This window comes from Limnohabitans sp. DM1 (assembly GCF_001269385.1).
Taxonomy (GTDB): domain Bacteria; phylum Pseudomonadota; class Gammaproteobacteria; order Burkholderiales; family Burkholderiaceae_C; genus Limnohabitans_A.
Map to the genome: position 1 here is coordinate 1 of NZ_CXOO01000004.1, position 57,671 is coordinate 57,671.

A 57,671-nucleotide genomic window follows, 5' to 3' on the forward strand; every position below is an offset into this window, starting at 1 on the left:
CATGGGGAATCCTTTTCTGTGGCATGTTGAAGTTTGAAACGTGTGCGCAATTCTTCTCGTAGGTCGGTGGCTTTAGCCCCGACATTGCATGCTTCGGCGCAGGCTGCATGTCGGGGCTCCATTGAATGCCCAGGTAGAAATCCACATCGGACCAGACTTTGGAATCTACACGGCGGGCATTACGGCTTTGCTGTGCCCGCTCAGTCGCCTTGGCGCAGGCTTGTTCGGCGCGATAGCCACGCTGGCCACGACCACGGCTGAGTTCGCGGCTGATGGTGCTGCGGCTCCTGCCCAATGATCGGGCGATCTCGGTGATGGTCTGTTTGGCTTTCAAGAGGCTGTGAATTTGATATCGTTCTTCTCGGCTGAGGTGCTTGTACATCTGGCAACTTGGACTTGGCGGTTTGAGTGGCCATGATGCCTTGACATCCTCAGCCACCCATCACCGGGTTCATCTTTGTTGCACCTCGTACTTGAATCCGCCTATGCATTCGTACTTGCCTTCAACTCCTTGCGCATGGATTCTGGATTTTTAATCCAACGTTGCGACTTTGCATCCAAGATGCCCCAAGTTTGAGGTCGATCAAGTTCTTCTGCTGGGTTGCAAGAGAATGCAATGCTCAATTCGTTAAATCCTGATCCCCATTCTTTAGGCAAAGGATCTCCTACAAAAAAGCCTTTTCGATTGAGCTGAGAGACTGCACCGTTCGGTAAATTTTGCTCTCTAGGCACTCTTGCTGAAATATTGCAGCTGTCTGCCACTTGCGCTTGAACAAGCTTATCCACCTGAATTTTGGTGAGCTGTGCAGAACAACCAAATCCAACTCCAATCAACAGCAAAAAAATATAAATTTTTTTCATTTATTTCACCTCTTGCTTACGTCGCTCATATCCCTCAGGAAATTGCAGTCCTCGACTCCCTTGTGCATCTGAAAAATAAGTTTCAGTAAGCATCGCCAGCAATACCCCGTAGGCTGAACAACGAGAGTCAAAACCGTTGATACCGCTGTAGTTCGTGTTACTGACAACTCCAGGCAAATTCACGCTGGCTCATTTCAAATACATCGACCAGTCTGGATGTTGATAGCGGGTGTCCACCTTGTAGCCCTTGGCTTGGAGCTTGGCGGTCTCTTGGACTTTGATGGCCTCCAATTCTTTGAGCTTGGCGGGCCAGTACTGCGTCCAGGTGGGCGCTTTTTCTCGTGAAAAATTGCCCGCCCCCACATAGGTACGCATCTCACCAACGGCCGATTTGATGGCCAGGCTCAGCACATACTGACCTGGCTTGGTCAGCTCCATCTTGTCGTTGTCACGGCGGATGGTGATGTCCAGCACCACCCCATTGGCGTACAAGTAGGTGTTGAGAGGAGTAGATGAATCCGCCTTCATCCATTGCTCAAAACTGGGCCGAACCCGGGCGTCAGTGAGCCAGCCCCTTTCTTCCATGTGGTAACGCAAAGCATCGGGGCCGCGCAGCATGGCGCCAGCAGGGTCCAGATACGGCACCCAACCTTTGGCCAGCAGGCTGTCGATGAAGGCGAACACTGAGCGGTGGGCTTCGGCGTGGCTCACAAATTCTTCGGGGCTCACGCCTGCGGTGATGTCAAATGTATCCACCCCTCCATCTGCAAACAGGTTGTCGGTAAAGGACAAGATGTACAGCACCGTAGGCAAACTGAAGCTGTACTGATCATTACGAAGGGTGAGGGTGCCAAAGGGCGGCTTGGACCACCTCACCGTATGAAACAGCGCCCCGGCGGGTTGTTTGTCTTCTTTGCCGCCGTGCGCGCGGACCATGTCAATGCCTTGCATGCCCATCCAAATGGTCAGCTCGGGCGGGGTCGATTGGGAGTTCATATCGGTGTTTCTTTCGTTGGATGCATTGGTATCGAAGCCTTGGAGCGCATACATCAGCACGGCCATGCCCAGCAGCACGCCAATCAAGATGGCCAGGCGCTTGGCCCAGCGGCGCAGCGCTGTGAGCGAGGCGGATTTATTTAGGGTCATTGGAGTCACTGGTGACCCGGCCATAGCCCCGGCTGTTGGCCCAGCCTGCAATCACACGCAATTCATCTTCCATATAGGTCAATTTTTTGATCATCAACGCGTGGTATTTTCTGGCTGCTTCAACGATCCACTCCATGCGGCTGTCGTAGTTCTCAACAAGTACCCCGGCTTGGGCATAAGACACCACTTCATCGCGGCGCAGGTCGTGTGTGTCCAGCAGTTTTTGCGGGATCTTGTCTTCATCCATGCCGTGATGAAACACCAGCTTGGTGTCAGGAATCAGGTTGATCCATGAGGGATCGGCCTTTTCTAAGCGGCGCATGCTGGCTGTCTCTTCGCGCAGCACCGGATCGTTCCAGCAAATTTCTTGCAACACGTTTTTTTGCTCTTGCTTGGCGATTGCCATGAGGTGAGTGAACTGGTCTTTTTGTTTGGCTGGAGGTCTCGTCGCCGCTTCAATAGTCGGCACCAAGGCAAACGCATCCTCTACCTCTTTTGTGAGCTTGAGCTTGCCCATGGGCCCCAGCGCTTCGTCGGCCCAGGGCAAGGCCATCATGGTTTTTTTGACAGCAGGAACGGTGAATTTGTCACTGCTCCGCTCGCCCTTGCATTTATTGAACGAATCGGGGTCGTTGGCATAACCCCAGTGCCAGGGCGCGATATCCATGAACAGCCACAAATTGCCTTTGGCCAATACATGCGCGCTCTTGAAGCGAAACGCGGGTAAGTTGTGACCCACCGTTACCCCCCAATTTGAAAAAATGCCAGCCACAGTCTTGGAGGCAAACGCACCCAGGCCCATCCAATAAAACCGCCCTCTCTTTTTGGGGTCGCCGCCCTCTTGTTCCAGATAAATCTGGGCATAGGTGGCCGCAATTCGTTTAGCCCGGTGCTCGTAGAAGTCTTCCAATCGGTACTGAGTGGTGATGGAGCCAGGGGCGGGTGCTTTGCCGCTGGGGTTGGACAGGCGCACATACGCCCGTTGTTGGTAAATTTGCCACCACTCAGCGCAGTTGCACTGCACTTTGAAGCAACTGTTTTCAATGTCGTTGGTGGTGACGGTTACAAAATCGGAACCGGTTGTCATCATGCGCTCCTGTTGTTGTTGGTGGTTGCTGCAGCGCCGTTGCGTGAAGCCTCGGGCCCAACTTCTACTTCGGCCCAAGACAAAGAAAATTTCAAGTCCTCTGGTTGGGGTGAGTGCACCCTGGGTGTAGTGCCGTCTTCTTGTGTTCGGGCTGTAAATTCTTGAACCGCTCCCTTGACCAGGAACGACACCTTGGGCATGGCTTTTCCTGTTGGGTTGCGAAGTGAAATTTGCTCATCGAAAGCAGCCACGCTCGGCAGACCAGCCATGTCCACCCCCATACTCTTGGCCCTCGGCATACGGTGACTGGGCGCATGCACCGCCCAGCTGCCGCTGGTGCCGTCTTCAATGCCCGAAGCCTTGAACACTGTGTAGCTCCCCCCGCCGTTGATCACGATCTCTTCTTTGGCGGTGAAGGTGATCCGGTTGGCCGTTTGCGTGATCTTCACTTTGGCCAGGAAGCGGATGGATTTGTCCAGCGCTTGCATGTCCACGTTGGCCATGGCGCTGACGATCTTGATGCCGGCTTTGTAAGCGAAAAGGCGCAGGGCTTGTTCTGCACTGACCAGCAAGCTCTTGCCCGCGCTCACACTGGTGTGCCCGCCGCTGGTGATGGCGTGGTGTTGGCCGCTGTGCTGGTGTGTGCTTTGCGGTGTGGTGCTTTCAATGCCTGCTGGGCTGGACAGGATCAGGTGGGGCTCTTGCAGTTCAGGAAATTTGCCTTCTGTTTTGTCCTCCCCTGCAATGGCTTTGTTCTGGTCTTCAATGGCTTGGGCTACGTCGCCTTGGTCGCTGGCTTCATGCGCCTGGTGTTGCAGCGCCAAGTCGCCCAAACTGTCGTGCTGGCTGTGGGCGTTTTGTAGTCGGGCTGTGGTCTCGCTCAGGTCGGTGATGTGGCCATTGGCGTTGGGTCGGCCCTCGGTGCTGATGAGCAGGCCGTCTTTGGCCCTGACTGCGCCGTGTCCGTCGGTTCTGAGCTCAAAACCTTCGCCACGGTGGTCTTTGCGGCCAGCGTTGTCTTCGATGCGCGTGATGTGTCCCAGGCTCAGCTGGCTGTGCTGGTGGTCGCTCTTGATTTGCGCCTGGATCTTTTGTTCGGTGTCGTCCAGCACCAAGTGGTTGGACCTGCCCGCTGCGCTGTTGCCCCCGCCGGGTTTGAGCTCTCGGCTTCTGAAGCCGCTTAAGGCTTGCTGTGCAGGCAAGGCCCAGGGCGGCGTGTTCATCTGGTTGTAGACCCGGCCGGTGCAGATGGGCTGGTCTGGGTCTCCACCCAGAAAGTCCACGATCACTTCTTGCCCGATGCGCGGCACGTGCATGGCACCCAGTTGGTTACCCGCCCACGCGGCAGACACCCGCACCCAGCAGCTGCTGTTGTGGTTCTTGGCGCCATAGCGGTCCCAGGGGAACTGCACTTTGATGCGCCCTAAAGGATCGGTGTAGATGTCGCTTTGTGCGGTGTCAGCGTCTGGCCCGCAGACCAGGGCGGTCTCGGGGCCATGGGTGTGGGGTTTGGGCTGAATGCCTTCGGGGCGCAGCAGTTCGGTGGTGGGCTGCACTTCAAAGCGCACCTCGATGCGCCACTGGCCGGAGAGGCGTTGGGCGTCGGACAGGGCTTGCGGGATGAGTGAGGGGCTTGCGCTGTTTTTGTTGCTGTTCTTGCTGCTGTTGTGATCCCGCGCCGTGTCTTCGCTGACGTTTTCGATGACGGTGTGGGTGGACAGCGTGAGGTATTCGATGTTGGCCGCGTCTTGCGGGTGTTTGTGCAGGGCAAAGGTGTGGCCTGTGGCGATGCCGCGCACATGGCCTGCGCCGCTGGCGCGTTGGCCGGCTTGGCGCAGCGCTTGCATGCGCAGGCGTGCCAGGTGTTGGCCTTGGGGCTCGGTTTGATTGGCTTGGGCGGTGTCAGAGCCTTTGTTTTCTTGCGCGTAGTCGCTGCCCGGCAGGCTGCCGCTGGCGGTGCTGCCGATGCCGCTGTCATTCCCAGATGCTTGGCCTGTGCGCACTTTGCCGCCGCGCCACAGGTAGACCTCTTGGTTAGCCTGGCCAGTAGGTCGGGGCTGGGCTTGGCTTGCGCCCAGAGCAACCTTGGGGCGGGTGTAGTCATATTCCCGGCTGGCGTATTGGCCTGCTGTGAGCCGCTCGGTGGGGGTGAAGGCGTGGATGTATTCCTCGTCCACCTTGTGGCCCGGTGGGTAGTAGGCAATGCGGTGGTAAGCACTGTCGCTTTGGCCCTTTTGCAGGGGGCTGAAGGCGCCGCTGTGGTCACTCAAGATGAGGCGGTGCACGCCGCCCGAGTGCTCAAAGTGGTAGTTGATGCCCCACTCTTGCATGAGGCGGGTGATGAATTCAAAGTCAGTTTCGTTGTACTGCACGCAGTAGTCGCGGGCCGGATACGTTTCGATCAGGCGCACTTCGGTAGCAAAAGCGTAGTCGGCCAATACGGCGCGGATGACTTCGACCGGGGTTTGGTCCTGGAAGACTTTGCAGTCACTGGTCAGCGTGGCCAGGTGCAGCCAGGGGCGCAGGGTGAGCGCGTACAGGGCGTGGCGGCTGTCGGTGCCCAAGTGACGGGCGGCGGTGATGAGGCCCGAGATCTCGCGCACGCCTGCGCCTTGGTTGGCTGCGCCCAAGTTGCCTGCCAGGCCCGCTACAAAGCTGCCGTGGCCGTCCAGGGCGATGGCGCAAGTGAGCTCGCGCCCGACCATGTCGTGCAGGGGGAAGTTGCTGGCGTCGTTGGCGGCAAACTGCAATGCGTCGGGGCTTTGCAGGATGAGGGTGTATTCAAAGAGGGTGTTGACGGCCTCATGGCCCGAGAGCTTGAGAGGCACCAAGGCGGCAGCGCCTGCCACCTGCGGGATGGCGGGGCTGGTGACGGTGAGGACTTTGGGGGATTGGAGCAGGGTGTTCATTGGTCTTGATCCCAGGCTTGCAAGAGTTCGGGGGGGATGATGTGGGCCACCTCAGAAAAGCGTTTGCCCCACATGCGCTCGGCTTGCTTGAGCAACACGGCCACGGGGCTGCTGGGCTCGTGCAATTCGACCCATTGCCGCACCTGAACCAGCGATTGCCGCAGCTGCTCGCGTTGATCGGTCACATGGGTTTGCCGCGCATGAAGTGGCGTGGGCACGATGAGGGGCGCACTGACCACGGCGTTCAGCGGTTGAGGCTCAGGAGCGGGGCTCAAGGCATCGACTTCGATGTATTCAAGTGGCGTCTTCATGGGCATGCGGCTGTCGGTGGGCAGTGCATGGCCCGGACGCCCTGTGGGGGCCAGCAACTTGAACAAGGGCTGCAGGTCTGGGGCTTCTTCGCCCAGCTGCTGCTGGCTCCAGGTCTGCAGGTGCTGCACGCACACAGCGCAGCCTTGCAAGGCCAGCAGGTGAGGGTCGCGGCGTTGGTGCAAATCGGCCAGTTGGCGCTGCACGGCTTCGGGCTCGGGGGCATAAGGCGGGCGCGGCACCGACAGGCTGCGCTCGATGTCGCGCACGCTCAGGCGAAATGCGGTGCTGCCAGAGACGATCACATCGCGCACATCCTCCAGCAAGCCTTGGCTGTCGCACAAGCCCGCCAGGGTGTTGGCTTGCACCAGGGGGTCGGACTCCCCATCGATGAGCAATTGTGGGTGAATGCTGGCGGCAAAGCGTTCGCACACCTGCTGCAAAGCGCTCAGGCCTTGCAGCAAGCCTTGCGCACCCGCCTGCCGGGTGCGGCTGCGGACAAACCAGATGAGCATGCCCATGTCTTTGCTGCGCAAGAGCAGTCGGCGGCAGTCGCGCTCGATGTCTTTCCAGTCGGGCTCGGGCGCTTGTGCAGAAAAGTCGCCGTATTGCACATCGGCCTTGGGTTGCAAACGCGCGGCCAGCACGGCGTATTCCGGGTCGTACTCCAGATTGGGGCCGCTGGGCTGATCGGCGCTGATGGGCGTCAGCCACTCGGGGGGGATGTCCACCTTCAAGGGCTCCGGCCCCAAGGCACTGGCGACAGCGTTGATCAAGTTTTGCAAGGGTTTCATGGGCATGACCTGCTGGAAGTGGACGAGGCGGCAGTGGACGAGACATAGCGCTCGGGCTCCAACACCATGCCGGTGATGTGGTCGCTGCTTGAGTGCAATTGCCCGGCCCAGGTGGACCAGCCGAGCTGGGCGCTGTCGCCCAGCTGGCATGCAGGTGCGGCTTTGGCGGAAATCAGGAGCTCAACCTCCCACTCGTATTCAAAGCCAATAAAACTGCGCACCATCTCGACCAGCGCAGGCAAGTCCTGGCCGCTGGTGTGGCCTTGGGGGGTCAATCGCAAATAGCCTTTCAAATCGAGCGGCCCCATCACCAGGCGAAATCGCGTCTGACGATCGGGCACTTTTTCACCGGCCATGGCGCCTTGGCCCAACATGCCTGAGCTCAGGGGGCGACCGAGTTGGCACAGGTCTTCATTCGCCAAAGGCACCCAGTGCAGCTGGTATTCGAGGAGCCGAACCGGTATGCCAAAAAACCGCTGCAAGGTACTGACCAGGCCATCGGGGTCGCGGGCGCTGCGCACACGGTGCGCGGCGCTGGCCCAGCGTGCGTGTGCGGGCAAGGAACTGCTTTGCACTTGCGAAGGCTCGTCACCCGCCAAGCGCGCCACGTAATTGGTGAAGGTTTCTTCCTCTGCGCGGTCCAATCCGGCTGCCGCTTGGCTTTGCGCCCATGCGCGGTACATGTGCGTGAAGTAGCGGTGATGAAAGAGGTCCAGAAAATCACGCAGGGTATGGTCCCGACGCGACTCGCTGCGCTCTCGCGCCAGCTCGGTGACATGAATGGGCAATGGGCCATTGGGCCCCAACATGCCCAGACCCATGAGTCGGATATGGGCCTGATCGCCCGGCAGCTCGACTTGCGCGATTTCGCGGGGCGCAAATGCCAAACTGGCTTGTTGCCCGAGCTTGAACCGCTCTTGCTGAGGCCGCTTGGCCTGCCCTACCGGGGGCATGGCAGGCTCGCCATTGGGCTGGCGCTGCGCGGCCAGGCTGCGCATGAGTCCCGTGAAGGTGTGTCGCCATGGCGTTTGCGTCGCGTCCTGCATGGCAGACGGCCATGCCTCTTGTCCGCCAGATGCGGTATCGGGCATGCCTTGGGCCGAATCAGTGCGGCGCATCACACGCCCCCCCGATTGCCCATGCGCACGGGCCAGCTGGCCACTTCGCCACGTTGCATGGCATGCAAGCGTGTCTGGGTGAAGGTGTTGATCGAGACGTGCCGCGACAGATAGTGCTCCAGCACCAGGCCGAGCAGGTAAGGACTGACGCCACTGAAGCCGTCTTCGTCGACGGTCAGGGTGCACGCCACCCCCCGGCCATAGACCAGGGGGCCACTGCCCGGCAGGCGGCGGGTCACGGGCGTGATCTGGCTGCCGATCAGGCTGGCGATTTGCTGGTTGGCGACCACATCGTCGCTGTGGACAAACAGGCGCAGCATGTCGCGCAAGGCCTGTGCGCCTTCGCGTTCGTCCATGTCGTGCAAGGGCAAATAATTGAAGCCCAGCTGTCGGATCAAACGCCAGGCCAGCTCGCCATCTGCAAACGGCGCTTGGGGTGCAGACGGCGCCCTGATCAGCCCGATGGATTGCAGCGGCAAGGACACGCTGACGCTGAGGTCATCGGTGCCGTTGCGGGGCACCAGTCTGGGCAAATCGCGGTTGGTGACCATGGCCTGCACCGAGAGGTATCGGAGTTTTTCGCTGTAGGGGGCTTCGTGCTGGTCGACCAGGCTGACAAACACTTCGGTGCCCACATACGAGGTGCGCGTGCCGTATTTGCGGGTGCTGTCCGAGCTCAGGCGGGGCTCACGACGCACCGAAAAGTAGCGTCCATGGTTGCCCTCGTCCTGATTGAGCGTCTGGTACATGGGCCGAAATGGCATGACCTCGGTGGTGTCGGCTTTTTGGCCCTGCAACTCGGTGACCGAAAACACCTCGAAGTCCAGAGGACGCGAGCGGTCAGGCACCAGGTGCATTTCAGGTGCCGTGGCGGGCACCTCAATGCGGTCGGTGCGGTGCTCAAACAGGTTGATCACCGGCGTGCAGTGCAAGGCAAATTGCTGCGCATCCACCAAAGCGGTCAAAGCGCCCGGCATGCGGTTGAGCAAGACGACGATTTCGGCCTCTTGGCCGTCAATGCGGGACAGCCCTGCGGCCAGGCCTTGCAGCGCAAAGAAATAAAACCGCGCCGGGCAGGCAAAGTATTCGTGCAACAGGTTGTGCCCATGCCAGGTGTTCCAGTTCAAGGGCAGCAAGCTTTGCTGAGGTGCCAGGCCTTCGTGCACCAGCGCGTTTTGCGCCACGATGTGCGGCTGCTCACCCATATGACCGGGCACACCCACCAGGCTGGCCACGGCGCCCGCATGCAGCAGCTCAAACAGGTGCGAGGCCACCTGCTCTTGGCCGCACAAATAAATGGGCAAGCGGTCCAGCCCTTTGAGATCACAAAACCGCAACTCGCCCTGAAGCTTCAAACGCAGGCGCAAGCTGCCTTGCACCTGGACATGTGCGGGCAAATACCGCTCGGGCGAGGGGATATCGGGTGGCACCCCCGTGAGTTTGGCGCTCTCGATTTGCAGGGGCCACAAAGTGACGTCCTGGCTGGAGCGAAACTGGCAGGAGGTGACCTCACCGGGCGGCACCTTGGCATAAAAGCTGGTGCCTCGCGGCACCACAAAACCCTGGCTGAAATCGCCTTCGGTGGCCTTGGGGTGCAGCTGTGCAACGGCCATGGAGGGCGTTGGGCTGACGTAATTGGGGTAGACCACCTCGAGCAGCCGCTGCGTCAAGCGGGGGAACTCGGCGTCGAGCTTGATGCGCATGCGCGCAGACATGTAGCAAAACGATTCGATCAAGCGCTCCACATACGGGTCGGCCACATCCTGGCCTTGCATGCCCAGTCGCCGAGCGATCTTGGGGTGTTGTGCGGCGAAGTCGCCTGCGCTCTCGCGCATGAAGGTCAGCTCTTCGTTGTAGTACTGGAGCAATTGTGGGTGCATGGGAGGATGTCCGTTCGTGCAAAAGATCGATCAACGGGGCCGCAGTTCAATGCGGCTGTTTTCCAGGTCCACGGCGCTTTGCACGGTGAACTCGATCGGATAGGGGCTGATCTGAATGTGACCGGAGATCTCAAACGTCAGGACGTTGTAGTTCGCGCTGGCCTGGTCTTTGAGCAAAGGCTTGACCCGCAGCGTTTGCGGCACCAGTCGGGGCTCAAACTGCGTGATGGCGCGGCGGATCATGCGTTCAATGTCGGCCCATTTTTTTTCAGACAAATACCCACCGGCCAATGCAGGCACACCGTAGTTGAGGGTTGAGTTGGCTGCAGCAGGGTATTGGGCCGCATCGATCAAATCGCTTTGATCGGTGGTATTGAGGAGCAAAGACAGATCGCGCAAGACGGTCTCGCGCATGCGGCCACGGTTGAAAGTGTAGGCCTGGGGGGCTTCGCTGCTTTCGTGCGGGGCGTCGTCACACAAGCGATCGAGCAAGGTAGGCATAAAAACCTGCTCGCCTTGCCGCTGGACAAGCCCGTGCGCTGAAGGCAATGCCCGGGCCGCAGGATGCAATGCGCCTGGCATTGCCGTTTCCTTCACATCGGTGACATGCTCGGTCATGCGCGCAACTCACGAACATCCAGCAAGGGCCAATCGATGCCCTCGCTCATCCAGGTCTTTTGCCCTTGCGCGAAAACACCCGTTTCCCCCACCTCGCGCCAACGGGTCAAACGCGACATCAACAAGGCATCTTGGGTGGCGCTTGACTCACTGGCATTTGCTGCCATTGGGTAGCGGGTGGGCAAAAAGACGTGCAGCACGCGCCCTGTGGCAGCAGGGGTCAAACCTGTGGCGCTGTGCAACTGCAGCTTGGCGGGCATCCAGACCAGATCGAGCAAGCGCTGTGGCGCTTGCAAGCTCAAATGGGCCACATCGGCGAACGCCAACCAGCGGTATGCCCCAGCAACCATGACCTCGCAGACTGGCCCCAAGCGGGTGTCGCTGTCGGCCATCCATTCATAGGCCTGCTCCTGCATGGTCTGCTCGCCATTTTTTTCACGTTGCCAGGCACACCCCCCCGCCCGCTGCGGCGCCTGCGCCAATGCACGCGAGCGCACAGCATCGGCCTCCACGTTTTCAGCGCGTGCGTTGTGCGCCAGGGCTTGGGCCAGATCGCGCATCCAGTCGGGCATATCGGTCACCGGCGCTGGCGCCAAGACGCCAGAGAAAACTTCAGTGCGCTGGGCTTCGGCGCGAATGAGTCCGCGCAGCCAATGCGCTTGCGCTTGTGATTGCGGCATCCATTTCGCCCAAGCTTGCAGTTGAGACAAGGCCCGATCCCAATGACCCAGAACACACAGCACCTCCGCCAAGGCCCAGCGGTGTTCAGGGGCCGTGGGTTCGCGGCGAATTCGGGCTTCTGCCTGTTGCAAGTGCTCTTGCAAGGAGATGGGTGCCCCCTCTTGTGCGCGCGACAACAGCGTCAAATCAGTCATGAGGTTTCCAGTCATTCAATACTTTGCGAGGCGTGAGCTTGGGGGAGGCTGTTGCAGCCATCGCACTGTCCAGCGCCATGCCGTGGTGTTCTTGCCGATTGAGGCTGGGCACCTGATGCGTGAGCGGATCACGCAGCCCTTCGGGCGCAAACAGATGCAGCACGCTGACATGTGCATCAGGCTCAAGGATGTCGCCCCCAGCCAAAGTGTCCAATTGGCTCATCACACTTTGGATTTGCACGCTTTGCCCCAAGAGCTGCGTCATGGTCGGGCCCTGCTCGGCCTGATCAAGGATGTCTTGAAAAGCATCACTGGCTTGGCCCGTCGGGTGCGTGGCCATGGCTTGCCAAGAAGGCAGGCCCATGGGGCTCAATGGGTCCATCAAACGCTGCAGATACTGCGCATGCAGCCCCTGAAAAGCCTGCTCAGCTTCGGACAACTCGGTCTGCTGCGGCGTCGCGTCCAAAGGCACTGCCGCACTCACCTCTGACGCCAGCCGCGTGATTTTGGGCGCAAGCGGCGGCCTCTCGGCATCGAGCGCATCGGGCAGGAGGTCCATCACGGCATCTGCGGGTGCTGCGCCGGGGACCGTGGGCGCTCGACCTGCACCATGCCGCGCAAGCAATTGGCCCCATTCAAAATCGTCGACCCATGCCGTGTTCTGGCCATGCCGGCGCTCAGGCTCGGTCAGCACTTGCAAATGGCACAGCGCCAGCTCCAGGGCATCGAGGTGTTGCAAAAGCACCGTTTGGCCTCTGCGCAATGGCACACCATTGCAGCTGCACAGCAAGAGATCACTCGCTTGCGACAGACGCCAAATGTCTTCGCCCTCTTTTTCCACAACAATCTTGTGCGCCTCTTGCAGCCAAGGCTGCGAGGACTCACCCAAAACTGCCAGCACTTCTTGCAGTGGCACTTGCTGTCGTCCCGCAGGCCAAGCCCACACAGCATCCACAGCCACACCGCGGCTATGGGTGATGCGCAGACGCAAGCCGGTTGAAAGCGCTTGATCCGTCATGAGCGCACGCCCCACAGTTGGAGCAGCTTGTCACTGGCCTGCACATAACCCCCTTGAGCGTCTTGCATCCAGAATGCAGCAAACGGCACGGACACCCGCAGCGTCCGACTTGGCCAGTCGGCCCAGGGCAAATGCGAAACGCCGCGCAATGCGGCTGCCGCGTCTTGCCCTGCACGAATGCCAAACTGCTGGATCAACACCTCCAAAGCCACTGACGACGCAGGCCGTGCTCGCCCGCCCAGAAGGTCGCGCCAACCGGGCTCATGCAAAAGCCAGACCTGCTCCACCGCTTCCACCAAAGCCGCAAAGAGCCCGGGATGCAGGCGCGCATGCGCTGCCAGCCGAGCCCACCAGTACAACAAATGACGACCATGGCTGCGGTCTTGGCGCGCTGGCGCATGCAGGTCATTCCCCAAAGCAGAGGCCCAGGTGCGCTGCATCCAAGGGCGATGCACGGTCTGGTAAATGATGAGCGGACACGCGCGCCCCACTTTGTCTTCGGAGGGCACCATCACGCCTTGCACAAACACATCGCCCATATTGGGCAAATGCCCTGGCGGCAAAACAAAGGCCACGGGCACATCGGACAAATCAGCCCTGGCAGGCGCTTGCGTCACGTGCATCCACCCGTCGGCACCTGCACGCCCTCGGGTGGTGCCTGCACTGCCCCTGACGGGGCGGCGGTGCCAATAAGTCTGCACCCATTCATGCCACGCCTCTTGCGCGGACAGGCTGACGTTGTGGTGAACAAAATCGCCATAGGCCGGCAACTTGCCCCAGACCGAAGGCGGCTGCGCCAGCGTGCGGTGGGTCAATGTCTGGCAAAGACCCTTCAAAGGAATGTGCCGCATCAAGTGGTACGCCCAGGACAAGTGAAGTTGCGCAGCAAGGCACTGTTGAATGGGCTGGGGCCTGCGCTGCTGAATTCGAGGACGGCACGGCGGTTGTCCAGCAAATACTCCACCGCAATGCGTCCTGCTTGCGCACTGCTCGTGACTTTGCCTCGCTCAACCAACCGCAACCAGGCCCAAGGCCCGCGCAACTGCACGCTGGACGTGTCGGGTTTGATGCGGGGATGGGCATGCAATTCGGCCATCGTGCCCGAACGAGGTCCGGGCCACTGCAGTGCCACTGTTTGAACGGGGCCATGCGAATAGCGCTGCGTCTGACCGTCCACGTCAATCACCAACTCCGTCACCGAGGGGTCCAGCGAGACCACCTTGTATTCACCTCGCCAGCTCAAACGCTTGGCCCCGGGGTCACGAAAAAACATCTCGCGGATCTGCGCGATCTGCGCAAACACATCCGGATTCGGTCCGCCTTGGGCCAGCAACTTCAACAACTCCCCCGTCAAGGTCGGCCCGGCCGTAGCAACAGCCAAGGGCAGCCCTTGTGCCTGACCGTCTGCACCCCCGATTGCATTCGCACTGGCTGGGTTTTTGTAGCGCCAAGGTCTGACGCTGGTGTCCACCAAAGGTGACAGGTATTTTTTGAAATACTCGTCTGCAGCACCGCCCGAGGCAAACAAGGCATTGAAATCATCCACACTGACTTCCTGCCCGCTGACCGAAAACGGATAACGCCCTGCGATATCACGCTGGCAAGGCTCGCTGACCATGAAGGCCATCATGCCCACCAGGCGGTCCATCTGAACCTGCGCCTGCACACGCAAAATATTGGCAGCCCCCTGACCGACTTTGTCGGTGCCGCTGTTGCTCACATCCATGAGCACCTCGCGCAAAGGGGATGGCAACTTGCCTGCCTCAATGCGCAGCTTGGTCGCAGCTTCCGCCCCTGCGGGTGGCAAACTGCCCGCAGTGATCGCCGTATCGGCAACGACCAGCACGGTGTAAAACTCATTGAGGGCATTGCTCACCGTGTCCAGGCCCGCCTTGCCGCCAGGCCCAGCAGCAGCCCCATCAGATTGTCCGGTCACGACCTCGCGCAAGGCCGAAAACCGCTCATCGACCCACTGACGCTCTGCACGTTGCTCAGGGCGCAAGCCCAAGCCCTTGCTGACCTTGTTCGATTGTTGGTCAACCTGGTCTGCGGCTTTTTCAAAAATGGACTGCTCGGCCTTGTCACCTTGCAATGGACGGGACAAGGTCGTCTCACGCGCGGCCAGACGGCTCAGCCGAACCAAAGGCGAGTCCGCCGCAGCCAACTGCCGCAAGACATTGAGCTCAAAAGACAAGGTGCCCGATTTGTCACCCTTGACCAGTCGGATGTCGCCCAAAAAATCTGTCCAGACTTGCGCATACTGAACCAGGTACTGCCTGCGAATATCGTCCAGCAAGGCCTGCTTTTCAGCGGCAGTGAGTGGGGCCGCCTTGGCCGATGCAGCGCCATCTTGCCGGCCCATGACCCATGCATCATCTTGCTGCGCCAAGGCCAGCATGTCGGGCAAGCGCTTGGCAAACACATCGTGGTAACCGTCGTAAGTGAACAAACCCGGCACACCTTTTTCGAGCGTTTGCCCCGACGCGCGGCTGAACAAGGTGCCCGCCTGTGGCCCCAGTGCACGCACCAAGTTGAAGTCCTGTGGCGCCTGGCTGCTCAAACTGGACTTCATGCGCTCATACAAGCGCTCGCTGCTGGAGTTTTTGTCCAAAAACTTGCGCACCTGCCCCACCAAGGCTTCGTTGCGCGCCGCAGCAGACTGCACCACGCGCTTGCCGGAAAACAGCCATTCCAAATGCCCCACCATGGCCGTGCTGTTGCCCAAGCGCTTGGCCAAGCCCTGGGAGGTGCTGTTTTCCGAGGCGTTTTGCCAATCCGCAGTCACCCACTCGCGCACTGCCTGAGCAGCATCCGTGGTTTGACTGAATTTCTGGGCATCGTGCAGCATCAGGTAAACACGCAAGGTTTGGTAGGCGAGTCGCGAATCCTCCTCGGTCAAGGCCTCACGCATGACTTGCTCCATGCGCTCGATGACGACAGGCAAAACCAGCCGATCGAGCAGCTGGCCGTATGCATGCTCGCTGGCTTGCGCAATGGGCTCTGCCGTGTACAAGCCATACAAAAATGAAGCCGAAGGCTGCGCCAGATCGAGCCCCGCATGGGTGGGCAACACTTGCGCCAGTCCAAGCACTTTTTCGGTCTGCGCCATGCTCTGGTCTGACAGCCACTTTTGCATTTGCTCAGTCAAGGCCTGCGCTTTGTTATCCACGTCCTGCAAGTACTGCTGGTTTTTGTGGTAACTCAAGGTCAGAGCCCCCGACAGCCAGAAGAACGTCATCACCACGGCGGCATGGCCCAGCCAGCGCAGCAAACGCATACGGGCTTCCCACTTGAGGTTCGGCTTGACCAGATGCGCCTCTGCAAAAACAACACGCAACAGGGCATCGGTCACAAAGTAGCTTCGCCGCTGCGTTGCCCCTGCCTGCTCTGGCTTGGAAACCAGACCCAAAGTCTGCCCCCACTGCGTCAGGCCTGCTCGCAAACGCTGCACCAAAGCACTGCGTTCGGCCACCACCGCCCCATCGCCCGACTGCATGGCGCTGGTCAAATACACGCCGCGCAACATGTGGTGCAGCTGCGTGGTGTCATAGCGCGAATCGGCAAAAGTCGCATCCAGCAATGCCGCCAATGGCTCTTTGAGCGCCGACAACTCATAAGGCAACACGTACAAAGACTGGCGCTGGTCCAGCGAAAACTCTTCTTGCAAGCGAGTCGCCACGCCATCGCTGACACGCTGCACCAAGGCATCAAACTCATGGCGCACTTGCTCGATCAGGGGTCCATCCGCTTGCGCTGCCGCGTTGTTCGTTGGCGCGCCCACCGCACTGGTGCCGCGCGCACGACGCCCCAAGCCCTGGGTCAAGCCCTGGGCCAATCCTTTAACCAAGCCGCCGTTTGACTCATTCCAAGGCAAGGTAAATCCCCAGACCTGAGCCCTCGCCTCGGAGGTGAGGCTGTTGAAATAAGGCGAGAAGCCGCGCAACACATCGGCCTTGGTCAAGACCACATACACCGGAAACCGGATGCCCAAGTGTGTCCGCAACTCGGCCAAACGGGCACGCAAACGCGCTGCATGGGCCATGCGCTGCGCGGCATTGTCCTGGAGCAACTGCGCCACATCCACCACCACCAAAGCCCCGTTGACCGGCGCGCGAGGGCGCACTTGCCGCAGCACCCCCAAAAACCCATGCCACTCCGCTTCATTGGTCTGGCGCAAGGTCTCCAGCGGGTTGGCAACCGTTGCAGCATCGGTTGGCGCTGCGTCGCTTGACACGGCTGACGGTGCCACTTGGGCCACCGGCGCGTCCAACACACCCTGCGCGTCTTGCTCGGTGTAGCGGCCTGCCGTGTCCAGCAGTACCGCCTCGTTGGTCAGCCACCAATCGCACTGGCGCGTACCGGTCGCATGTGACAGCGTCAACCGTGCGCTGGCCGCCCCCATCTGATCGGCCAATGGGAAGCGAAGCCCGGAATTGAGCACCACAGACGATTTGCCCGCCCCCGGTTGCCCGATCACCACATACCAGGGCAACTCGTACAGGTACCGTTTTCCTTCTACCAAACGGCGCAAGCCCGCCCACACCGATCCGGTGCCACCGGCGACCGTCATGTGCATTTGCCGCAGCTGCCCCACGGCACGGCGGGCCATGTCCGACAAAGCGCGAATTCGATCTTTGGCCAGCGGCGCAGCCGCTTTGTCAGGACGCAACCAGCGCTGCAAAAACTTCTCATCGTTTTGGAGCAGCTTGTACAGCTTGTAAAGGCCCCAAATCAAAAAGACCAGCAAGATCAAACCAATGCACAGCACACGCACCCAGACCGGGGCCAAAGGACGCATGGAGGCCAAACCCAACAAAGGCCCGGCATGCCACACCAGCACGCACAGCGATGCCACACCCACCAAAGCAAAAGTGATCTCCAGCAGCCACGACAACATCAAGGCAAACACCAACACCAACACCGTGACCCGCATGCCCACCGACGCCAAGGGGCGCAAGTCCCCCAACGCCAAAAACGGCCCGAGGAACCACACCATCAAGCCCACCAGCACAAACGCCAGAAAACCCAGCAACGCCCGGAACACCGGGCCTTTGAAAAAATCTTTCATTGTTTTTATTCCCTGTTCACGGTTTGGCGGACGTTTTCACTTCAATCTGCACACGGCGGTTTTGTGCCCGACCGGCCGGGGTGTCGTTGGCTGCCAAAGGTTCGGTCTCGCCCTTGCCCACCACCTCGATGCGCTGCTGGTCAACACCCCGCGCCTTGAGCGCGGCCACCACCTCTTGCGCACGCTTGAGCGACAAGGCCTGGTTGTCTGCAAAGCCAGCATGGCTACTCTTCAATGGCTGGTTGTCGGTGTGGCCTGTCACCACCACTTGCCCGGTGACATCGTTGATCGCATCGGCCACCTTCTCAATGGTCTGGCGCGCCGTCGGGCTGAGCTGCGCCAGGCCACCCGAGAACATGCCATCGCCTTTGAACAAGACCACCGAGCGGCCTGGCTCATCGCTCACTTGCACGCGGCCCTGCGCCACCTCAGCGGCCAACAGTTCTGCCAGACGCAAAGGTGCTTTGACCGACACCGGAGGCGGCTGCAAACGCTGCAAGTCCTCGATGCGCTTTTGCACATCGCCTGCCGTGCTGAGCAACTGGTATTTGGACCAGCCAAACTGCCCCAACAACACCAAGCCCAACACACTGGCAGACACCCACACCGGCACCGACCGCAGCAGCTGGAACTTGCCCTGTGCCACCCCTTTCCAGCGAGGCGACAGCTCGCGAGCCACCGGCTCACGGCTGCCCAAAACCAGCGCATGCAAACGGTGTCGAATCGTCTCCAGCAAGCGATGCCCATCGGGCTTCACCCGGTAGTCGCCCATGAAGCCCAGGCTCAGCACGTGGTGCACCACCTCGAGCACAGACATGTGCTCATCGGGCGAGCTGGCCAGACGCCCCACCAGCAAGAAGACCACCTCACCACCCTGCCCTTCACCATGGAACTCGGGCAACAAAGCCATCGACGACCACGGCCCCGCGCTCTCGGCGGTGCTCGTGCCGTTCCAGGGGGTCAAACTGGCCGCCTCGTCCAGCGCCGTGCACAACACATACCGCACAGCCAACAGGTGCTCGCGGCGGATGTTGGCCTGCTCGCACAAACGCGTGAAGCTGTTCAGCTCTTGCGCCAGCAAATCGCGCAAAGCCCTGGCCTGCTCGGGCTGGATGTCGTGCGGCATTTCGGCCAGCGCCCGCAACAACTCGCGAGCAGCCACCAACAAGGCATTGCGCCCCTGCGTCTGGGCGAGCCGGACTTCGGCCAGGCGTTCGTCGTGGTTGGGGCCGTTGGGGAAAATGGCCTGACGCTCACGGGCTGCATCCCGCACGCTGAGGGGGTCACCCGCTGCTTGCTGGTCCTGCCAGGCATCTTGGTTATCAGAAGCCAACTCAAATGCATCTTTCATCTATGTCCCTATCGCTAAATATTTATACAAAATTTGTTTACGTTCGCTCATGAAGATCTGTTCCGCTCAAAGCGGGCGCTTCGCTGTGGGGCCGTAGATGCAGTACCAGACACTTGACCGACCTCAAGCGCTGGCCCCACCTGGTCCAGCACGTCTTGTGGCCAGGGCACGTCGTAGGCCGTGAGGTAGCTCAGCCAGTTGGCCGTGGCCATGGCCAGGCCCAGCGGCAGCATCAGCGGTGCGATCAGGTGCATGAAGCCCATCATGTAAGGCGTCTCGTGCCAGCGCTTGACGTAGCCGGGGCCGAACATGCTGACTGCGCCAAAGCTCTGCCACCAGCCCAGGGGGCGGGCGCTGTCGCACACCCGCTCGCCCGGCGGCAGGGCTGGGCCTTTTGCGTTCATGTAGCGGCGCACGTGTTCCCACACGGCAGGCACGGTCTGCTCGGTCAGTGTCATGGGCTCGCCCAGCAGCAGGCCGTCGGCATAGGGCGTGATGGACTCGGCAGCGGCCTGTGCATTGGCGTGTGGCACCATCAGCGCCAGGGTGTGCTGCTGGCGGGCGGTGCTGCCGGTGGTGTAGGTCACCACATGGTGCTCGGGCACTATCCGGTCCCAATCGCAGCGGCTGATGCGCACAGGCCAGGGTTTGAACATGCCCAACAAACCGCCGGGCGGCCAGCGGTCCATCCAGATCACCTGGCGGTGCTTGCGGTCGAACAGGATGGGAAGGTCCAGCGGGCGAAAGAACTCTTTGCGGCTGTACCAGATGAGAGCGCCCAGGCCCAGCAATGTGAAAAAAATAGTCCCAGGCCACACAAGTGCCAGCGTCGTCCAGAACCTGTGAGGCTTCAAATCTAGGAAATCCGACAGCATCCACGCACCCCAAAGCGCTATCCCCCCAGACCCTAGCCCGCCAAACAAAAAAGCCACCCCTCTCACACTCTTGTCGGCTGTGGTGTATTCGAGGGCATTCGCATACACCCCCCGTACCCAGCCCCCGGTGGTGGCCAGGGCTGAGGCAGCGCGTTTGTGCTCAAACGTGGTGCGGGGCGTACCGATTTTGTTCATACCGGCACCTTCTGATTGGTGGTAGTTGGTATTTCATTGCTTCCTTCGCTGGCCAGGCCCAGTGCCTGTTGCAGGCGGCTGTGCATGGCCGCGGTGCTTTTAAATTTGTCTTGGTCTGGTCCTTCGCCGTAGGGGGTTTGGCGAGCCCAGGCTTCCAGCTCGGACGGATCAAGCACAGCTGCCCAGACGGTTGTGCCTACTCCAAGGGCTAGCAGGCCCCAGCCGATGACAGGAACGCTCAGGCCAAGCACTTGAGCGGCGGCAATAGCCCCAGCGCGTGTGGCCACCGTCCTTACCGCTTGTCCACCGATACCTCGCATCACCAGTAGATTGGAACCGTAGGCCACGGTGCTGACACCACCAATGAATCCGAGGCCCAGAGATGTCAAAGCTGCTGTTGTATGTAGGGCGAAGATCGGTGCAAGCCCTTTATCGTCAGCATCTTTCGCTTTCTTAAACGACACATACGCATTCAAGACCCCCCCAAACGTCCCCGCCAGCGCCGCCCCAAACTGCAAAGCGGTGACAGACAAAGTGGCCGTGCTGCCCAGGGTGCGCAGCTGCATGAACTGCGCGCCCACGCGCACGCTGTCCAAGCTGGCACCGGTGAGGCCGCCCAGGCTGTCGTACCAGCCCAGTTGCGCATCGCGGATTTTTTGCTCCAGTTCTTCGCGGGCCTCGGCGTCGGTGGTGGTGCGCAGTTGTTCTGCGGCGGCGTTTTCTGCGGCCAGACCACGCATCAGCCCGATGGCGTTGACCAGCACCCCGGCCAGCGCCAGGCGCCCGTCCGTGCTGCGGAGCAGCTCGCGCCCGGCGCCTGCGGCCAAGTGATGTGTGCCCAGTTTTTTGCTCTTTTCGGCCATGTCGGCAAACAGAATTTCTGTGCTGGTTTGCGGCGTGCCCACCAGCGCAATGGGCGTGCCCGCATGTTGCTTGTGCAAGGCGGCGGTGGCACCAGCGCCTGCCACCAGGGTCTGGCCCGGCTGGGCTTGGGCCATGAGTTGCTGCAGCCGCCCTTGGGCGGCGATCACCGCGTCGGTGTCGGTGAGCACGGTGACCTGCACCTGCCGCTTGCTGCTCCAGGGTTTGCTGCCGCGCCGCTGCGGGCCGTAGGCCAGGCGCTGTGCCCCAACGCACTGGCGCGCAGAGGTCGCAGTGCAAACGGCCTTTAAAGCGCTAAGACGAGTGACCTGACCGATGCCGTTCATGTCCGCGCTCCTTCATCGGTAGGCCCGTCCGAACCCGCACCCCCATCCACACGCGACCCCACCTGGTCCAGCACGTCTTGTGGCCAGGGCACGTCGTAGGCCGTGAGGTAGCTCAGCCAGTTGGCCGTGGCCATGGCCAGGCCCAGCGGCAGCATCAGCGGCGCGATCAGGTGCATGAAGCCCATCATGTAAGGCGTCTCGTGCCAGCGCTGCACATAGCCGGGGCCAAACATGCTGACTGCGCCAAAGCTCTGCCACCAGCCAAGGGGGCGGGTGCTGTCGCACACCCGCTCACCCGGCGGCAGGGCTGGGCCTTTTGCGTTCATGTAGCGGCGCACGTGTTCCCACACGGCGGGCACGGTCTGCTCGGTCAGTGTCATGGGCTCGCCCAGCAGCAGGCCATCGGCATAGGGCGTGATGGACTCGGCAGCGGCCTGTGCACTCTCGTGCGGCACCATCAGCGCCAGGGTGTGCTGCTGGCGGGCGGTGCTGCCGGTGGTGTAGGTCACCACATGGTGCTCGGGCACTATCCGGTCCCAATCGCAGCGGCTGATGCGCACCGGCCAGGGCTTGAACATGCCCAACAAACCGCCGGGCGGCCAGCGGTCCATCCAGATCACCTGGCGGTGCTTGCGGTCAAACAGGATGGGAAGGTCTAGGGGGCGGAAGAATTCTTTGCGGCTGTACCAGATGAGCATGCCGAGGCCGAGTGGTGCAAATACTGCAACTCCTGCTATGGCAATTAATGACGTGCTCCAATGGCTGCTGACAGCAATAGCATCTACTCCCAGCGATGCGCCCCAAAGTGCAATACCGCCACCAAACAATCCACCAAATAAAAACGCTACACCTCGTACGCTTTTGTCAGTGGTTGTGTACTCGATGGCATTGACATACACGCCACGTACCCAGCCACCCGTGGTGGCAATCGATGATGTACCGCGTTTATGCTCGAAGGTGGCGTGGGTTGTATCGATCTTTTTCATGCGGACACCTTCTGACTGGAAGATGCCGGACTCTCGTTGCCCGCTTCGCTGGCTCGGCCCAGGGCCTGTTGCAGGCCGCTGTGCATGGTCTCGATGCTTTTGAATTTATCTTTCTCGGGTCCCTCGCCGAAAGGAGTTTGACGTGCCCAGGCTTCCAACTCTGACGGGTCTACAACTGCGGCCCAGACGGTGGCCCCAACTCCTATGCCCAGCAATCCCCAACCGATGACGGGCACGCTCAGGCCGAGAACTTGGGCAGCAGCCACGGCCCCGGTGCGGGTAGCCACAGTCCGGACCGCCTGACCGCCAATGCCTCGCATTACCAGCAGGTTGGAGCCGTAGGCGACTGTGCTGACTGCGCCGATTGCGCTCATGCCAACGTATGCCAAAGTTGCTGTCAAATGCAAATTGGCTGCCAGTGTGTGGCGGTGTTGTTGTGCGCCTGTAAATTTCTTAAACGACACATACGCATTCAAGACCCCCCCAAACGTCCCCGCCAGCGCCGCCCCAAACTGCAAAGCGGTGACAGACAAAGTGGCCGTGCTGCCCAGCGTGCGCAGCTGCATGAACTGCGCGCCGATGCGCACGCTGTCCAGGCTGGCACCGGTGAGGCCGCCCAGACTGTCGTACCAGCCCAGTTGCGCATCGCGAATCTTTTGCTCCAGTTCTTCTCGGGCCTCGGCGTCGGTGGTGGTGCGCAGTTGTTCTGCGGCGGCTTTTTCTGCGGCCAGACCACGCATCAGCCCGATGGCGTTGACCAGCACCCCGGCCAGCGCCAGGCGCCCGTCCGTGCTGCGGAGCAGCTCGCGCCCGGCGCCTGCGGCCAAGTGATGTGTGCCCAGTTTTTTGCTCTTTTCGGCCATGTCGGCAAACAGAATTTCTGTGCTGGTTTGCGGCGTGCCCACCAGCGCAGTGGGCGTGCCCGCGTGTTGCTTGTGCAAGGCGGCGGTGGCTACAGCGCCTGCCACCAGGGTCTGGCCCGGCTGGGCTTGGGCCATGAGTTGCTGCAGCCGCCCTTTGGCGGCGATCACCGCGTCGGTGTCGGTGAGCACGGTGACCTGCACCTGCCGCTTGCTGCTCCAGGGTTTGCTGCCGCGCCGCTGCGGGCCGTAGGCCAGGCGCTGCACGCGGTCGGCGCGCACAAACCCGGTCACCAGCATTGGGCGCTTGACGGCCAGGCCCAGCCGAGCGTTGAGCGCTTGCTCCAGCACCGCCAGCCAAGCTTTGGCATATTGCGCGGTGTGCAGCAGCGCTGTGCCCACGGCCTGTGTGGCCCCCGGCCCGGCTTGCGTCATGACTTGGGCCAGCGCCTGGGCCAGCACCAGGCTTTGGCCGTGCGCAAAGTTGAGCACTTTGCCGCTGAGCCAGTTGTGGTTGAACTTGCCCTTGAGCACCGTGGCCAGTTTGTCGCCCAACACATCTTTGTCCACCAGGCCTTTGAGCAGGTCCACCGTCTTGTCGCGCATGCCCACTTCGCTGTTGGGGTCGCCTGTGAGATTTTTGAAGACGGTGATCAGCTCTTTCTGGTTGCCCACGTACATGCGCCAGACGTAAGCGGTGGGGTCGCTGAGGTCTTTTTGGTATTCCTTCAGGTACTGCTCATTCAGGTCTGCAGCGCTGGTCGGCGGTGGCTCGTCGTGGGCTTCGCTGCAATAGGCCTCACCCGCGCTGTGTGTGGGCAGCGGGGTGGGTTTGTTGGCCTCGGTCTCGTCAAAGTGCAGTGCAAAGTATTGGCCCACGCTGGCGTGCTGGCGTGCTTGCAGCCAGTCTTGCTCGTAGGGTTTAAGGGCGGCGGCCACCTTTTGCAGGTGGGCGTCGATCCAGGCGGCACTGGCCTGGGTGTCGTAGCCTTTGTGCAACTGGTCACGGGCGATGCCTTCAAAGCGGGGGGCTTGCGCCTCCACCAGGCGGGTGCGCTCAGGTGTCCAGACGCGGCCCGGGTCGGCTGCGCCAAATTTTTGAGGGTCGAGTGGGACCCAGAAGGCGTCTTTGGCTGCAGCTGGGCTGTGCTTTTGCCAGGCATCAAAGCCTGCCTTGCTCAGCAGCGGCACCACGTTGGCCAGTGCCCTCGCATCTGCAATGTTGTCGGCCAGGCCCTGCAGGGTGTAGTGGCTGTGCAGCTTGAGCGCATCGGCCGGGCTGAGCACCTGCAGCGCACGTTGCTTGAGCAGGCGCAGATCGCTGAGCTCGCGCTTGAGGGCAATGGGGTCGGGCAAGACCACGGCCAGCTCTTTGCCTGCTGTCTTGGGCGACGCTGCAGCGGCCTTTTGCAGCGCAGCGGCCAGGCGCTGCACGCGGCTGTCGTCATTGGGGTTGTGGTGCTGTCCCTTGGCCGCGCCCAGCAGCGTGGCAAATGGGTAACTGGGCTCCACGGCCATCAGCGTTTGGCCTTGGGGGCCATTGAGGCGCAACGCATCCATGGCACATTCCAGCACCTGGCTTTTGAGGGCTTGGTGCGTGGGCTTGAAGCTGTTGTGGCCTGCAGCCATGGGCTTGAACATGACCATGGCCTTGGGGTTGGCTGCGTTTTGTTGCTTGAGCTTGTCGCTCCAGAGGTTGGCGCTGAAGGCCAGCCACACGGTGCTCATGCGGCTGGCATTGGGGATGGTGAAGAGCTTTTGCCCGTAAGGGTCGTGCCCTGCGGTTTGGCAGGGGGGGATTTTTTGATCGTTGGCGGGCGCTTTGAACGCGGGCCCTACCAGCCGCAGGTTGGCCTCGTCGTCCACGTGGTACACGCGCCACTGGGCTTCGCCAACGGCAGCTTGCGGCATGTAGATGTGCAGGTAGCCTCGGCGCAGCAGACGTAGAGCGAGATGGTGGTGTTTGAGCTCAAGTCCTTGGCAGACCGCTTTGGCTGCTGCGCTGGCGGTCATGTTGTCGCTGCCACGCCAGGCCAGTGCATCCTCTTTGGCGACTGGGCTTGGGCGCAGCGGCAAAAAGGACAGGCAGGATTTTTCGCAATGGGTGCAACTCATGGTGTGCTCCTCAGGGCTGCGCTGGGCTTGTCTGGGCCGAAAGTTCAGACATCAACTCTTCAAAATGCGTGCGAAAGTCAGCGTCGGGCTCTTCGCGCAATCGACGCACCAGTTCGTCGCTCAGATCGATCCAGGGGCTTTGCCGCCAATCGATGGGCGTCTTGGGGGTGGCTTTGTGGGGCGTTGCACTGTTTTGGTTAAACCAGGTACACCACAGCCATTGGCGGGCATGTGTATCTGTCCAAGGGGGCTGGTGGCTGGATCGCCATTCGTTCATCTGCAGGCACATGTGGTGCATGTCACTGGTCGTGGGTTGAAGCGCTTCGCTGACCTGGGCGTTGGCCATCGCTTTCCAGGCGTTGTTGACCGCAGCACTGTCGGCGATGGCCAAGTGCTGCAGGCGGGTAAGCAGCCTGTGGACAGGCAGCGTTGACGTTTGGGCAGCGTTTGTACCGGGTGCACGGGCGGCTTTGTGCCAGCGTACGAGCGCACCCATCAGTTCTCGTTCGGCTCGGCGCTCACGCTCGGGCGCACAGGGCCCCCATGGCTGTTGGAGTTGCCAGTAGCTGTGCACCGGCCCCAACCAGGCTTGTCTTTGATCCGCAGAAAGGCTGGGCCAGAGTCGTTGCAATATGCGTGGATCATGGTGACGCAATGGCCGTCGCGCACCTTCGGGTGTGACTTGATGGGCCAGCATGAGCCAATGGTCGAGCACATCGTCCACGGGTGCATTTGTGAACAGGACGCCGCAAACGCTGTGGCTGACCAGCCGACGCTGGGTGTCGAGCCACATCAGGCTGATCAGTGTGTGCCACAAATACAAGACTTGCCCTGATGCCTGGTTCAGTTCGTGCAAGGGAAGCAGGCAAGGTGCCAGAGCCTCCATTCCGCTGAACGCAGGGTCAGGCACGAATTGACGAGTCTTGACCCAATCGGGCTGCTGCTCTTGCAGCCATGCAGCGGCCGGGTTGTCTTGCCAGCCGTCCAGCACGAGCCAGGCTTGTGCCTTCGCGTCACTCAGGCGAGCCTCTTCAAGGTCCTTGGCCAACTGGCGCACCTGAGCGACATGCTCTTGCTGCAACAGCAGACCCCATGGCTCTATCTGCCATTGTTGACTTGTCTGAAGCTGGCTCATGAGCCTGATCCTGAAAACCCGGCACTGGCGTTTGCGCCGAGTTGCTGAGTGCAGCTGGGCAAGGGCGGCATGATGACTGCTTGCGTCTTAGGGCCACTCATGCTGTGCGAGGCCGCATGGGCCACCCAGCTGCCGCTGGTGCCGCTTTCAATACCGCTGGCGCTCCAGCGGGTGTAGCTGCCGCCGCCATTGATCAGCACTTCGTTCTGCGCACTCAAGTCGATGCGGTTGGCGGTGTGGGTGATGTCGAGCTTGGCCAGCATGTGGATGTTTTTTTGCAGCGCCTGCACTTCAATATCGGCCTGCGCCGAGATGAGCTTCATGCCAGCCTTGTAGGCAAACAGCCGGATCGCTTCTTTGGCGCTGATCAACAAGCTCTTGCCACTGCTGATGCTGGTGTGCCCTCCGCTGGTGATGGCGTGGTGCTGGCCGCTGTGCTGGTGGGTGCTTTGCGGTGTGGTGCTCTCGATGCCCGCAGGGCTGGCCAGGGTCAGGTGCGGTTCTTGCAGTTCGGGGAATTTCGCTTGGCTTTCACCTGTGTTGGTGCTTGTGCCTGTGCTTTTTTCGTCCCCAGCAATGGCCTTGTTTTGATCTGCAATGGCTTGGGCTACGTCGCCTTGGTCGCTGGCTTCCTGCGCTTGGTGTTGCAGCGCCAAGTCGCCCAGACTGTCGTGCTGGCTTTGCCCTTGGGCCAGCCGCGCTGCGGTCTCGCTCAGGTCGGTGATATGGCCGCTGGCGTTGGGCCGGCTTTCGGTGCTGATGAGCAGGCCGTCTTTGGCCCTGACTGCGCCGTGTCCGTCGGTTCTGAGTTCGAAGCCTTCGCCTCGGTGGTCTTTCCTTCCTTGGTTGTCTTCGATGCGCGTGATGTGCCCCAGGCTCAGCTGGCTGTGCTGGTGGTCGCTCTTGATTTGCGCCTGGATCTTTTGCTCTGTGTCGTCCAGCACCAAGTGGTTGCTTCGGCCCGCTGCGCTGTTGCCTCCGCCGGGTTTGAGCTCTCGGCTTCTGAAGCCGCTTAAGGCTTGCTGCGCAGGCAGTGCCCAAGGCGGCGTGTTCATCTGGTTGTACACCCGCCCGGTGCAGATGGGCTGGTCCGGGTCTCCGCCCAGAAAGTCCACGATCACTTCTTGCCCAATGCGCGGCACGTGCATGGCGCCCAGCTGGTTGCCCGCCCAGGCGGCAGACACGCGCACCCAGCAGCTGCTGTTGTGGTTCTTGGTGCCGTAGCGGTCCCAGGGGAACTGCACTTTGATGCGCCCTAAAGGATCGGTGTAGATGTCGCTTTGTGCGGTGTCGGCGTCTGGCCCGCAGACGAGAGCCGTCTCGGGGCCGTGGGTGTGGGGTTTGGGCTGAAGGCCTTCGGGGCGCAGCAGCTCGGTGGTGGGCTGCACTTCAAAGCGCACGTCGATGCGCCATTGGCCGGAGAGGCGTTGGGCGTCGGAGAGGGCTTGCGGGATCAGTGCTTGGCCGATGTTGTTCTTGCTGCTGTTGTGATCCCGCGCCGTGTCTTCGCTGACGTTTTCGATGACGGTTTGGGTGGACAGGGTCAGGTATTCGATGTTGGCCGCGTCTTGCGGGTGTTTGTGCAGGGCAAAGGTGTGGCCCGTGGCGATGCCGCGCACATGGCCTGCGCCGCTGGCGCGTTGGCCGGCTTGGCGCAGCGCTTGCATGCGCAGGCGTGCCAGGTGTTGGCCTTGGGGCTCGGTTTGGTTGGCTTGGGCGGTGTCGGAGCCTTTGCTGGCCCCTTTGTTCTCTTGGGCGTAGTCGCTGCCGGGCAAGCTGCCGCTGGCGGTGCTGCCGATGCCGCTGTCCGGGCCTGTGCGCACTTTGCCCCCGCGCCACAGGTACACCTCTTGGTTGGCCTGGCCGGTGGGTCGGGGCTGGGCTTGGCTTGCGCTAAGGGCCACTTTGGGGCGGGTGTAGTCGTATTCGCGGCTGGCGTATTGGCCTGCTGTGAGCCGCTCGGTGGGGGTGAAGGCGTGGATGTATTCCTCGTCCACCTTGTGGCCCGGTGGGTAGTAGGCAATGCGGTGGTAAGCGCTGTCACTCTGGCCCTTTTGCAGGGGACTGAAGGCGCCGTTGTGGTCAGACAGGATGAGGCGGTGCACGCCGCCCGAGTGCTCAAAGTGGTAGTTGATGCCCCACTCTTGCATGAGGCGAGTGATGAATTCAAAGTCGGTTTCGTTGTACTGCACGCAGTAGTCGCGGGCCGGATACGTTTCGATCAGCCGCACTTCTGTGGCAAAGGCGTAGTCAGCCAAGACGGCGCGGATGACTTCGACCGGGGTTTGGTCCTGGAAGACTTTGCAATCACTGGTCAGCGTGGCCAAGTGCAGCCAGGGGCGCAGGGTGAGCGCGTACAGGGCGTGGCGGCTGTCGGTGCCCAGGTGTCGGGCAGCGGTGATGAGACCAGACAGTTCACGCACGCCTGCGCCTTGGTTGCTGGCGCCCAAGTTGCCCGCCAGGCCCGCTACAAAGCTGCCGTGGCCGTCCAGCGCGATGGCGCAAGTGAGCTCGCGCCCGACCATGTCGTGCAGGGGAAAGTTGCTGGCGTCGTTGGCGGCAAACTGCAAGGCGTCGGGGCTTTGCAGGATGAGGGTGTATTCAAAGAGGGTGTTGACGGCCTCATGGCCCGAGAGCTTCAGGGGCACCAAGGCGGCAGCGCCTGCCACCTGCGGGATGGCGGGGCTGGTGACGGTGAGGACTCGGGGGGCTGAGAAAAGAGATTTCATGTTGCTTTGTGCCAAGTCCACACAATGGCGGCGTTGATGGCCTGTGCATCAGGTAACAAGCTTTGACCGAAACCGGGCATGAGCTCGCCAGCTTTCAGTTGGCGCCAGCGGCTAGGAGTACCGGCCAGATGCGGCGCGCTGGGGTGACCCGCCGGCAGACTGGCTTCCCAAAGACCGGTTTTCGGGCAGGGTTCGCCGACTCGGGCAGTGATGACAGGCCCTTCCACGGCCAGGATGCGCGGGTCGCGGTAGGCGGTGTCAATCTCCAGGTCTTGGGCACGGGCTTTCGCTTCTTCTTTGGCGCGCTGCCCCACGGCGTATTGCATGAGTTCAGCCCAATGCTCTTTCCAGTTGTGGCGCTTTTCCTCAGGAAACCACAGGCGCACCTTGTGCAGCTCGGTCTCCAGGTCCAGCGACATCAGGTAGGCCCCCGGCTTGAGGGGGTCGGGGGTTTCATAGGAGCGGCTCACGGTCAGGCGCAGGTACACGCCATCGACCTCGAATTGCCAATGGTGATCGCTGTCCCGCATCCACTCTTCAAAGCTGGGGGTGTAGCGTGGGTCTCGGTCGTCTGTGCCAACCCACGAACTCCGGCCTTTGAGACGGGCTTCACTGGGTAAGTAGTAAGGCCGCCAGCCGATCTGCAACAGATGGCGGATGAAGGCCATGGTCTTGAGCCGGGCTTCGTCGTGGGGGATGGTTGAGGCGGGTGCCGACATGCCTACATAGACATCCAGTGATTCGATGCCAAAAGTTGGACGCTCAACGTCTTCGGTACCCGAGACACCCAGCACTCCATCAATATTGAATGTGTAGAGACCGTGAACAAACTCGACTTGTCCGGGCGCACGCGGAGACCAATCTTTCTTGTGGAAATTCATTCCCGCAGGCTGTTTGTTGACGCGCCGGTCGTGGCCCAAAGCGCGGGAAAAATCATCGGCCAGCATGCCGAGTTGTAACGAGACAGAAGAGGACGCCATGGGTTGCTTTCGTTCAAAGGGCCTCAACCAGTAAAGCGCAGCAGTCGACAGGCATAGGACTGCGATTGCGCAAACGGTCCACGAGGTGAGCGAGGGGTTTGGTTTCATGCATTGCTTACCCAGCTGGCAATGGTTTTCAACTCGGCTTCCATATAAGACTGCCGGGTTTGCATCAGCTTGTGGAAATCCTTGGCCGCTTCACCAATCCATTTCATCCGACTCTCATAGTTCTCCATCTTGGTTCCCTCAGGCGCCACAGACTTCAACTCTGGGTCGTGCGTTTCACACGCAGCGGCAAACACCAACTCCAGCGGCGGTGCGATGCGGTTGGCAATGGGCATGCGCTGCACCTTCACGAAGAACGCAAACACATCGTCTTCATAAATCAGCGGCTGCAGCACCGAGCCTTGCTCGTGCTTGGCGATTGACATGAGGTTCTCCAGTTGCTTCTTGGGTCTTTTCAGAATGTCGGTGACTGGCAGCTCTTCAATCTCCTGAACCGCCTTGAACCCAGCGTCGATGTGCTGGTTCTTCTTGAACTGCCCCATGACAGGCAAGGCCTCGGCAGCCCAGGGCATGGCCTTCATGCTGCGCTGCACGGTGGGCTCCATGGCCTCGTCCTGCGCGTTACGACTGGCCTTGCACATCCAGAACGAATCGGCGTCCATGCTGTAGGCCCAGTGCCAGGGCGCAATGTCGTAGAACAACCACAGGTTGCCCTTGGCCAGTGAAGTCATGACCTTGCCGTAGTCGGGCGTACCGTACTTCAAGGCGGGGTGCTCCATGGCACACGCCACCGTCTTGCTGGCAAAGGCACCCAGCGCCATCCAGTAGTAGCGGCCTTTTTTGGTGAGGTCGCCGTGGTCTTCGGTTTCCAGGTACAGCCGCGCATAGGTGGCGGCGGAGAAGAGGGCTGTCATGGTGCTTTGTGCCAAGTCCACACAATGGCGGCGTTGATGGCCTGTGCATCAGGTAACAGGCTTTGGCCGAAGCCGGGCATGGGCTCGCCGGCTTGGAGCTGGCGCCAACGGCTGGGGGTGCCGGCCAGATGCGGCGCGCTGGGGTGAACCGCCGGCAGGCTGGCTTCCCAAAGACCGGATTTCGGGCAGGGTTCGCCGACTCGGGCAGTGATGACAGGCCCTTCCACGGCAAGGATGCGCGGGTCCTGATAGGCCGTGTCAATCTCCAGGCCTTGGGCGCGGGCTTTCGCTTCTTCTTTGGCGCGCTGACCCACGGCGTATTGCATGAGTTCAGCCCAATGCTCTTTCCAGTTGTTGCGCTTTTCCTCAGGAAACCACAGGCGCACCTTGTGCAGCTCGGTCTCCAGGTCCAGCGACATCAGGTAGGCCCCGGGCTTGAGGGGGTCGGGGGTTTCATAGGAGCGGCTCACAGACAGGCGCAGGTACACGCCATCGACCTCGAATTTCCAGTGGTGATCGTTGTCCCGCATCCATTCGTCAAAGCTGGGGGTGTAGCGCGGATCGCGGTCATCGCTGTCGGCCCATGAGCTTTTGCCATTGAGTCGGGCCTCACTGCGGTGGTAATAAGGCCGCCAGCCGATTTGCAACAGCTGACGGATGAAGGCCATGGTCTTGAGCCGGGCTTCGTCGTGGGGGATGACGTCATCAGCGGTCACGCCGCGCCCGATAGAGAGCCTCTCAATGCCGAAGGCTGTACGTTCCACATCCTCAGTACCCATGACCGACAGCACGGCATCCATGTCAAAACTGTAGCCGCCATGTAGCAAGCGCACGGTTCCCGGTAGCCGGGCGGGCCAGCGCCTTTTGTGGAAATTCAAACCGGCGGGTTGCCTGTCAATGCGCTGCTCCAGGCCCAGGGCGCGGTCAAAGTCATCGGCCAGCATGCCAAGCTGAAGGGAGACGGGTGAAGAGGTCATGGTTTTCTTTCGTTCAAATATGGTGGGCCAGATCTTCAATGCGATGAGCAACACCACAGCGGCTACCAGCACGGTGCTGACGGCCAATATGAGGCGGCGACGGTTCATGTCTGGTTGACCCAGCCGGCGATGGTCTTGAGTTCGCTTTCCATGTAGGCTTGTCGGGTCTGCATCAGGCCGTGGAACGTGAGGGCTGCCTCTCTAATCCAGTCCATTCGACTCTTGTAATCCTCCATCTTGGTTCCCTCCGGCGCGACCGACTTCAACTCAGGGTCGTGCGTTTCACACGCCGCAGCAAACACCAACTCCAGCGGCGGTGCGATGCGGTTGGCAATGGGCATGCGCTGCACCTTCACGAAGAACGCAAACACGTCGTCTTCGTAAATCAGCGGCTGCAGCACAGAGCCCTGCTCATGCCGGGCGATGGCCAGAAGGTTTAGCAGTTGCTTGTTAGGTCGTTTTTCCACATCTGTAACCGGCAACGCCTCAATCTCCCTGACCGCCTTGAACCCAGCGTCGATGTGCTGGTTCTTCTTGAACTGCCCCATGACAGGCAAGGCCTCGGCAGCCCAGGGCATGGCCTTCATGCTGCGCTGCACGGTGGGCTCCATGGCCGCGTCCTGCGCGTTACGACTGGCCTTGCACATCCAGAACGAATCGGCGTCCATGCTGTAGGCCCAGTGCCAGGGCGCAATGTCGTAGAACAACCACAGGTTGCCCTTGGCCAACGAGTTCATGACTTTGCCGTAGTCGGGCGTACCGTACTTCAAGGCGGGGTGCTCCATGGCGCACGCCACCGTCTTGCTGGCAAAGGCACCCAGCGCCATCCAGTAGTAGCGGCCTTTTTTGGTGAGGTCGCCGTGGTCTTCGGTTTCCAGGTACAGCCGCGCATAGGTGGCGGCAATGCGCCGGGCGCGCACGTTGTAGTTCGCCAGGAACTTGACCTCAAAGCGCCAGGAACCGATGTCAACACCGGGGGTGTGTGCCTTCAGCAACTGAGACAAGCGTTTGTGCGCGAAATCCTGCGCGACGGACCACATGTCAGAGCAGGTCATCTGAATGGCCACGCAGCTGCCGGCCTGTGTGTTGGTGGTGCCTGAGCCTTCAAGCGCCATACCGTTCTCCAGGTGTCGAGTAGTTGGGAGTAAAAGCCATGTCTTTTGAGGCATCGGGTGAAACATCAACGGCCGCAGGAATGAACTGCGCCTTCAAAGGTTCAGCATTCCGAGTGTGCGTTGCAGCGGTCGCTCCGCTGTCTGGGCTCTGCGCCAGGTAGCCAGTGGCTGAGCCTGCAACGCCATGAGGAAGCAAAGGAGCCGATTTGCCCGAAGGCAGTTTGAACAGGAATGTCTCGTCGTGAGCATCCACATGGGGCAGACCATTCACATTCACGCCCACGCTCTTTGCACCCAGCATGCTGTGGTTGGCCGCATGCGCCACCCAGCTGCCGCTGGTGCCTTCTTCGATGCCGCTGGCGCTCCAGCGGCGGTAGCTGCCGCCGCCGTTCATCAACACTTCTTCTTTGGCGGTGATCTCAATGCGGTTGGCCGTATGGGCGATGTCCAGCTTGGCCAGCAAATGGATGTTTTGGCTGAGTGATTTGATTTCTACATCGGCCCCAGCGGCGATGAGTTTCATGCCCGCTTTGTAGGCAAACAGCCGGATCGCTTCTTTGGCGCTGACGAGCAGGCTTTTGCCCGCGCTCACGCTGGTGTGCCCGCCGCTGGTGATGGCGTGGTGCTGGCCGCTGTGCTGGTGGGTGCTCTGGGGTGTGGTGCTCTCGATGCCCGCTGGGCTGGACAGGATCAGGTGGGGCTCTTGCAGTTCGGGAAATTTCGCTTGGCCTTCACCTGTGTTGGTGCTTGTGCCTGTGCTTTTTCCGCCCCCTGCAATGGCCTTGTTCTGGTCTGCAATAGCTTGGGCTACGTCGCCTTGGTCGCTGGCTTCCTGCGCTTGGTGTTGCAGCGCCAAGTCGCCCAGACTGTCGTGCTGGCTTTGCCCTTGCGTCAAGCGGGCTGCGGTCTCGCTCAGGTCGGTGATGTGCCCGCTGGCGTTGGGCCGGCCTTCGGTGCTGATTAGCAAGCCGTCTTTGGCTCTAATTGCGCCGTGTCCGTCGGTTCTGAGTTCGAAGCCTTCGCCACGGTGGTCTTTGCGGCCAGCGTTGTCTTCGATGCGCGTGATGTGCCCCAAGCTCAGCTGGCTGTGCTGGTGGTCGCTTTTGATTTGCGCCTGAATCTTTTGTTCGGTGTCGTCCAGCACCAAGTGGTTGGACCTGCCCGCTGCGCTGTTGCCTCCGCCGGGCTTGAGCTCTCGGCTTCTGAAGCCGCTTAAGGCTTGCTGCGCGGGCAAGGCCCAGGGCGGCGTGTTCATCTGGTTGTAAACCCGGCCGGTGCAAATCGGCTGGTCTGGGTCGCCCCCCAGAAAGACCACGATCACCTCTTGCCCGATACGCGGCACGTGCATGGCACCCAACTGGTTGCCCGCCCAAGCCGCTGACACGCGCACCCAGCAGCTGCTGTTGTGGTTCTTGGCGCCATAGCGGTCCCAGGGGAACTGCACTTTGATGCGCCCTAAAGGATCGGTGTAGATGTCGCTTTGGGCGGTGTCGGCCTCTGGCCCGCAGACCAGAGCGGTCTCGGGGCCGTGGGTGTGGGGTTTGGGCTGTATGCCTTCGGGGCGCAGCAGTTCGGTGGTGGGCTGCACTTCAAAGCGCACGTCGATGCGCCATTGGCCGGACAGGCGTTGGGCGTCGGAGAGTGCCGTGGGGAGGGCTTGCGGAATCGAATGGCGGTCTGTGATGGGCCGAGCCGTGTCTTCGCTGACGTTTTCGATGACGGTGTAGGTGGACAGGGTGAGGTATTCGATGTTGGCCGCGTCTTGCGGGTGTTTGTGCAGGGCAAAGGTGTGGCCCGTGACGATGCCGCGCACATGGCCTGCGCCGCTGGCGCGCTGGCCTGCCTGGCGCAGCGCTTGCATGCGCAGGCGCGCCAAGTGCTGGCCTTGGGGCTCGGTCTGGTTGGCTTGGGCAGTGTCAGCGCCTTTGTTTTCTTGGGCGTAGTCGCTGCCGGGCAGGCTGCCGCTGGCGGTGCTGCCGATGCCGCTCTCATTCCCAGGTGCTTGGCCTGTGCGCACTTTGCCCCCGCGCCACAAGTACACCTCTTGGTTGGCCTGGCCAGTAGCGCGGGGCTGGGCTTGGCTTGCACCCAGGGCCACTTTGGGGCGGGTGTAGTCGTATTCGCGGCTGGCGTATTGACCTGCTGTGAGCCGATCGGTGGGTGTGAAGGCGTGGATGTATTCCTCGTCCACCTTGTGGCCCGGTGGGTAATAAGCAATGCGGTGGTAGGCGCTGTCGCGCTGGTCCTTTTGCAGGGGGCTGAAGGCGCCGTTGTGGTCGCTCAAGATCAGGCGGTGCACACCGCCCGAGTGCTCAAAGTGGTAGTTGATGCCCCACTCTTGCATGAGGCGGGTGATGAATTCAAAGTCGGTTTCGTTGTACTGCGCGCAGTAGTCACGCGTCGGATACGTCTCGATCAGACGCACTTCGGTGGCAAAGGCGTAGTCAGAGAGGACTGCGCGGATGACGTCAACCGGGGTTTGGTCCTGAAAGACTTTGCAGTCACTGGTCAGCGTGGCCAGGTGCAGCCAGGGGCGCAGGGTGAGCGCGTACAGGGCGTGGCGGCTGTCGGTGCCCAAGTGCCGGGCGGCGGTGATGAGGCCAGACAGTTCGCGAACGCCTGCGCCTTGGTTGGCTGCGCCCAAGTTGCCCGCCAGACCGGCCACAAAGCTGCCGTGGCCGTCCAGAGCGATGGCACAAGTGAGCTCGCGCCCAACCATGTCGTGCAGGGGGAAGTTGCTGGCGTCGTTGGCGGCAAACTGCAAGGCGTCTGGGCTTTGCAGGATGAGGGTGTACTCAAAGAGGGTGTTGACGGCCTCATGGCCCGAGAGCTTCAGGGGAACCAAGGCGGCAGCGCCTGCCACTTGGGGGATGGCGGGGCTTGTGACGGTGAGGACTCGGGGGGATGGCAATAAGGACGTCATTTGTTTCTTTGGATCAACAAGATGTCAATGTCAGCCGTGCTCGGCAGCGCTGGTGCCCAACAATGTGCAACCACATGCCGTTTTGTGCCCTTCCAATGCCACCGGGATGCCGTTGATGAGCATGCTGGGTTCGCCTTCGACAATGGCGTTAACGCCGTGCCCTTTTTTGGGGCAGTCGACTTGATCACCCAGGCGTGCGATGGCTTTGCCGTTGATCTGTTGTGTGGGCGAGCCGCTGATGACCCGTCCGCCGTGATCGGTCGGGTCGCCGACAACGATGATTTTTCTGCCCATCAGCGCACACCCCACAGTTCCATTTGCAAACCGGCAAAGCTTTTGGCGATGTGCAGCCCTATGCCGCCGTGGCTTTGCATGTGTTCCCAGTGCGGGCCGCTGGCTTCGAGCTGGAAGTAGACGTAGCCGGCGTTGAAGGGAATTTGCCGAGGTGGCACCGGCAGCGAACGCAGCCCGATGCCGGGCAGGTGCAAGCGCACCAGTTCAGGCAAGCGGTCGGACGGTGCCACTTTGCCGTGTGCAGCGAATTGCAGTGCAAGTTGGTCTGTTGGGACGTTGGCAGCAACAGCCAGAACGATGTGGCTGAAGCCCCGGATCTCTGCAGGATCAAGACTGGCAAGGTACATGCCGTGTTGCTTGGCCTCGAGTGGAATGGACTGCGCGCTGCGAACGAGTACGTTGTTGAGCAGTTCTCGGGTGTCTTCAACCAGTGGTTTGAAGGTGTTGTAAGGGTCCAGATGCTGGTAGGCGGGCACGGGGTTAGGCCTGCGCGTTTGCACACGGATAAAGGTGGACAGTTCCCCGGCCATGCTGCGCAGCAGTGTGTAGGCGTGTTCAGGCGGTGTTTCCTTCACACGCAGCATGTGATCAAGCAGGGGTTCGAAGCGGTTGAGTATTTGCAGCAGCAAGAAGTCACTGACTTCGGCGGCCTGGGTGGCACCATTGCTGCCACTACCGCTGAGCCGTTCGGCCAATTGCTCTGCCCGTTGCCGGGTCGTGCCATGTAATTGCGATATCCATTGGTTGAGCAACTCACTGGCACCATAGCGGTTGACCGGTGGGATGATGGCGGATTCGAGCTCCACGCTGCCATCGGATCGCAAAGCGGTGATCTTGGCGATGGGCAGCCCCATCCATGCACCGGTGAGCTCTTTTTCAGGCACAAGCGCCATGCGCAAGTGACTCAGCTGAACGCTCTTGGGGCCTTGCCCGATGGAATTGGAGTCGGTCAATTCGGTGTCGAAGACGCTGTACCTTGCACTGCTGCCGGGTGCATTTTCGAAAGTTGTCTCTTCGCTGTTGGGCACCCGAATGGCCAATGCCAAATGGATGGTTTGCCCAAGGTGTTCTGGTTTGAGGGTCAGCGGTGCGGGTGGCGGTGTCTGCCCTGGAATGTCGAACGGCGTGCCATCGGCACAAACGCCTGAAGCTTGTGCAACGACAAGCTTGCCCAGCGTCAGGGATTCCGGATCAATCCGCAGATCGCTGAAGCCCCAAAAAAAGGGGGACAAGGGCAGGCTGCGCTTGTGCGCAAAGGTTTCCAGATAACGTTCTTGTTGCTGAAAAAGTTGCGGGCGAAGAAAAAGTCCTTCGCTCCAGGTGACTTTGTTGGTCCAGGTCATGGTGTTTAACGGCGTTCAGGGAGCGGGGATCAGCACGATGCCTTGCGGTTGGAGCTGGATGGTCATGTTGAGTTTGTTGCTGGGCAACACTGCGCGATACCAGGCTGCGGTGGGCGCCTCCTTGAGCGGGTGGATGACGCGCCAGGTGGTGTTGACCAGGTCGCGGTAGCCCGCCAGGATGCCCAATGCAGTGGTTTGGTTGTGACTGTTGCGCTCAATTTTTCGAGTCTCACCCGGACGAAGAATGAATTCGTCTTTGGCCAGCATGTCTGCGCCCAAAATGCTTTTGTCCGTGCTGTTCAGGCCAAAGTAGTCAGCCTCGCCAAAGGTGTTGCTGTCTTTGAGTTCATACAGTCGCACCTTGATCGGCGAAGGGCGACCACTGTCATCGGGATTGGTGGTGGCTGGCGCTTCAATTTTGAGCAGCAGTTTGGTGGGCTCCTTGGTCTCTTGTGCCACAGCCATGCCGCAGCCAATAGACAGAAAAAGCCACACCAGATGCCGTATAGCAAATGACTTGGAATAGCGCATGGGACTCGCAGGAACACGTTAAAACGATGCAGCCTGCTGGAGCGAACCGGCAGGCTATGCAAAAGATTCCCCGTCTTTTGACGGGGACTTCATCAAGCTTCTTTGTTCAACTTGATGTCGTAGCCGGCAGTCACAGCGCCGCCTGAGCCGCCTTGCTGGTTTTGCACGGTGTATTCCTGTTTGACCTTGGCAAAGGACAGGCTGATTTTTTCCTTGATGCGCTCTTCGCTGCTAGAGCCTGCAGGTTGCACGTTGGTGATGACGACATCCGTCATGGTGATCTTGAGGTACTCCAATGGACTACCACCCGCTTTGCGAACAACCAGCTTGGCTTCGGGGATGTGCTTGCCTGTGAGACAGAATTTCATCAGGTTTGGGCTGGAACGATCGACGTAATGCACAAAATTCAGGTCCTTGACGGTGGCTTTGCCGGAGCCGCCACCAGAGCCCATGTGCATGTTGGAGTCCTGGAAAATTTGCCAGTCCCAGTTCAGGACTTCGATTTCGTTTTTGTGCGCAGAGTCCATGCTCTCGCCGTCAATGCCGTTGATTTTCAGAAAAATGTCTTGTGCCATGTTGGGCTCCTTGATGTGTGTGACAGACTTGATTTATGTTTTTTTGAGATCAGGCTGCGGCCTTGACCGAGGGCAACTTGGCCACCAGGCGCAAGCTGACCGTCAAACCTTCGAGCTGGAAGTGCGGACGCAAGAAAAACTTGGCGCCGTAATAGCCGGGATTGCCTTCAATTTCTTCGACCACAACTTCTGCTGCAGCGAGTGGGCGTCGGGCTTTGGTTTCCTGGCTGGAGTTGGCGGGATCAGCATCCACGTAATTCATGATCCATTCGTTGAGCCAGCGCTGCATGTCTTCGCGCTCTTTGAAGGCGCCAATCTTGTCGCGCACGATGGACTTGAGGTAATGGGCAAAGCGTGTGCTGGCAAACAGGTAGGGCAAGCGCGCAGACAAGTTGGCATTGGCTGTTGCATCCGGGTCCATGTATTCCTGTGGCTTTTGCAAGGACTGCGCACCGATGAAGGTGGCATGGTCTGTGCCTTTACGGTGCACCAGTGGAACAAAACCCGCTTTGGCCAATTCGGCTTCACGCCGATCAGAAATCGCGATTTCGGTGGGGCACTTCATGTCGAAGCCGCCGTCATCGGTGGGGAAGGTGTGGCATGGCAGGTTTTCAACCGTGCCGCCAGACTCCACACCGCGGATCATGGTGCACCAACCGTAGAGCTTGAAGCTGCGGTTGATGTTGACCGCCATAGCGTAGGCCGCGTTGTTCCAGACGTAGTTTCTGTGGTCAGCGCCCTGGGTGTCTTCCTCAAAGTTGAACTCGTCAACCGGATTGGTTTTGGCGCCGTAGGGCAAGCGTGCCAAAAAGCGGGGCATGGCCAGCCCAATGTAGCGTGCGTCTTCGGTTTCACGCAGGGAGTTCCAGGCCGCATGCTCCAGGTTGCCCGTGATTTTGGCCAAATCACGTGGATTGGCGAGCTCTTGCCACGAATCCATTTGCAAGTTGGATGGGGCAGCACCAGCAATGAATGGGGCATGTGATGCGGCGGCGATTTTGGCCATTGCACCGAGCAACTCAACGTCTGGCGGTGTGTGGTCAAAATAGTAGTCAGCCACCAGGCAGCCGTAGGGCTCTCCGCCCAGTTGGCCGTATTCCTCTTCATACAGTCGCTTGAAGAGTGGGCTTTGATCCCAAGCCACACCTTTGTAGCGTCGCATGTTGCGACGAAGCTCTGTTTTGCTGATGTCCATGAAACGGATTTTGAGCATTTCGTCTGTTTCGGTATTGGAGACGAGATGGTCCAGTCCACGCCATGCGGATTCCAGACTTTGGAAATCTTCATGGTGCAAGATGAGGTTGATTTGGCCGCTGAGTTTGCGGTCAATTTCAGCAATGATGGCTTCGATGCTGGCGTAGGCATCGTCACTCATCGTGACCGTGTTGCTCAAAGCTTGTTCAGCCAGCGTACGGACCGCTGCTTCAACAGCTTCACGTTGTTCGTCACCTTTTGGCTTGAACTCCTTGTCCAGCAATTGCGAAAAAACACTGGGGTCAGCGTATTGGGTTGGGGCTTTTTCAGCCGATGTTTTGGCCATGATTTTTTCCTGTGAAGTGTTTGTTTTTTGAAATCAGGCGTTGGGCACTGCCTCTTTGGGCGCTGCGGCCAGGGTTTTCATCAGTCCTTGATCGGACAGCAGTTTGCGTACCAAGTCCTCTGCCCCGGACTTGCCATCCATGTATGTCTGCAAGTTGGCCAGTTGTGTGCGGGCATCGAGCAGTTGTTTGAGTGCATCGACCTTGGTGGCAACGGCTGCAGGAGAAAAGTCATCCATGCTTTCGAAGGTGATGTCGACCATCACATGTCCTTCACCCGTCAAAGTGTTGGGTACGCTGAATGCCACGCGTGGCGCGATGGCTTTCATTCTTTCGTCGAAGTTATCGATATCGATTTCGAGAAATTTGCGTTCCGTGACGTCTGGCAACGCCTCTACGGGTTTGCCGGAAAGATCGGCTAGAACGCCCATGACGAAAGGCAATTCAATTTTTTTCTCACTGCCGTAGATTTCAACGTCGTACTCAATTTGCACTCTTGGCGCACGGTTTCGTGCGATGAATTTTTGACTGCTGTTGTTTGCACTCATGTGGACTCCCTTCAAATAATGGCGAATGGTTGGTCTGAAACTTTGCTTCAGATGTTTTCAATGACAGTGGTCGATTGACTCTTGGTGTCATGTCCGTCTGGCACCCCATCTCGGACACGAACGACATAGGCAGTTTTCTCGTCTAGATCAAGCTTCAGCTTTTGCGCCGGAATGTTTTCTCGCATGGCATTGAGCCAAACGTTGGCCAGCATGGGCAATATCAGGCGTTCAATGTGCTGTGCGATGCGTCGTCCACCTGTTTCATGCATTCCGCAGGCAGCGACGATCTGGTCAACCAAAGCGGGGGTGTAGGCCAGTTCGATGCCGTGTTGTTGGTACATGCGATGAACGATTTTTTGCAATTGCAGTTGCGCCAACTCCGACAGAACCGATGTCGAAAGCGGGTAATAAGGCACCACCGAGATACGTCCCAAAAATGCGGCTGGAAATACCTTTCTGAGTTCTGGCTCCAGGGCCTGTGCCAAGGTCTGTGAATCTGGCTCTACGGCTGGGTCTTCACAAAGTTGCAGGGTCAAATCCGATCCTGTGTTGCTGGTCAACAAAATCAGTGTGTTTTTGAAGTCTATGACTTGCCCCTCCCCATCTTCCATCCAGCCTTTGTCAAAGACTTGATAAAACAATTCATGCACATCGGGATGTGCTTTTTCAACTTCGTCCAGCAAGATCACACTGTAAGGACGGCGCCGTACGGCCTCTGTGAGGACACCGCCTTCCCCATATCCGACGTAGCCTGGGGGTGCACCCTTGAGGCTCGAGACCGTATGAGACTCCTGGTACTCGCTCATGTTGATGGTGATCAGGTTGTGTTCACCGCCATAAATGCTCTCAGCCAAAGCAAGTGCTGTTTCGGTTTTTCCCACACCAGAAGGTCCGACCAACATGAACACGCCCATGGGTTTGCCTGGATCGGTCAAACCAGCCTTGGCAATGCGGACGCGCTCTACAATTTGTGCCAATGCAGCACTTTGACCGATCACGCGTTTTTCAAGCGTTGTCTGCAGATCTTCAATCGCTTTGAGCTCATTGCGCAACATGCGACCGACCGGAATACCGGTCCAATCCGACACGATGCTTGCGACCACTGCAGCACTGACAACTGGATGAATTTCAGGCCGATCTTCTTGGATGATCTGCAATTTGGCCTGCAGCGCTGCCAGCGATTCCAGGGTTTCATCCGAATCCTGTTGCTCTGCTGGGTGCCACAGTGACACCATGGCTTCAACGGCGCTTTTTTCTTTCGTCCATCTGTCTTGTATTTGGGCTTGTTTTTGCTTCAATTCGCGCAAGCTCTGTTCTACTGCGCGGATTGCCGTGTCATGTTGAAGGCCTGCGGTGGCTTCGTGCCGGAGCATTTCGAGTTGCGCTTGTTGGTCTTGAATTTGGGCATCACATTCTTGTAACGCACGCGGTGGTGCATGCAAAGACATCGCCACTCTGGCGCAGGCGGTGTCCAGCAAACTGACCGCTTTGTCTGGCAATTGCCTGGCAGGTATGTATCTGTGTGACAGCGTCACTGCAGCACGAATCGCCTCGTCCAACACAACGACTTTGTGGTGCTGGACGAATGCGGGCACCAAACTCCGCACCATCGTGATGGCTTGGTCTTCTTCGGGCTCTGGAACCTGCAACACTTGAAATCGACGGGTCAATGCCGGGTCTTTTTCAATGTATTTTTTGTACTCACTCCATGTTGTGGCTCCGATGCACCGCAAGCCGCCCCTAGCGAGCGCGGGCTTCAATAAATTGGCCGCATCTGCGGTGCCGCTTTGACCACCGGCTCCCACGAGGGTATGCACCTCATCAATGAACAGAATCACCGGGGTCGCACTCTCGCAGGCTTCTTTCAGCAATTGTTTCAATCGCGACTCAAACTCACCCCTCATGCTGGCACCAGCCAGCAACGATCCAACATCCAACGACAAAAGCCGGACCTGTTGCAATGCAGGAGGCACTTTTCCCTGAACTATGGACAGCGCCAACCCCTCAACAACGGCTGTTTTACCCACACCAGCGGAGCCCGTGAGCAGCGGGTTGTTTTGTCGACGTCGCAAAAGGATGTCAACCAGCGTGCGCACTTCGTGTTCACGCCCCATCACGGGATCAATGTCACCCCGATCTGCCAGACTTGTCAAATCCGTGCAGTACCGCTTAAGGGCACTTTGTTCGGCGCTCTGCGGCGTGAATTCGTGGTTGCTGTTTGATGGTGTATTCAATTCACCTGACGAACCTTGATCAAAGGCTTTCGCCTGATCTTCACTTGATGCTTTCAGTTCACTCCTCAGACTGTCTGCATCCACGTTGTGCGGCCATTTCAGCAACTGTGGCGATATCGCCTGCAGTGTCACTCTCGCTTGTGGATCTGCAAGCATGGCCGACAAGAGCCAAGCGCCTCGAATTTTGTGGTCACCACAGCAGAGGGTTGCAAAACTCCAGGCCTTTTCAATCACGCGCTCGATTTGCACACTGAAATCATGCAGCCCGCCGTCTTGCTGATTGAGTTTTTGAATGGCTTGAATGAAATCCTGGTCCAGTTGGGCCTCATGCGTGCCATGCGCCAACAGCACCAAACGCATATCCCCGTTCGGGATCTGCCATATCTGGTACAGCCAGTGCAGCAATTCCACATAGGCATGCCCTTTCAGCTTGGCGAACGCTGTTGCTGCCTCAATCGCACTGAACAAGGGCGTGTTGAGCTTGCCAAACAATGCTCTTCTTGGTATTTGCATAGACTTCTTTTCACTAACAAAACGAGTTGACTCGGGTCAATGCATCAACCAACAAAGAAATGATGTATTCACCCGCGCAAGTCTGCGAAGTCGCGATCTGCTCTCCTGCCCTTCGCTTTAATTATATATAAAGTATTAACTGCATATTTAAACAACTTATAAAGTTTTCTATATTATTTTCAAAGTGATCTTAGCCGTGCATCGTGAAGGAGGGCGTTCGTGTTGGCGCCGCAATGCAAAGACATAGGGAACCGCTCAGTCAACGGCAAATGCCAGTCGGGGGCAACTTGATAGGTATATTCCTGAACAATCAGCTCTTGCCAGCTTCTCAGATGCCCTCTTCTCTAGTGCGATATCTGAACCTCCACAATTTTTAAATTTCACCACATACATTAAATTTGTTTACAAAGGTTCATGAAGCACTGATTCTGGGCTCGAAAGTTCTGGCAGAAAATTACCACTTGGCGGGCGATTCATGGACGCAGCATTGGACCCAAAACGATCGCGGACCTGTCTTTTTTTTGAACGAAGCGTCGCTACACCTGAGCTACCCCGAAGCACAAGACCTGCACCATTTGGCGTTTTCGGTGTCAGACATGAGCACATGGAGAACGGATCTGAGCGCCCCGGACATCGCCGTTGAATACATACGCACCAAAGAGTACACCGGCCGGCCAGCGCTTTGTGTTTTTGCACGCCCCAGTTAGAGTTGTATGCGGTAACGGCTCACAACTCATCGCCATCCACATAAAACCAGCACCCATCTTCGCGCACAAAGCGGCTGCGTTCGTGCTGGCGCACCGCTTTGCCGCCCACCCGAAAGCGCGTGACAAATTCGACCTCGGCGGTGTCAGCGCCTGTCAACCGGTGCTGCTTGATCTCCAAGCCCAACCACTTGCCACCTGTTTCGAGCTTCAATTCGGCAGGGCGCTGGCTGCTGTGCCAAGTGGCCAGCAGATACGGCACGTCGCCCAACACAAAGGCGCTGTAGCGCGAGCGCATGAGGCGCTCGGTATCAGGGGCTGGCTGGCCTGCGTGCAACGGGCCGCAGCAGTCAGCCAGGCTCAGTGCCTGGCCTTTGGGGGTGGTGCGACCGCAGGGGCACGACGCCGCCATCAAGCGCCTTTGCGCGCCGCGCTTTCGGCTTTGTGCTGTTCCATGGTGACCATGGGCGCAGCTGCTTTTTTCCAGGCCGCAAAGCCGCCGTCGATGTGGGCCACATTGGTCATGCCCATGTCTTGCAGGGTTTTGGTGGCCAGGGCGCTGCGCCAACCTGCGCCGCAAAACAGGATGAACTGTTTGCCCTCGTCTGCGAACACCGGCTTGAAGTAGGGCGAGGCCGGGTCCACCCAGAATTCGAGCATGCCCCGGGGCGCGAGCAAAGCGCCGGGCACGGTGCCTTCGCGCTCCAGCTCACGCGGGTCGCGGATGTCGACGATTTGTACGGCGGGGTCGGCCAATCGCGCTTGCACCTCGGCCACGCTGTGCGTGGTGACCTGGGCCATGGCCTCGTCGACGAGGGCTTGAAATCCTTTGGTAATGGGCATGTATCTCTCCTTGTTGTCACGACAAAAGTGCCAGCATTATTTGCGCCAGAAATGCGAGCTGAACAAGACCAGCACCGACAGCAGCTCCAGTCGGCCCAGCAGCATGGCAAAGCTCAAAACACTCAACTGAAAAGGGTTCAGGCCACCGAAGTTACCCGAAGGACCCACTTCACCCAGGCCAGGTCCGATGTTGTTGACGGTGGCGATCACTGCCGAAATGGCGGTCACGATGTCCATGCCGCTGAGCAAGAGCAGCATGCTCAGACCCATGGTGGCACCCCCATAAATGAGCATGAAGCCCAGCACCGCTGTCATGACCGACATGGGGATCACGGCGCCGCCCAGCGTGACCGGGTTGATGACTCGGGGGTGGATGATGCGCACCAGCTCACGTCGCGCTTGTTTAACCAGCAAAACCATGCGGACCATCTTGATGCCGCCGCCCGTGGAGCCTGCGCACGATGCAAAGCAGCCCAGAAACATCAACAAGATGGGGGCAAACACCGGCCACTGCGCGTAATCGGTGGCGGCATAACCGGTGGTGGTGGCCAAAGACACCACATGAAAAGCGCTGATGCGCAAGGCCTCCAGCCCGTCTGCATAAACACCATGGACCAGCAGCAAAGCCATGACCAACAAGGTGGAGGCCAACAAGACACCCAGGTATGTGCGGATCTCGCGATCATTGGTGATGGGCAACAGGGAGCGGCTGCGCAAGACCACAAAGTAGCGCACAAAGCTGATGCCCGCCAGGGTCATGAACACGATGGCGACCCACTCGATCACGGGCGAGTTGAAGTGCCCAAAGCTGGCGTCGTACGACGAAAAACCGCCCAGGCCCATGGTGGTGCACATGTGCATGAAGGCATCGGCCCAGCTCATGCCGGCCCAGCGGTAAGCCAGCAGGCACGCGCCCGAAAACAAGAAGTACACGCCCCACAAGCCCCGCGCCGTCTCGGCAATGCGGGGGGTGAACTTGGTGTCTTTCATGGGGCCGGGCGTTTCGGTTTTATAGAGCTGCATGCCACCCAGGCCCAGCATGGGCAAAACCGCCACCACCAGCAGCATGATGCCCAGGCCACCGATCAGCTGCAAAAAGCAACGCCAGATGTTGACCGAGACCGGCAAATGGTCGAGCCCAGACAAGGCCGTGGCCCCGGTGGCGGTCAAGGCACTCATGGCCTCAAAATAGGCCTTGAACCAGGTGATCTCGGGCACCAAAAACATGAGCGGCAAGGCCGAGTAAGCGGGCAGCACCAGCCACACCATGTTGACCAGCAAGAAACCGTCTTTGGTCTTCAATTCCTGCCGATGCTGCTGGGTGATGGCCGCAAGCACCAAGCCACTGACAGCCGTCAAACCAAAGCCCGCCAGCCAGATCCACTGCAAGTCACGGTGGTCTTCAAACCAGGCCCAGATGCCGGGCACCAAAAACGCGACCGAAAACGCGATCAAGATGCGCGCCATCAAGGACAACACGGGAGCGAAGAAGGTAAACATCAACCAAAGAAGGTCGCGCTGACCTGAAAGAGTTTTTCCACCGCACGCACATCGCGCTTGTTGGGAATGAACAAGATGATGTGGTCATCGGCCTCGATCAGGGTGTCGTGGTGCGGCATCAGCACTTCGGATTTTTTGCCCTCACCGCGCACAATGGCGCCCATGCTCACGCCTTGGGGCAGCTTGATTTCCTCGACACGTCGGCCCACCAGCTTGGAGGTCTTGATGTCGCCGCGCGCAATGCCCTCCAGGGCTTCTGCTGCACCTCGGCGCAGGCTGTGCACCGCCGCTACATCGCCCCGGCGCAGGTGCGCCAGCAACTCACCGATCACGGTTTGCGCAGGCGAGATCGCGATGTCGATGGTGCTGCCTTGCATCATGTCGGCATAGGCGCGGCGGTTGATCAGGGCCATGACGCGGCGCGCACCCATGCGCTTGGCCAGCATGGCCGACATGATGTTGTCCTCGTCGTCACTGGTCAGGGCCAGAAACAGGTCCATTTCACCCACGTTCTCTTCGTGCAGCAGGTCTTCATCGGCACCATCGCCGTTCAAGATGAGCATGCTCGACGGCAACTGGCTGGCCAGGTATTCGCAGCGTTTTTTGTCACGCTCGATCAACTTCACGTCGTAGGTGCTGGCCAAGTTGCGCGCCAGGCGCAAGCCCACCTTGCCGCCACCGGCCAGCATCAGGCGCTGCACGGGTTTGTCGGTCTTGTGGATGCCACCTAGCACGATGGGGATCTGGCGGGTGTCGGCCAACACAAAAACCTCGTCGCCGGGCAGGATGCGGGTCTCGGGCAAGGCGTCCACCAGCGCGTCCTGCCGGTACAGGGCCACCACACGCATCTCGGCATCGGGCAAACGGTCGCGAAACTCGGCAATGGTGTGGTTCACCAGCAGGCTGTCGGCCGCTGCGCGCACCACGATCAGGCTGACGCGGCCCTCGGCAAACTCAAGCACCTGCAGCGCCTCGGGGTACTGGATCAGCTGCTCGATGTAGCGCATCACCGACTCTTCGGGGCAGATCACATGGTCCACCGCGAAACCGGACTTGCCCAGCAACTCGTCACCCTCGTTGAACTCGGGCGACCGCAGGCGGGCGATGGTGGTGGGCACGTTGAAGACATCGTGGGCGATCTTGCAGACCACCAGATTCGACTCGTCGGCCGCCGCGCAGGCAATCAACATGTCCGCGTCCTGGGCCCCTGCTTCCCGCAACACCGAAGGCTGAATGCCGTTGCCCACCACGCCGCGCAGGTCCAGACGCTCTTCAAGCAGCCGCAGGCGTGCCGGGTCCTGGTCGATGACGGTGATGTCGTTTTGCTCGGAAACCAGGCTTTCCGCGACGCTTTCGCCCACACGGCCCGCACCCAGGATGATGATGTTCATGGGCCGCGATGATACGTGAAGGGCCGGCGCCAACCGGCCATTCAGGCGCTCAAAGTGCGCGCTGGATGATGATTTTCTGCACGTCGCTGGTACCTTCGTAAATCTGGCAAACGCGCACATCGCGGTAGATGCGCTCCACCGGAAAGTCGCTCACATAGCCGTAGCCGCCCAGGGTCTGGATGGCGGCAGAGCAGATTTTTTCGGCCACTTCGCTGGCAAACAGCTTGGCCATGGCCGCTTCTTTGAGGCAGGGGCGACCCGCATCGCGCAAACTGGCCGCGTGCCAAATCAGCTGGCGTGCCGCTTCGAGTTGTGTGGCGCAGTCCGCCAAACGGAAACCGACGGCCTGGTGGTTGAAGATGGCGGTGCCAAAGCTCTCGCGCTGCTTGGCGTAGTCAATCGCCACATCGAGCGCACTGCGGGCCATGCCCAGACTCTGCGCGGCAATGCCGATGCGCCCGCCTTCCAAAGACGACAGGGCGATCTTGTAGCCCTCGCCCTCTTGGCCGATCAAGTTCTCAGCCGGGATGCGGCAGTTGTCGAAATTGATCTGCGCGGTGTCGCTGCTGTGCTGGCCCAGCTTGTCTTCGAGGCGCGCCACCACATAACCCGGGGCGCTGGTGGGCACGAGAAAAGCGCTCATGCCTTTTTTGCCCGCGCCCTTGTCGGTCACGGCAATCACCACCGCCACATCGCCGTGTTGGCCGCTGGTGATGAACTGCTTGACGCCGTTGATCACGTACTCGTCGCCGTCTTTGACGGCCGTGGTGCGCAGGGCCGATGCGTCCGAGCCCACATGCGGCTCGGTCAGGCAAAACGCACCCAGCATCTGGCCTTGCGCCAGCGGTCGCAGCCAATGCTCTTTTTGCGCGGCGTTGCCGTACATCATCAAGATGGCATTCACGGGGCAGTTGGTCACGCTGATGGTGGTGCTGACGCCGCCGTCACCGGCTGCGATTTCTTCGAGCACCAGCGCCAGCGTCACATAGTCCAAACCCGCGCCACCCAACTCCTCGGGCACACAAATGCCGTACGCCCCCAGCTCGGCCAGGCCCTTGTGCGCTTCTTTTGGAAAGTGGTGTTTCTTGTCCCACTCGGCGGCATGGGGCCACAGCTCGCGCTGGGCAAAGTCGCGCACGGCGTCGCGGATCATTTCCTGGTCGGGGGTCAGCAGCATGTCGGTCTTTCTTTGTTGGGTCACCAGGGCAGCGTGCTGCCGTCATGGTTCAAAAATGCGCCTCGGTCCTCAGGGCGCGGTTGTGTGCGGATGCGTTCGAGCGTCTTGCGCATACTGCTGACGCTTTGTTCGGGCGTGAGCGGGGCGGATGCGCCGCCCATGTCGGTCTGCACCCAACCGGGGTGCAAGGCCACGCAAGAAATTTCAGGGAAATCGTGCTGCGCGCATCGGATGTACATGTTCAATGCCACCTTGCTCATTCGATACAGCACCGCCATGCTGGTTTGCGTCAGTGTCAGGCTGCCAAAGTGGCTGCTGATGACGGCAAATACGCCCTTTTTATCCAACAACATGGGCGCGATCTGCGGCAACACCATCATCGGTCCCATGGCGTTGGTGTGCATCAAGAGGTCGAATTTTTCACGTGTCGGCGGCGAAGCGGTGGTCTCTCGATCCACCACGCCCGCCACATAAATGGCCAGGTCGATTTTTTCGCCGTCAAGCTGCCAAGACAGCCCAGAGTTGCTGGCCGGGTTGGCTACGTCCAGGCGCAGGGTCTGCGCGCCCAAGGCCTTTAGGCGTTCAAGCCCCTCATCGCTTCGGGCTGTCGCGATCACACGCCAGCCGTCTGCGATGTACTGGCTGGCCAGTTCAAACCCGATGCCGCGCGATGCGCCGATGAGGAGGATGGTTTTCATAGGTGTTTTTGTAGGAGCGGCCTCTGGCCGCGAAAAATGGGCTTGCGATATCGCGGCCAGAGGCCGCTCCTACCGTGAAATTACGCCAATTCCAGCGCCACCGCCGTGCCTTCGCCACCGCCAATGCACAGCGTGGCCAAGCCTTTTTTCAGGCCACGGGCCTTCAGCGCATGGATCAGCGTGACCATGATGCGCGCACCGGACGCGCCAATCGGGTGTCCCAGGGCGCAAGCGCCGCCGTTCACATTGACCTTGTCGTGAGACACGTTCAGCTCTTTCATGAGCGCCATGGGCACCACGGCAAAGGCTTCGTTGACTTCCCACAGGTCCACGTCTTCGACTTTCCAGCCCGCTTTGGCCAGCGCCTTTTGGGTCGCGCCCACGGGGGCAGTGGCAAACCACTCGGGCTCTTGGGCGTGGGTGGCGTGGCTCACGATGCGGGCCAGCGGTTTGCAGCCGAGCTTGGCCGCAGTGCTTTCGCGCATCAGCACCATGGCGGCTGCGCCGTCGTTGATGGACGAGCTGCTGGCAGCGGTGATGGTGCCGTCTTTCTTGAAGGCGGGCTTGAGGCTGGTGATTTTGTCGAGCTTGACTTTGCCCGGGCCTTCGTCGATGGACACCACACGTTCGCCACTGCGGTCTTTCACCGTCACAGGGGTGATTTCGGTGGCAAAGGCACCCGACTCGGTGGCGGCCTTGGCGCGCTGCACGCTGGTGGTGGCGAAGTGGTCTTGCTCGGCGCGTGTGAAGCTGTATTTGGCCGCGCAGTCTTCGCCAAAGGTGCCCATGCTGCGGCCGGGCTCGTAAGCGTCTTCCAGACCGTCGAGCATCATGTGGTCAAAGATGCGGTCATGGCCCATGCGGTAGCCGCCACGGCCCTTGAGCAAAAGATAGGGTGCATTGGTCATGCTTTCCATGCCACCGGCCACCAACACATCGTGTGTGCCGGCCACCAGCATGTCGTGCGCGAACATGGCCGCGCGCATGCCCGAGCCGCACATCTTGGACAGCGTAACGGCGCCCGCGCTCTTGGGCAAACCGCCCTTGAAGCCCGCTTGACGCGCTGGCGCCTGGCCCTGGCCTGCCATCAGGCAGTTGCCAAACAGCACTTCGGTGACCAGCTCAGGGCTGATGCCTGCGCGTTCGACGGCGGCTTTGATGGCGGCACCACCCAGGTCGTGGGCGGCCAGTGGAGAGAAGTCGCCCTGGAAGCTGCCCATGGGGGTGCGGGCAGCGCTGACGATGACGATGGGGTCGTGTGACATGTTGAAGCCTTTCAAGGGTGTGTGTCTTTGTGGATGTCGGCAATGATGAGGTGTTCGCCGGTTTCTTCTTCAGCGATGCGGCGGATGTAGGCCACGAAGTCGGGGTCTTCGCCGCGCAGCAAAAGTGGCAAGGCCAAACGGAAATCATCGCGCCTGCACCACTCGCGCATATAGTCGTCCCAGGAGTTCCAGCGCCGCTGTTCGGTGGCGCTCATTTCCGCGCGATACGCAATGAGATAGGCCCGCTCGAACAGGGCGATCAGCATGTCGAAAATCGTCATCATGCGTTCTCGCTGCTCGGGCGTGGGATCGCGCAGGGCCTGCGTGGTGCGCAGCTGCAGATCGGCGTGATCGAGCACCACCTTCAGGAAATCGTTGTAAGCGTCGGAGAGGTGCTGGTAGGCCTCTTCTTCTTCGTTTTCGCGCTCCTTGCGCTGCTCCAGCCAGAACACCCAGACGGCATAGGGCAGACCGAACACGGTCACCGCATAACTGCCCAACTCCAGAAGTTCTGCCAAGCTCATGGGTACACGGCGCTCAGCCGCCTCTCGGATAGCGCTTGAGCGCACTGCGAAACACGCCCAGCACCTCACCGGGATGGCTCATGCTCACCCCCAGGTCTTTGGCCAGGCCGTCCTTGATGCCGTAACACCAACCGTGCACGCTGATTTTCTGACCGCGTGCCCAGGCGTCCTGCACCACGTTGGTCAATGCCACGTTGCCCACCTGTTCGATCACATTCATTTCGCACAAGGTGTCTTCCTGCTCGGGAATGCTCAGGTGATCGAGGCGACGACGGTGCCGCACTTTCACGTCATGCACATGCCGCAACCAGTTGTCGACCAGGCCCACACGCAAACCGCGCAAAGTGGCCAGCACACCGCCACAGCCGTAATGGCCCACCACCATGATCTGCTCGACCTTGAGGACATCCACCGCGTACTGAATGACGGACAAGGCATTGAGGTCGGAGTGCACCACCAGATTGGCCACATTGCGGTGTACGAACACCTCACCCGGGTCCAGGCCAGTGATCTGGTTGGCGGGCACCCGGCTGTCGGAGCAGCCAATCCACAAGAATTTCGGATTTTGCTGGTTGGCCAATCGTGTAAAAAATTCGGGGTCTTCGCGCTTCATGCGCGCTGCCCATTCGCGGTTGTTGGCAAGCAGTGTTTGCATGGTGCGAGTCTCAGCAGGTTTCGGCAAAAAGTTCGCGGCCAATCAACATGCGGCGAATCTCGCTGGTGCCCGCGCCGATCTCGTACAGCTTGGCATCGCGCCACAAACGGCCCAGCGGGTATTCGTTGATGTAGCCATTGCCACCAAAAATCTGCACACCCTCGCCCGCCATCCAGGTGGCTTTTTCAGCGGTCCACAAGATGACCGAGGCGCAATCCTTGCGCACCTGGCGCACATGCTCGGCACCCAACAAGTCAAGGTTCTTGGCCACGGTGTAAGCGAACGAGCGTCCAGCCTGCAGCACGGTGTACATGTCAGCGACTTTGCCCTGAATCAACTGGAACTCGCCAATGCTTTGGCCAAACTGCTTGCGGTCGTGGATGTAGGGGATCACGTTGTCCATGACGGCCTGCATGATGCCCAGCGGGCCGCCGGTGAGCACAGCGCGTTCGTAGTCCAGGCCACTCATCAGCACCTTGGCGCCGTTGTTCAGGCCACCCAGAATGTTTTCAGCAGGCACTTCCACATTGTTGAACACCAGCTCGCCCGTATGGCTGCCGCGCATACCCAGCTTGTCGAGCTTTTGCGCGATGCTGAAACCCTTCATGCCCTTCTCGATCAAAAAGGCCGTCACACCGCGCGCACCCAACTCGGGCTCGCTCTTGGCGTAGACCACCAGGGTGTCAGCGTCGGGGCCGTTGGTGATCCACATCTTGGAGCCGTTGAGCAGGTAGTAACCACCTTTGTCTTCGGCCTTGAGCTTCATGCTCAGCACGTCCGAGCCCGCACCGGGCTCCGACATGGCCAAGGCACCGACGTGCTCACCACTGATGAGCTTGGGCAAGTATTTGGCGCGCTGCTCGGGCGTGCCGTTGCGCTTGATCTGGTTGACACACAGGTTGGAGTGCGCACCGTAGCTCAGGCCCACAGAGGCGCTGGCACGGGAGATTTCTTCCATGGCGATCATGTGCGCCAAGTAGCCCATGTTCGCACCACCGTATTCCTCGCCCACGGTGATGCCCAGCACGCCCAAGTCTCCCATCTTGCGCCACAGGTCCATGGGGAACTGGTCATTGCGGTCGATCTCGGCGGCGCGGGGGGCGATTTCGGCTTGGGCAAAGTCGCGCACCGCGTCGCGCAGAGCGTCGATGTCTTCACCGAGTTGGAAGTTCAGGCCGGGCAGGTTGTTCATGGTTTCTCCGTTGAGCGTTGAGCGTTGAGCGTTGAGCGTTGGTTGTTTGTGCAGTTGCGGTGGTTTTCACGCTGAACGCTGAACGCCCAACGCAGAACACACTAATAAGTTTTAGGCACAGGCACCAGCGTCGACTGCATCACGGCACAGTCCGAGCGTTTGCCGCTGTCGTCGATGTGCACCACTTCGGCGCTGGTCACGATGATGCGGTTGCCCGCCTTGGTGACACGACCGCTGGCGCGAATCTCGCCGCCTTGAAAGTTGGAGAGGAAGTTGATCTTGTATTCCACGGTGGTGACTTCCATGCCTTCTGGGGACACGGTCAGTGCCGCGTAACCGGCGGCGATGTCCGCCAGTGCGCCAATGGCACCGCCATGAAAACCACCTTGCTGCTGTGTGACTTTGTCGCTGTAGGGCACCGCCAGTTCGACCTGCCCAACCGTGGCCGACAGCAATCGCACACCCAAGTGGTTCATCATGCCCTGACGGGCCAGACTCAGCGCCACGCGCTCATGGGCTGCACGGTCTGGGTGCGCAGCGGCAGCAAGACTTGAGGGGTCTGAAGAAGGGGCAGTGCTCACATCGCATCCAGTGCTTGACATCAAACCCGGACTTTAATTGACGTTTACGTCAACGTCAACCAAAACCGGGGCCTTACCTGCCCCCCCGCCACGCCACACTGTCAGGCGCCAACACCCGTCTTGTTGGCCTTGGTCAGCAGGCTGCGGGTTTCTTTTTCGTGGGTTTTGACTTCGTCCAGGGTGGCCTCCAGGTCGGCCAGCTGCGACTCCAGTTGCTGGCGGTGTTCGGCCAGCACCACGAGGAATTTTTTGAGCTGCGGCACCGTGTCGCGGGGGCTGTCGTACATGTCGATCAGGTCTTTGGCCTCGTTGAGCGACAAGCCCAGGCGTTTGGCACGCAAGGTGAGTTTGAGGCGGGTGCGATCGCGCGAGGAATAAACGCGGTTGCGCCCGCCGGGGCCGGAGCGCTCGGGTTCGAGCAGGCCCATGTCTTCGTAAAAACGGATGGCCCGGGTGGTCAGGTCAAATTCCTGGGCCAGATCGCTGATCGTGTACGTGCTTGCCATGGCGGGGTCCTCACCGTCCTTGCGCACCGGGGACAGCCCCCGTCAAGGTGAGCCGCCTAGAATGCTTTTTATGTTTGACGTTAACGTTAACGTCAAAGGTGCGAATGCTAACCCATACGAGCTGACCCATGCCCCCTTTGCCCGCCGCTTCTTTGTCAGCCCCGCCCCTGCAATACCCCCTGGACAAGCAATTGCCCGAACGGGGCAGCGCCATCGAAGTGGCCCCCGGCGTGATGTGGCTGCGCATGGCCCTGCCTTTTTCACTGGACCACATCAACCTGTGGCTGCTGCGCGACCGCATGCCCCACCCCGAGCAAGCGGGCGTGCTGCGCGACGGCTGGACCATTGTGGACTGCGGCATTGACAACCCGGCCACCCGCGAGGCCTGGCTGCAGGTGGAAAGCCAGGTTTTGCAAAACCTGCCCGTCTTGCGCGTGCTGGTGACGCACATGCACCCCGACCACATGGGCCTGGCCCACTGGCTGTGCGAGCGCTGGAAAGCCCCTTTGTGGATCAGCACGGGCGAATTCCAGTCGGCCATGCTGGCGTGTTCCGGCCTGTCCAACTTTGGCGGCGACCCCACAGTGCAGTTTTTCGCGGCCCACGGCTGGACCCGCCCTGAAGATTTAGCGCAGGTGCGCTCGCGGGTGACTTATTACCCCGGCATGGTGCCCAAGATTCCCGGCGCTTTTGTGCGCCTGATGGCCGGTGACACGGTCAGGATCGGGGAGCGGGATTGGCGCTGCATCAGCGGCTATGGCCATTCCCCCGAGCACATGGCGCTGTACACAGACCAGGGACAGATTCTGATCAGCGGGGACATGCTGCTGCCCTCGATTTCCACCAATGTCAGCGTGTACGCCATGGAGCCGGACAGCAACCCCCTGCAGCTGTTTCTGGATTCGATCGCCCGGTTCGAGGACTTGGCGCCTGAAACGCTGGTGCTGCCCTCTCATGGGCGCCCGTTCAAAGGCGTGGCCACGCGCCTGGCCCAGCTGCGCCAGCACCACCAGGACCGCCTGGACGAGTTGCTGGCCGCCTGCACCGAGCGACCACACAGCGCGCACGATGCGCTGCCGGTCTTGTTCAAACGCCCACTGGATGTGCACCAGACCACGTTCGCCATGGGCGAATCGGTGGCCCACCTGAACATGCTCTGGCTGGCCGGGCAGCTGGTGCGCCACCGCGATGACGATGGCATCTACCGTTTTCGCGCGTCTCAGTCCTGATGAAGGCCCATGGGTGACTGCTTCAAGGCCTGGCGGCGTTCGGCGTAATCGGGCATGACTTCGCCCACGGTGTCCCAAAAGCGGGGGCTGTGGTTCATCTCGCGCAAATGGGCCAGCTCGTGCACCACCACGTAGTCGATCTGGCTGATGGGCAGGTGGATGAGGCGCCAGTTCAGCCGAATGTGCCCGTCGCTGCGGGCGCTGCCCCAACGGGTGCTGGCGCTGGAGAGGCTGAGCTTTTTCCAGCGCACGCCCAAGAGCGGCGCAAAGTGCTGCAAACGCGCTTCAAACAGCACAAGTGCCTTCTTTTTGAGCCAGGCCTGGGCGGCTTCGCGCACCTGGGTCGGCCCGGCATCGGGCGACAGACTCACGGGCAAAGTGTCGTCTGGCGACTGCACATGGCTGGGCAATTCTCCCCGGCGCAGCACGCACAGCTGCACCGTGCGCCCCAGATAAGGCACAGCCGCGCCGTGTGCCCATTCAATGGCCGACTGGAACTGCTCGGTTTGCCGCTGCCTGGCCTGCTGCAATTTGGCCACGATCCAAGTGCTTTTTTCCTGCACGGCGGCATCCACCTCGCGCATGGGCACCCAAGTCGGGGCGCGCACCACCAGACCATCGGGCCCCACCAGAAACCCGATGCTGCGCCGACGTGAGCGCTCAAAGCGATAACTCACCGGCACGCCTTGCAAGACCGCGTGGCGCGTGGACGCCGGATGGGTAAAGCCCGCAGGCGCCGTGGCGGGTTCGGGCAAGGCCTTGAGCACTGGCTCTGCGGGTTGCAGGTCAGCCGGGTCGGGGACCACCCGAGGTGTCACAGGGGCCTGGGGAACAGGGGGCTTGGGCTGCGGTGTGGGCAACTTGCGCTTTTTGGCCTTGGGCACCCGAGGCGGCACAGGGACACCTTCGGTGAAGAAGTCGAACACAAATTGCATGGGCATGCGCATGCTGCGGGCCTGGCCGTGTTCAGTGCGGGGGGCTTGCGGCATCAGCCGGAGGGTAGGCCTCAGGGTCGAGTCGGTGCATTTCGGCTTCGATCCAGCGTTCGACTTCCAGCATCAGCTCTTCAGCTTGGCGTCCTTCGCTGGGAATGGGCTTACCGATGGAAATGTCCACCACACCGGGGGTTTTGATGAAGGCCTTGGTGGGCCAGCAGCGCGCCGACGTCACGGCAATCGGGATCACAGGCACCCCGGCCGCAATGGCCAAACGTGCACCTCCGGTTTTGTACTCGCCTTTTTGGCCACGGGGAATGCGTGTGCCCTCGGGAAACATGATGACCCAGACGCCCTCTTGCATGAGGCGGCGGCCTTGCTGCACCACTTTGGCAAAGGCGCGCGAACGTTGTTTGCGGTCGATGTGGATCATGTCCATGCGCGCCATGGCCCAGCCAAAAAAGGGCACATGCAGCAGCTCTTTCTTGAACACATAGGCCAAGGGGTGCGGCATGATCGCGGGCATGACAAAGGTCTCCCAGGTGGACTGGTGTTTGACCAGCAAGACGGCTGGGGCCTTGGTGCCTTGGGGCAAGTTTTCCATGCCTTGAATGCGGTTTTCGATGCCCAAAATCCAGGTGCCACTGTTCACCGCCAAGCGCAACCAGGCGGCGCAAATCCAGTACAGGCGTGTGCTGCTGATGAAGTAAGAAATCAGCACGACAAACAGCGCCCAGGGCACCACGGTGATGGTCATCCACAACACATGGATCAGAGATCGGATGAAGTTCATGTTGGCGTCGTTGTCAAAGGTAAGCGCAAGCCCGTTTCAGAGGCCAGTAA

The 57,671-nt window shown here is 60.2% G+C and carries 48 protein-coding genes (1 of these 48 running past the window's edge); 1 reads left to right on the forward strand and 47 read right to left on the reverse strand.

The genetic code is table 11. The annotated features are described in order from the left end of the window. The 44 genes from AMM33_RS00740 to AMM33_RS00955 form a co-directional block, all read right to left on the reverse strand. A partial coding sequence (locus tag AMM33_RS00740; RefSeq protein WP_194945147.1) for a helix-turn-helix domain-containing protein occupies positions 1-382 on the reverse strand: 382 nt, incomplete at its 3' end. Positions 383-483: 101 nt separating this feature from the next. Beyond that, a complete protein-coding gene (locus tag AMM33_RS21660; protein ID WP_194945148.1) occupies positions 484-861 on the reverse strand; it encodes a hypothetical protein in 378 nt (125 codons plus the stop codon). Between the two features lie 189 nt (positions 862-1,050). After that, the gene (locus AMM33_RS00745; protein WP_090137922.1) at positions 1,051-2,007 is read right to left on the reverse strand and encodes a hypothetical protein; all 957 of its coding nucleotides are present in this window, start codon (positions 2,005-2,007) and stop codon (positions 1,051-1,053) included. Then, positions 1,994-3,094 (reverse strand): DUF2515 family protein, encoded by a 1,101-nt coding sequence (locus AMM33_RS00750; protein ID WP_194945149.1) that lies wholly within the window; start codon positions 3,092-3,094, stop codon positions 1,994-1,996. Before AMM33_RS00750 ends, AMM33_RS00745 begins: the two co-directional genes overlap by 14 nt. Further along, positions 3,094-6,003 carry a type VI secretion system Vgr family protein gene (locus AMM33_RS00755; protein ID WP_090137926.1) on the reverse strand — a complete coding sequence of 970 codons (2,910 nt, stop codon included), beginning with the start codon at positions 6,001-6,003 and terminating at the stop codon, positions 3,094-3,096. Before AMM33_RS00755 ends, AMM33_RS00750 begins: the two co-directional genes overlap by 1 nt. Continuing rightward, positions 6,000-7,106 carry a type VI secretion system protein TssA gene (locus AMM33_RS00760; protein ID WP_194945150.1) on the reverse strand — a complete coding sequence of 369 codons (1,107 nt, stop codon included), beginning with the start codon at positions 7,104-7,106 and terminating at the stop codon, positions 6,000-6,002. Before AMM33_RS00760 ends, AMM33_RS00755 begins: the two co-directional genes overlap by 4 nt. Then, positions 7,103-8,224 (reverse strand): type VI secretion system baseplate subunit TssG, encoded by a 1,122-nt coding sequence (gene tssG / locus AMM33_RS00765; RefSeq protein ID WP_228767879.1) that lies wholly within the window; start codon positions 8,222-8,224, stop codon positions 7,103-7,105. Before tssG ends, AMM33_RS00760 begins: the two co-directional genes overlap by 4 nt. Beyond that, entirely contained in the window at positions 8,224-10,104 is a 1,881-nt protein-coding gene (gene tssF / locus AMM33_RS00770; RefSeq protein ID WP_090137929.1) for a type VI secretion system baseplate subunit TssF, read from the reverse strand. The genes tssG and tssF overlap by 1 nt, the downstream gene beginning before the upstream one ends. Before the next feature lie 30 nt (positions 10,105-10,134). Further along, positions 10,135-10,722 (reverse strand): type VI secretion system baseplate subunit TssE, encoded by a 588-nt coding sequence (gene tssE / locus AMM33_RS00775; RefSeq protein ID WP_228767880.1) that lies wholly within the window; start codon positions 10,720-10,722, stop codon positions 10,135-10,137. Continuing rightward, positions 10,719-11,597 (reverse strand): type VI secretion system accessory protein TagJ, encoded by an 879-nt coding sequence (locus tag AMM33_RS00780; RefSeq protein ID WP_194945151.1) that lies wholly within the window; start codon positions 11,595-11,597, stop codon positions 10,719-10,721. The genes tssE and AMM33_RS00780 overlap by 4 nt, the downstream gene beginning before the upstream one ends. Beyond that, positions 11,590-12,615 carry a TagK domain-containing protein gene (locus tag AMM33_RS00785; protein WP_090137933.1) on the reverse strand — a complete coding sequence of 342 codons (1,026 nt, stop codon included), beginning with the start codon at positions 12,613-12,615 and terminating at the stop codon, positions 11,590-11,592. The genes AMM33_RS00780 and AMM33_RS00785 overlap by 8 nt, the downstream gene beginning before the upstream one ends. After that, on the reverse strand, positions 12,612-13,466 hold the full coding sequence (locus AMM33_RS00790; protein ID WP_090137936.1) for a TagF domain-containing protein: 855 nt from the start codon (positions 13,464-13,466) through the stop codon (positions 12,612-12,614). Before AMM33_RS00790 ends, AMM33_RS00785 begins: the two co-directional genes overlap by 4 nt. Further along, the gene (gene tssM / locus AMM33_RS00795) at positions 13,466-17,683 is read right to left on the reverse strand and encodes a type VI secretion system membrane subunit TssM (RefSeq protein ID WP_090137938.1); all 4,218 of its coding nucleotides are present in this window, start codon (positions 17,681-17,683) and stop codon (positions 13,466-13,468) included. The genes AMM33_RS00790 and tssM overlap by 1 nt, the downstream gene beginning before the upstream one ends. 16 nt (positions 17,684-17,699) lie before the next feature. Continuing rightward, positions 17,700-19,034 (reverse strand): type VI secretion system protein TssL, long form, encoded by a 1,335-nt coding sequence (gene tssL, locus AMM33_RS00800; protein ID WP_090137941.1) that lies wholly within the window; start codon positions 19,032-19,034, stop codon positions 17,700-17,702. Between the two features lie 47 nt (positions 19,035-19,081). Continuing rightward, the gene (locus tag AMM33_RS00805; RefSeq protein WP_194945152.1) at positions 19,082-20,104 is read right to left on the reverse strand and encodes a DUF6708 domain-containing protein; all 1,023 of its coding nucleotides are present in this window, start codon (positions 20,102-20,104) and stop codon (positions 19,082-19,084) included. Further along, positions 20,101-21,312 carry a hypothetical protein gene (locus tag AMM33_RS00810; protein ID WP_090137945.1) on the reverse strand — a complete coding sequence of 404 codons (1,212 nt, stop codon included), beginning with the start codon at positions 21,310-21,312 and terminating at the stop codon, positions 20,101-20,103. The genes AMM33_RS00805 and AMM33_RS00810 overlap by 4 nt, the downstream gene beginning before the upstream one ends. After that, entirely contained in the window at positions 21,309-22,298 is a 990-nt protein-coding gene (locus AMM33_RS00815) for a DUF6708 domain-containing protein (RefSeq protein WP_194945153.1), read from the reverse strand. The genes AMM33_RS00810 and AMM33_RS00815 overlap by 4 nt, the downstream gene beginning before the upstream one ends. Further along, the gene (locus tag AMM33_RS00820; protein WP_090137949.1) at positions 22,295-25,273 is read right to left on the reverse strand and encodes a T6SS effector BTH_I2691 family protein; all 2,979 of its coding nucleotides are present in this window, start codon (positions 25,271-25,273) and stop codon (positions 22,295-22,297) included. The genes AMM33_RS00815 and AMM33_RS00820 overlap by 4 nt, the downstream gene beginning before the upstream one ends. Before the next feature lie 10 nt (positions 25,274-25,283). Continuing rightward, positions 25,284-26,408: a DUF4123 domain-containing protein gene (locus AMM33_RS00825; RefSeq protein WP_090137952.1), complete on the reverse strand. Its 1,125-nt coding sequence runs from the start codon at positions 26,406-26,408 to the stop codon at positions 25,284-25,286. After that, positions 26,405-29,137, reverse strand: a complete 2,733-nt coding sequence (locus tag AMM33_RS00830) for a type VI secretion system Vgr family protein (RefSeq protein ID WP_090137954.1) — start codon at positions 29,135-29,137, stop codon at positions 26,405-26,407. The genes AMM33_RS00825 and AMM33_RS00830 overlap by 4 nt, the downstream gene beginning before the upstream one ends. Continuing rightward, on the reverse strand, positions 29,134-30,117 hold the full coding sequence (locus AMM33_RS00835) for a hypothetical protein (RefSeq protein WP_194945154.1): 984 nt from the start codon (positions 30,115-30,117) through the stop codon (positions 29,134-29,136). The genes AMM33_RS00830 and AMM33_RS00835 overlap by 4 nt, the downstream gene beginning before the upstream one ends. Positions 30,118-30,221: 104 nt before the next feature. Beyond that, positions 30,222-31,037: a DUF2515 family protein gene (locus tag AMM33_RS00840; RefSeq protein ID WP_090137957.1), complete on the reverse strand. Its 816-nt coding sequence runs from the start codon at positions 31,035-31,037 to the stop codon at positions 30,222-30,224. Next, positions 31,034-32,122, reverse strand: coding sequence for a hypothetical protein (locus AMM33_RS00845; protein ID WP_090137959.1), 1,089 nt, complete (start codon positions 32,120-32,122; stop codon positions 31,034-31,036). Before AMM33_RS00845 ends, AMM33_RS00840 begins: the two co-directional genes overlap by 4 nt. After that, positions 32,119-33,129 carry a DUF2515 family protein gene (locus AMM33_RS00850; protein ID WP_228767881.1) on the reverse strand — a complete coding sequence of 337 codons (1,011 nt, stop codon included), beginning with the start codon at positions 33,127-33,129 and terminating at the stop codon, positions 32,119-32,121. Before AMM33_RS00850 ends, AMM33_RS00845 begins: the two co-directional genes overlap by 4 nt. Then, the gene (locus AMM33_RS00855; protein WP_090137961.1) at positions 33,119-36,052 is read right to left on the reverse strand and encodes a type VI secretion system Vgr family protein; all 2,934 of its coding nucleotides are present in this window, start codon (positions 36,050-36,052) and stop codon (positions 33,119-33,121) included. Before AMM33_RS00855 ends, AMM33_RS00850 begins: the two co-directional genes overlap by 11 nt. Positions 36,053-36,082: 30 nt before the next feature. Next, the gene (locus tag AMM33_RS00860) at positions 36,083-36,346 is read right to left on the reverse strand and encodes a PAAR domain-containing protein (RefSeq protein WP_090137963.1); all 264 of its coding nucleotides are present in this window, start codon (positions 36,344-36,346) and stop codon (positions 36,083-36,085) included. Continuing rightward, positions 36,346-37,689, reverse strand: a complete 1,344-nt coding sequence (gene tssK, locus AMM33_RS00865) for a type VI secretion system baseplate subunit TssK (RefSeq protein ID WP_090137965.1) — start codon at positions 37,687-37,689, stop codon at positions 36,346-36,348. The genes AMM33_RS00860 and tssK overlap by 1 nt, the downstream gene beginning before the upstream one ends. A gap of 15 nt (positions 37,690-37,704) precedes the next feature. Further along, positions 37,705-38,220: a type VI secretion system lipoprotein TssJ gene (gene tssJ / locus AMM33_RS00870; RefSeq protein ID WP_090137967.1), complete on the reverse strand. Its 516-nt coding sequence runs from the start codon at positions 38,218-38,220 to the stop codon at positions 37,705-37,707. A gap of 92 nt (positions 38,221-38,312) precedes the next feature. Beyond that, entirely contained in the window at positions 38,313-38,795 is a 483-nt protein-coding gene (locus AMM33_RS00875; RefSeq protein ID WP_090137969.1) for an Hcp family type VI secretion system effector, read from the reverse strand. A 49-nt stretch (positions 38,796-38,844) separates the two neighbouring features. Next, positions 38,845-40,335 carry a type VI secretion system contractile sheath large subunit gene (gene tssC, locus AMM33_RS00880; protein WP_090137971.1) on the reverse strand — a complete coding sequence of 497 codons (1,491 nt, stop codon included), beginning with the start codon at positions 40,333-40,335 and terminating at the stop codon, positions 38,845-38,847. Positions 40,336-40,368: 33 nt separating this feature from the next. Then, positions 40,369-40,881, reverse strand: a complete 513-nt coding sequence (tssB, locus tag AMM33_RS00885; RefSeq protein ID WP_090137973.1) for a type VI secretion system contractile sheath small subunit — start codon at positions 40,879-40,881, stop codon at positions 40,369-40,371. Positions 40,882-40,928: 47 nt separating this feature from the next. Next, on the reverse strand, positions 40,929-43,607 hold the full coding sequence (tssH, locus tag AMM33_RS00890) for a type VI secretion system ATPase TssH (RefSeq protein ID WP_090137975.1): 2,679 nt from the start codon (positions 43,605-43,607) through the stop codon (positions 40,929-40,931). 747 nt (positions 43,608-44,354) lie between these two features. Continuing rightward, positions 44,355-44,744, reverse strand: a complete 390-nt coding sequence (locus AMM33_RS00900; protein ID WP_090137979.1) for a YchJ family protein — start codon at positions 44,742-44,744, stop codon at positions 44,355-44,357. Continuing rightward, on the reverse strand, positions 44,744-45,175 hold the full coding sequence (locus AMM33_RS00905; RefSeq protein WP_090137981.1) for a rhodanese-like domain-containing protein: 432 nt from the start codon (positions 45,173-45,175) through the stop codon (positions 44,744-44,746). Before AMM33_RS00905 ends, AMM33_RS00900 begins: the two co-directional genes overlap by 1 nt. Before the next feature lie 36 nt (positions 45,176-45,211). Next, positions 45,212-46,675, reverse strand: coding sequence for a TrkH family potassium uptake protein (locus tag AMM33_RS00910; protein WP_090137982.1), 1,464 nt, complete (start codon positions 46,673-46,675; stop codon positions 45,212-45,214). Continuing rightward, complete coding sequence (gene trkA, locus AMM33_RS00915; RefSeq protein WP_090137983.1) at positions 46,675-48,066, reverse strand: Trk system potassium transporter TrkA; 1,392 nt, start codon at positions 48,064-48,066, stop codon at positions 46,675-46,677. Before trkA ends, AMM33_RS00910 begins: the two co-directional genes overlap by 1 nt. A 49-nt stretch (positions 48,067-48,115) precedes the next feature. Next, complete coding sequence (locus AMM33_RS00920) at positions 48,116-49,243, reverse strand: acyl-CoA dehydrogenase family protein (RefSeq protein WP_090138004.1); 1,128 nt, start codon at positions 49,241-49,243, stop codon at positions 48,116-48,118. Positions 49,244-49,263: 20 nt separating this feature from the next. Continuing rightward, positions 49,264-49,941, reverse strand: a complete 678-nt coding sequence (locus AMM33_RS00925) for an SDR family oxidoreductase (protein WP_090137984.1) — start codon at positions 49,939-49,941, stop codon at positions 49,264-49,266. A gap of 80 nt (positions 49,942-50,021) precedes the next feature. After that, positions 50,022-51,206: an acetyl-CoA C-acyltransferase gene (locus AMM33_RS00930; protein WP_090138006.1), complete on the reverse strand. Its 1,185-nt coding sequence runs from the start codon at positions 51,204-51,206 to the stop codon at positions 50,022-50,024. A gap of 11 nt (positions 51,207-51,217) precedes the next feature. Further along, positions 51,218-51,730 carry a hypothetical protein gene (locus AMM33_RS00935; protein WP_090137985.1) on the reverse strand — a complete coding sequence of 171 codons (513 nt, stop codon included), beginning with the start codon at positions 51,728-51,730 and terminating at the stop codon, positions 51,218-51,220. A gap of 13 nt (positions 51,731-51,743) precedes the next feature. Then, positions 51,744-52,385 carry a carbonate dehydratase gene (can, locus tag AMM33_RS00940; RefSeq protein ID WP_090137986.1) on the reverse strand — a complete coding sequence of 214 codons (642 nt, stop codon included), beginning with the start codon at positions 52,383-52,385 and terminating at the stop codon, positions 51,744-51,746. Between the two features lie 10 nt (positions 52,386-52,395). Next, on the reverse strand, positions 52,396-53,577 hold the full coding sequence (locus tag AMM33_RS00945; protein ID WP_062407320.1) for an isovaleryl-CoA dehydrogenase: 1,182 nt from the start codon (positions 53,575-53,577) through the stop codon (positions 52,396-52,398). A 101-nt stretch (positions 53,578-53,678) separates the two neighbouring features. Further along, a complete protein-coding gene (locus tag AMM33_RS00950; protein WP_369802379.1) occupies positions 53,679-54,158 on the reverse strand; it encodes a PaaI family thioesterase in 480 nt (159 codons plus the stop codon). 101 nt (positions 54,159-54,259) lie between these two features. After that, positions 54,260-54,664, reverse strand: a complete 405-nt coding sequence (locus tag AMM33_RS00955) for a MerR family transcriptional regulator (RefSeq protein WP_090138008.1) — start codon at positions 54,662-54,664, stop codon at positions 54,260-54,262. Between the two features lie 128 nt (positions 54,665-54,792). Between AMM33_RS00955 and AMM33_RS00960 the strand changes: the two genes are divergently transcribed. After that, on the forward strand, positions 54,793-55,893 hold the full coding sequence (locus AMM33_RS00960; RefSeq protein WP_090137988.1) for an MBL fold metallo-hydrolase: 1,101 nt from the start codon (positions 54,793-54,795) through the stop codon (positions 55,891-55,893). Here the strand turns inward: AMM33_RS00960 and AMM33_RS00965 are convergent. The 3 genes in view from AMM33_RS00965 to gmhB are tightly spaced (each overlapping or abutting the next) and all read right to left on the reverse strand, a layout consistent with a single transcriptional unit that may run on beyond the window. Beyond that, complete coding sequence (locus AMM33_RS00965; RefSeq protein WP_228767883.1) at positions 55,884-56,882, reverse strand: M48 family metallopeptidase; 999 nt, start codon at positions 56,880-56,882, stop codon at positions 55,884-55,886. The two genes, AMM33_RS00960 and AMM33_RS00965, sit on opposite strands and share 10 nt — an antisense overlap. Further along, the gene (locus tag AMM33_RS00970; RefSeq protein ID WP_090137989.1) at positions 56,860-57,621 is read right to left on the reverse strand and encodes a lysophospholipid acyltransferase family protein; all 762 of its coding nucleotides are present in this window, start codon (positions 57,619-57,621) and stop codon (positions 56,860-56,862) included. Before AMM33_RS00970 ends, AMM33_RS00965 begins: the two co-directional genes overlap by 23 nt. Further along, a protein-coding gene (gmhB, locus tag AMM33_RS00975; protein WP_090137991.1) for a D-glycero-beta-D-manno-heptose 1,7-bisphosphate 7-phosphatase crosses the window boundary here: on the reverse strand, positions 57,618-57,671 show its final stretch. Its footprint extends 543 nt past the window's final position; only the last 54 of its 597 coding nucleotides appear in the window; its start codon lies off the right edge, out of view; its stop codon occupies positions 57,618-57,620. The genes AMM33_RS00970 and gmhB overlap by 4 nt, the downstream gene beginning before the upstream one ends.

Coding starts and splice junctions, on each gene's coding strand:
- AMM33_RS21660 (WP_194945148.1), bottom strand. CDS start 861: ATGAAAAAAATTTATATTTTTTTGCTGTTGATTGGAGTTGGATTTGGT.
- AMM33_RS00745 (WP_090137922.1), bottom strand. CDS start 2,007: ATGACCCTAAATAAATCCGCCTCGCTCACAGCGCTGCGCCGCTGGGCC.
- AMM33_RS00750 (WP_194945149.1), bottom strand. CDS start 3,094: ATGACAACCGGTTCCGATTTTGTAACCGTCACCACCAACGACATTGAA.
- AMM33_RS00755 (WP_090137926.1), bottom strand. CDS start 6,003: ATGAACACCCTGCTCCAATCCCCCAAAGTCCTCACCGTCACCAGCCCC.
- AMM33_RS00760 (WP_194945150.1), bottom strand. CDS start 7,106: ATGAAACCCTTGCAAAACTTGATCAACGCTGTCGCCAGTGCCTTGGGG.
- tssG (WP_228767879.1), bottom strand. CDS start 8,224: ATGCGCCGCACTGATTCGGCCCAAGGCATGCCCGATACCGCATCTGGC.
- tssF (WP_090137929.1), bottom strand. CDS start 10,104: ATGCACCCACAATTGCTCCAGTACTACAACGAAGAGCTGACCTTCATG.
- tssE (WP_228767880.1), bottom strand. CDS start 10,722: ATGACCGAGCATGTCACCGATGTGAAGGAAACGGCAATGCCAGGCGCA.
- AMM33_RS00780 (WP_194945151.1), bottom strand. CDS start 11,597: ATGACTGATTTGACGCTGTTGTCGCGCGCACAAGAGGGGGCACCCATC.
- AMM33_RS00785 (WP_090137933.1), bottom strand. CDS start 12,615: ATGACGGATCAAGCGCTTTCAACCGGCTTGCGTCTGCGCATCACCCAT.
- AMM33_RS00790 (WP_090137936.1), bottom strand. CDS start 13,466: ATGCGGCACATTCCTTTGAAGGGTCTTTGCCAGACATTGACCCACCGC.
- tssM (WP_090137938.1), bottom strand. CDS start 17,683: ATGAAAGATTTTTTCAAAGGCCCGGTGTTCCGGGCGTTGCTGGGTTTT.
- tssL (WP_090137941.1), bottom strand. CDS start 19,034: ATGAAAGATGCATTTGAGTTGGCTTCTGATAACCAAGATGCCTGGCAG.
- AMM33_RS00805 (WP_194945152.1), bottom strand. CDS start 20,104: ATGAACAAAATCGGTACGCCCCGCACCACGTTTGAGCACAAACGCGCT.
- AMM33_RS00810 (WP_090137945.1), bottom strand. CDS start 21,312: ATGAACGGCATCGGTCAGGTCACTCGTCTTAGCGCTTTAAAGGCCGTT.
- AMM33_RS00815 (WP_194945153.1), bottom strand. CDS start 22,298: ATGAAAAAGATCGATACAACCCACGCCACCTTCGAGCATAAACGCGGT.
- AMM33_RS00820 (WP_090137949.1), bottom strand. CDS start 25,273: ATGAGTTGCACCCATTGCGAAAAATCCTGCCTGTCCTTTTTGCCGCTG.
- AMM33_RS00825 (WP_090137952.1), bottom strand. CDS start 26,408: ATGAGCCAGCTTCAGACAAGTCAACAATGGCAGATAGAGCCATGGGGT.
- AMM33_RS00830 (WP_090137954.1), bottom strand. CDS start 29,137: ATGAAATCTCTTTTCTCAGCCCCCCGAGTCCTCACCGTCACCAGCCCC.
- AMM33_RS00835 (WP_194945154.1), bottom strand. CDS start 30,117: ATGGCGTCCTCTTCTGTCTCGTTACAACTCGGCATGCTGGCCGATGAT.
- AMM33_RS00840 (WP_090137957.1), bottom strand. CDS start 31,037: ATGACAGCCCTCTTCTCCGCCGCCACCTATGCGCGGCTGTACCTGGAA.
- AMM33_RS00845 (WP_090137959.1), bottom strand. CDS start 32,122: ATGAACCGTCGCCGCCTCATATTGGCCGTCAGCACCGTGCTGGTAGCC.
- AMM33_RS00850 (WP_228767881.1), bottom strand. CDS start 33,129: ATGGCGCTTGAAGGCTCAGGCACCACCAACACACAGGCCGGCAGCTGC.
- AMM33_RS00855 (WP_090137961.1), bottom strand. CDS start 36,052: ATGACGTCCTTATTGCCATCCCCCCGAGTCCTCACCGTCACAAGCCCC.
- AMM33_RS00860 (WP_090137963.1), bottom strand. CDS start 36,346: ATGGGCAGAAAAATCATCGTTGTCGGCGACCCGACCGATCACGGCGGA.
- tssK (WP_090137965.1), bottom strand. CDS start 37,689: ATGACCTGGACCAACAAAGTCACCTGGAGCGAAGGACTTTTTCTTCGC.
- tssJ (WP_090137967.1), bottom strand. CDS start 38,220: ATGCGCTATTCCAAGTCATTTGCTATACGGCATCTGGTGTGGCTTTTT.
- AMM33_RS00875 (WP_090137969.1), bottom strand. CDS start 38,795: ATGGCACAAGACATTTTTCTGAAAATCAACGGCATTGACGGCGAGAGC.
- tssC (WP_090137971.1), bottom strand. CDS start 40,335: ATGGCCAAAACATCGGCTGAAAAAGCCCCAACCCAATACGCTGACCCC.
- tssB (WP_090137973.1), bottom strand. CDS start 40,881: ATGAGTGCAAACAACAGCAGTCAAAAATTCATCGCACGAAACCGTGCG.
- AMM33_RS00900 (WP_090137979.1), bottom strand. CDS start 44,744: ATGGCGGCGTCGTGCCCCTGCGGTCGCACCACCCCCAAAGGCCAGGCA.
- AMM33_RS00905 (WP_090137981.1), bottom strand. CDS start 45,175: ATGCCCATTACCAAAGGATTTCAAGCCCTCGTCGACGAGGCCATGGCC.
- AMM33_RS00910 (WP_090137982.1), bottom strand. CDS start 46,675: ATGTTTACCTTCTTCGCTCCCGTGTTGTCCTTGATGGCGCGCATCTTG.
- trkA (WP_090137983.1), bottom strand. CDS start 48,066: ATGAACATCATCATCCTGGGTGCGGGCCGTGTGGGCGAAAGCGTCGCG.
- AMM33_RS00920 (WP_090138004.1), bottom strand. CDS start 49,243: ATGCTGCTGACCCCCGACCAGGAAATGATCCGCGACGCCGTGCGCGAC.
- AMM33_RS00925 (WP_090137984.1), bottom strand. CDS start 49,941: ATGAAAACCATCCTCCTCATCGGCGCATCGCGCGGCATCGGGTTTGAA.
- AMM33_RS00930 (WP_090138006.1), bottom strand. CDS start 51,206: ATGTCACACGACCCCATCGTCATCGTCAGCGCTGCCCGCACCCCCATG.
- AMM33_RS00935 (WP_090137985.1), bottom strand. CDS start 51,730: ATGAGCTTGGCAGAACTTCTGGAGTTGGGCAGTTATGCGGTGACCGTG.
- can (WP_090137986.1), bottom strand. CDS start 52,385: ATGCAAACACTGCTTGCCAACAACCGCGAATGGGCAGCGCGCATGAAG.
- AMM33_RS00945 (WP_062407320.1), bottom strand. CDS start 53,577: ATGAACAACCTGCCCGGCCTGAACTTCCAACTCGGTGAAGACATCGAC.
- AMM33_RS00955 (WP_090138008.1), bottom strand. CDS start 54,664: ATGGCAAGCACGTACACGATCAGCGATCTGGCCCAGGAATTTGACCTG.
- AMM33_RS00960 (WP_090137988.1), top strand. CDS start 54,793: ATGCCCCCTTTGCCCGCCGCTTCTTTGTCAGCCCCGCCCCTGCAATAC.
- AMM33_RS00965 (WP_228767883.1), bottom strand. CDS start 56,882: ATGCCGCAAGCCCCCCGCACTGAACACGGCCAGGCCCGCAGCATGCGC.
- AMM33_RS00970 (WP_090137989.1), bottom strand. CDS start 57,621: ATGAACTTCATCCGATCTCTGATCCATGTGTTGTGGATGACCATCACC.